This window comes from Burkholderia arboris (genome assembly GCF_038723655.1).
GTDB lineage: Bacteria > Pseudomonadota > Gammaproteobacteria > Burkholderiales > Burkholderiaceae > Burkholderia > Burkholderia arboris.
Window position 1 is genome coordinate 2,266,907 of sequence record NZ_CP109821.1, and the last position, 57,671, is coordinate 2,324,577.

General features: G+C 63.2%; 48 protein-coding genes (2 of these 48 running past the window's edge). 17 read left to right on the top strand and 31 right to left on the bottom strand.

The window, feature by feature from the left end; all coding sequences use genetic code 11:
* The 9 genes from OHZ10_RS10655 to OHZ10_RS10695 all read left to right on the top strand — a co-directional run.
* On the top strand, positions 1-617 hold the 3' portion of the coding sequence (locus OHZ10_RS10655) for a DUF932 domain-containing protein (protein WP_342702389.1). 349 nt of this gene lie to the left of the window's left edge; only the last 617 of its 966 coding nucleotides appear in the window; the start codon falls outside the window, past its left edge; it ends in the stop codon at positions 615-617.
* 89 nt (positions 618-706) lie between these two features.
* Positions 707-1,708 (top strand): lambda-exonuclease family protein, encoded by a 1,002-nt coding sequence (locus tag OHZ10_RS10660; RefSeq protein WP_342702390.1) that lies wholly within the window; start codon positions 707-709, stop codon positions 1,706-1,708.
* Between the two features lie 15 nt (positions 1,709-1,723).
* Complete coding sequence (locus tag OHZ10_RS10665) at positions 1,724-2,626, top strand: hydrolase or metal-binding protein (protein WP_342702392.1); 903 nt, start codon at positions 1,724-1,726, stop codon at positions 2,624-2,626.
* A gap of 690 nt (positions 2,627-3,316) precedes the next feature.
* Positions 3,317-5,707, top strand: a complete 2,391-nt coding sequence (locus OHZ10_RS10670) for a type I restriction-modification system subunit M (RefSeq protein ID WP_342702393.1) — start codon at positions 3,317-3,319, stop codon at positions 5,705-5,707.
* On the top strand, positions 5,698-6,951 hold the full coding sequence (locus OHZ10_RS10675) for a restriction endonuclease subunit S (protein ID WP_342702394.1): 1,254 nt from the start codon (positions 5,698-5,700) through the stop codon (positions 6,949-6,951). Before OHZ10_RS10670 ends, OHZ10_RS10675 begins: the two co-directional genes overlap by 10 nt.
* On the top strand, positions 6,948-10,004 hold the full coding sequence (locus OHZ10_RS10680) for an HsdR family type I site-specific deoxyribonuclease (RefSeq protein WP_342702395.1): 3,057 nt from the start codon (positions 6,948-6,950) through the stop codon (positions 10,002-10,004). The genes OHZ10_RS10675 and OHZ10_RS10680 overlap by 4 nt, the downstream gene beginning before the upstream one ends.
* The gene (locus OHZ10_RS10685; protein ID WP_342702396.1) at positions 9,994-10,725 is read left to right on the top strand and encodes a SprT family zinc-dependent metalloprotease; all 732 of its coding nucleotides are present in this window, start codon (positions 9,994-9,996) and stop codon (positions 10,723-10,725) included. The genes OHZ10_RS10680 and OHZ10_RS10685 overlap by 11 nt, the downstream gene beginning before the upstream one ends.
* A 110-nt stretch (positions 10,726-10,835) precedes the next feature.
* On the top strand, positions 10,836-11,180 hold the full coding sequence (locus OHZ10_RS10690; protein ID WP_425394771.1) for a DUF3293 domain-containing protein: 345 nt from the start codon (positions 10,836-10,838) through the stop codon (positions 11,178-11,180).
* A gap of 94 nt (positions 11,181-11,274) precedes the next feature.
* On the top strand, positions 11,275-11,538 hold the full coding sequence (locus tag OHZ10_RS10695; protein ID WP_219706106.1) for a hypothetical protein: 264 nt from the start codon (positions 11,275-11,277) through the stop codon (positions 11,536-11,538).
* 256 nt (positions 11,539-11,794) lie between these two features.
* Here the strand turns inward: OHZ10_RS10695 and OHZ10_RS10700 are convergent, their stop codons facing one another.
* The 8 genes from OHZ10_RS10700 to OHZ10_RS10735 all read right to left on the bottom strand — a co-directional run bounded on the left by OHZ10_RS10700 (position 11,795) and on the right by OHZ10_RS10735 (position 23,454).
* Positions 11,795-12,883, bottom strand: coding sequence for an endonuclease NucS domain-containing protein (locus OHZ10_RS10700; RefSeq protein ID WP_219706104.1), 1,089 nt, complete (start codon positions 12,881-12,883; stop codon positions 11,795-11,797).
* 400 nt (positions 12,884-13,283) lie between these two features.
* Positions 13,284-16,205, bottom strand: a complete 2,922-nt coding sequence (locus tag OHZ10_RS10705; protein ID WP_342702401.1) for a DUF927 domain-containing protein — start codon at positions 16,203-16,205, stop codon at positions 13,284-13,286.
* Between the two features lie 496 nt (positions 16,206-16,701).
* Positions 16,702-17,451, bottom strand: a complete 750-nt coding sequence (locus OHZ10_RS10710; protein ID WP_342702402.1) for a hypothetical protein — start codon at positions 17,449-17,451, stop codon at positions 16,702-16,704.
* Positions 17,452-17,773: 322 nt separating this feature from the next.
* Positions 17,774-19,393 (bottom strand): glutamine-hydrolyzing GMP synthase, encoded by a 1,620-nt coding sequence (gene guaA / locus OHZ10_RS10715; protein WP_059233870.1) that lies wholly within the window; start codon positions 19,391-19,393, stop codon positions 17,774-17,776.
* A 107-nt stretch (positions 19,394-19,500) separates the two neighbouring features.
* On the bottom strand, positions 19,501-20,106 hold the full coding sequence (locus OHZ10_RS10720) for a hypothetical protein (protein ID WP_059233869.1): 606 nt from the start codon (positions 20,104-20,106) through the stop codon (positions 19,501-19,503).
* A 6-nt stretch (positions 20,107-20,112) separates the two neighbouring features.
* Positions 20,113-21,573, bottom strand: a complete 1,461-nt coding sequence (gene guaB / locus OHZ10_RS10725) for an IMP dehydrogenase (RefSeq protein WP_034207642.1) — start codon at positions 21,571-21,573, stop codon at positions 20,113-20,115.
* 278 nt (positions 21,574-21,851) lie between these two features.
* Entirely contained in the window at positions 21,852-22,661 is an 810-nt protein-coding gene (locus tag OHZ10_RS10730) for a DUF2182 domain-containing protein (protein ID WP_342702406.1), read from the bottom strand.
* Between the two features lie 28 nt (positions 22,662-22,689).
* A complete protein-coding gene (locus OHZ10_RS10735) occupies positions 22,690-23,454 on the bottom strand; it encodes a DUF899 domain-containing protein (protein ID WP_342702407.1) in 765 nt (254 codons plus the stop codon).
* Between the two features lie 113 nt (positions 23,455-23,567).
* Here OHZ10_RS10735 and OHZ10_RS10740 point away from each other — a divergent pair, with 113 nt between their 5' ends.
* From OHZ10_RS10740 to OHZ10_RS10750, 3 genes are all read left to right on the top strand, one after another.
* Positions 23,568-24,788 (top strand): helix-turn-helix domain-containing protein, encoded by a 1,221-nt coding sequence (locus OHZ10_RS10740; RefSeq protein WP_342702409.1) that lies wholly within the window; start codon positions 23,568-23,570, stop codon positions 24,786-24,788.
* Positions 24,789-24,819: 31 nt separating this feature from the next.
* Positions 24,820-25,506 carry a glutaminyl-peptide cyclotransferase gene (locus OHZ10_RS10745; RefSeq protein WP_342702411.1) on the top strand — a complete coding sequence of 229 codons (687 nt, stop codon included), beginning with the start codon at positions 24,820-24,822 and terminating at the stop codon, positions 25,504-25,506.
* 135 nt (positions 25,507-25,641) lie between these two features.
* Entirely contained in the window at positions 25,642-26,625 is a 984-nt protein-coding gene (locus tag OHZ10_RS10750) for a DMT family transporter (protein ID WP_342702412.1), read from the top strand.
* 48 nt (positions 26,626-26,673) lie between these two features.
* Here OHZ10_RS10750 and OHZ10_RS10755 read toward each other — a convergent pair whose 3' ends face one another.
* Both OHZ10_RS10755 and OHZ10_RS10760 read right to left on the bottom strand, forming a co-directional pair.
* On the bottom strand, positions 26,674-26,997 hold the full coding sequence (locus OHZ10_RS10755; protein ID WP_342702414.1) for an RnfH family protein: 324 nt from the start codon (positions 26,995-26,997) through the stop codon (positions 26,674-26,676).
* Positions 26,998-27,001: 4 nt separating this feature from the next.
* Entirely contained in the window at positions 27,002-27,439 is a 438-nt protein-coding gene (locus OHZ10_RS10760; RefSeq protein WP_034188832.1) for a type II toxin-antitoxin system RatA family toxin, read from the bottom strand.
* Between the two features lie 98 nt (positions 27,440-27,537).
* On the opposite strand from OHZ10_RS10760, the gene smpB reads away from it, so the two are divergent.
* Positions 27,538-27,984: an SsrA-binding protein SmpB gene (gene smpB, locus OHZ10_RS10765; RefSeq protein ID WP_014896751.1), complete on the top strand. Its 447-nt coding sequence runs from the start codon at positions 27,538-27,540 to the stop codon at positions 27,982-27,984.
* Between the two features lie 155 nt (positions 27,985-28,139).
* Here the strand turns inward: smpB and OHZ10_RS10770 are convergent, their stop codons facing one another.
* The 3 genes from OHZ10_RS10770 to ppsA all read right to left on the bottom strand — a co-directional run bounded on the left by OHZ10_RS10770 (position 28,140) and on the right by ppsA (position 32,194).
* Positions 28,140-29,069, bottom strand: a complete 930-nt coding sequence (locus OHZ10_RS10770) for an SPFH domain-containing protein (protein WP_059233863.1) — start codon at positions 29,067-29,069, stop codon at positions 28,140-28,142.
* 33 nt (positions 29,070-29,102) lie between these two features.
* On the bottom strand, positions 29,103-29,537 hold the full coding sequence (locus OHZ10_RS10775) for an NfeD family protein (RefSeq protein WP_059236712.1): 435 nt from the start codon (positions 29,535-29,537) through the stop codon (positions 29,103-29,105).
* A gap of 254 nt (positions 29,538-29,791) precedes the next feature.
* Complete coding sequence (ppsA, locus tag OHZ10_RS10780; protein ID WP_059233862.1) at positions 29,792-32,194, bottom strand: phosphoenolpyruvate synthase; 2,403 nt, start codon at positions 32,192-32,194, stop codon at positions 29,792-29,794.
* 376 nt (positions 32,195-32,570) lie between these two features.
* Here ppsA and ppsR point away from each other — a divergent pair, with 376 nt between their 5' ends.
* On the top strand, positions 32,571-33,386 hold the full coding sequence (ppsR, locus tag OHZ10_RS10785) for a posphoenolpyruvate synthetase regulatory kinase/phosphorylase PpsR (protein WP_047900996.1): 816 nt from the start codon (positions 32,571-32,573) through the stop codon (positions 33,384-33,386).
* A 91-nt stretch (positions 33,387-33,477) separates the two neighbouring features.
* Here ppsR and OHZ10_RS10790 read toward each other — a convergent pair whose 3' ends face one another.
* From OHZ10_RS10790 to rpsB, 16 genes are all read right to left on the bottom strand, one after another.
* Complete coding sequence (locus OHZ10_RS10790; RefSeq protein WP_342702419.1) at positions 33,478-34,260, bottom strand: RNA methyltransferase; 783 nt, start codon at positions 34,258-34,260, stop codon at positions 33,478-33,480.
* The gene (rnhB, locus tag OHZ10_RS10795) at positions 34,257-34,901 is read right to left on the bottom strand and encodes a ribonuclease HII (protein WP_059233860.1); all 645 of its coding nucleotides are present in this window, start codon (positions 34,899-34,901) and stop codon (positions 34,257-34,259) included. Before rnhB ends, OHZ10_RS10790 begins: the two co-directional genes overlap by 4 nt.
* Positions 34,898-36,067, bottom strand: coding sequence for a lipid-A-disaccharide synthase (lpxB, locus tag OHZ10_RS10800; protein WP_059233859.1), 1,170 nt, complete (start codon positions 36,065-36,067; stop codon positions 34,898-34,900). Before lpxB ends, rnhB begins: the two co-directional genes overlap by 4 nt.
* A 3-nt stretch (positions 36,068-36,070) precedes the next feature.
* Positions 36,071-36,859, bottom strand: a complete 789-nt coding sequence (gene lpxA, locus OHZ10_RS10805; protein WP_059233858.1) for an acyl-ACP--UDP-N-acetylglucosamine O-acyltransferase — start codon at positions 36,857-36,859, stop codon at positions 36,071-36,073.
* Positions 36,860-36,917: 58 nt separating this feature from the next.
* Positions 36,918-37,385: a 3-hydroxyacyl-ACP dehydratase FabZ gene (fabZ, locus tag OHZ10_RS10810; RefSeq protein ID WP_006495559.1), complete on the bottom strand. Its 468-nt coding sequence runs from the start codon at positions 37,383-37,385 to the stop codon at positions 36,918-36,920.
* Positions 37,386-37,514: 129 nt separating this feature from the next.
* Positions 37,515-38,594, bottom strand: a complete 1,080-nt coding sequence (lpxD, locus tag OHZ10_RS10815) for a UDP-3-O-(3-hydroxymyristoyl)glucosamine N-acyltransferase (RefSeq protein WP_342702431.1) — start codon at positions 38,592-38,594, stop codon at positions 37,515-37,517.
* Between the two features lie 16 nt (positions 38,595-38,610).
* A complete protein-coding gene (locus OHZ10_RS10820; protein ID WP_059233856.1) occupies positions 38,611-39,108 on the bottom strand; it encodes an OmpH family outer membrane protein in 498 nt (165 codons plus the stop codon).
* Positions 39,109-39,172: 64 nt separating this feature from the next.
* The gene (gene bamA / locus OHZ10_RS10825; RefSeq protein ID WP_059233855.1) at positions 39,173-41,482 is read right to left on the bottom strand and encodes an outer membrane protein assembly factor BamA; all 2,310 of its coding nucleotides are present in this window, start codon (positions 41,480-41,482) and stop codon (positions 39,173-39,175) included.
* 61 nt (positions 41,483-41,543) lie between these two features.
* Complete coding sequence (gene rseP / locus OHZ10_RS10830; RefSeq protein WP_174993035.1) at positions 41,544-42,914, bottom strand: RIP metalloprotease RseP; 1,371 nt, start codon at positions 42,912-42,914, stop codon at positions 41,544-41,546.
* 11 nt (positions 42,915-42,925) lie between these two features.
* A complete protein-coding gene (locus tag OHZ10_RS10835) occupies positions 42,926-44,122 on the bottom strand; it encodes a 1-deoxy-D-xylulose-5-phosphate reductoisomerase (protein ID WP_059233853.1) in 1,197 nt (398 codons plus the stop codon).
* Between the two features lie 15 nt (positions 44,123-44,137).
* Positions 44,138-44,959, bottom strand: coding sequence for a phosphatidate cytidylyltransferase (locus tag OHZ10_RS10840; protein ID WP_059233852.1), 822 nt, complete (start codon positions 44,957-44,959; stop codon positions 44,138-44,140).
* Positions 44,953-45,735, bottom strand: a complete 783-nt coding sequence (gene uppS, locus OHZ10_RS10845; protein ID WP_006478494.1) for a polyprenyl diphosphate synthase — start codon at positions 45,733-45,735, stop codon at positions 44,953-44,955. The genes OHZ10_RS10840 and uppS overlap by 7 nt, the downstream gene beginning before the upstream one ends.
* A gap of 49 nt (positions 45,736-45,784) precedes the next feature.
* Positions 45,785-46,345: a ribosome recycling factor gene (frr, locus tag OHZ10_RS10850; protein ID WP_048248629.1), complete on the bottom strand. Its 561-nt coding sequence runs from the start codon at positions 46,343-46,345 to the stop codon at positions 45,785-45,787.
* 91 nt (positions 46,346-46,436) lie between these two features.
* Positions 46,437-47,150 carry a UMP kinase gene (gene pyrH, locus OHZ10_RS10855; RefSeq protein ID WP_011352459.1) on the bottom strand — a complete coding sequence of 238 codons (714 nt, stop codon included), beginning with the start codon at positions 47,148-47,150 and terminating at the stop codon, positions 46,437-46,439.
* Positions 47,151-47,306: 156 nt separating this feature from the next.
* Positions 47,307-48,188 (bottom strand): translation elongation factor Ts, encoded by an 882-nt coding sequence (gene tsf / locus OHZ10_RS10860; RefSeq protein ID WP_043190814.1) that lies wholly within the window; start codon positions 48,186-48,188, stop codon positions 47,307-47,309.
* A gap of 162 nt (positions 48,189-48,350) precedes the next feature.
* The gene (rpsB, locus tag OHZ10_RS10865) at positions 48,351-49,091 is read right to left on the bottom strand and encodes a 30S ribosomal protein S2 (RefSeq protein ID WP_006752149.1); all 741 of its coding nucleotides are present in this window, start codon (positions 49,089-49,091) and stop codon (positions 48,351-48,353) included.
* Between the two features lie 378 nt (positions 49,092-49,469).
* Between rpsB and map the strand changes: the two genes are divergently transcribed.
* Genes map through OHZ10_RS10880 form a run of 3 tightly spaced genes read left to right on the top strand, consistent with a single transcriptional unit; the run spans position 49,470 to position 55,056 of the window.
* A complete protein-coding gene (map, locus tag OHZ10_RS10870) occupies positions 49,470-50,285 on the top strand; it encodes a type I methionyl aminopeptidase (protein ID WP_059233851.1) in 816 nt (271 codons plus the stop codon).
* Between the two features lie 45 nt (positions 50,286-50,330).
* The gene (locus OHZ10_RS10875) at positions 50,331-52,907 is read left to right on the top strand and encodes a [protein-PII] uridylyltransferase (protein WP_342702435.1); all 2,577 of its coding nucleotides are present in this window, start codon (positions 50,331-50,333) and stop codon (positions 52,905-52,907) included.
* Positions 52,908-52,923: 16 nt separating this feature from the next.
* On the top strand, positions 52,924-55,056 hold the full coding sequence (locus OHZ10_RS10880) for a pseudouridine synthase (protein WP_342702436.1): 2,133 nt from the start codon (positions 52,924-52,926) through the stop codon (positions 55,054-55,056).
* A gap of 80 nt (positions 55,057-55,136) precedes the next feature.
* On the opposite strand, the gene def is transcribed toward OHZ10_RS10880, so the two are convergent.
* Positions 55,137-55,670, bottom strand: a complete 534-nt coding sequence (gene def, locus OHZ10_RS10885) for a peptide deformylase (RefSeq protein ID WP_059233849.1) — start codon at positions 55,668-55,670, stop codon at positions 55,137-55,139.
* Positions 55,667-57,671 carry the 3' portion of an NAD-dependent DNA ligase LigA gene (ligA, locus tag OHZ10_RS10890; protein WP_059233848.1) on the bottom strand. Its footprint extends 71 nt past the window's final position, so 2,005 of the gene's 2,076 nt are visible here — the last part of the coding sequence; the start codon falls outside the window, past its right edge; the stop codon is at positions 55,667-55,669. The genes def and ligA overlap by 4 nt, the downstream gene beginning before the upstream one ends.

Genomic DNA, 57,671 nt, shown 5'->3' on the forward strand with positions numbered 1-57,671 from the left:
AGCTTTGGGCGTTGGCCCGGACCGGACAGACCGTCAACCTGAAGGGCAACGACGAAGTGAACGGCTACCTTCTACTGGCTACAGCCTGTGACGGGACGATGGCGACGACGGCACAGTTCACATCGGTACGCGTCGTCTGCAACAACACCCTGCAAATCGCCTTGGGAGACAGTAATGGAGCGATCAAGGTTCCGCATCGCAGTCAGTTTGATCCGCTTGCAGTGAAACGACAACTCGGCATTGCCGTGTCGTCGTGGGACGCGTTCATGGTTCGGATGCGTGCCTTGTCGGAACGGAAGATCAAGCAAGACACCGCTCTAGAGTATTTCCGCCGTGTCTTCGCCTATACCCCATCCTCGCTTCCCGCTTCTATCGATACGGGGACAAACGAACGGGCCATCAAAGCAACGGCAGAGTTGTTCGCCGGAAGCGGGAAAGGCTCGGACCTTGCTTCTGCCACCGGTACGGCATGGGGCCTTGTCAATTCCGTGACGGAGTACATCGACCATCATCGCCGGGCTCGCAGCGACGATCATCGCCGGGATACAGCTTGGTTCGGAAATGGCGCGACGCTGAAGCAACGGGCGTGGGATGAGGCTATGCGCTTTGTCGCCTAAAACAAATAGTAGTCCAGAAGTTATTTCGTCTAACACAGCCCGGCTTGAACTTCGGTTCACCGGGATTCTTTCATTTCAAGGAGCTAAACATGAGTATTGCAACAGGCACTGTCGGGGCAACCCGCAGGCGTGCAGCACTTCGCCTTGTCGAAACCAAGACGCTGGCCCGAGACGACTGGCTGACGGTAAGGAAGTCCGGGATCGGTGGCAGTGACGCTGCCGCTTCGGTCGGTTTGAATCCGTACAAGAGCCAGCTCGAACTGTGGTTGGAAAAGACCGGTCGTGACGCTGGCCTCGAAAAGCCCGATCCGAAGGACACAACGACACCGGTGTACTGGGGAACACTCCTCGAACCCATCGTCGCCGCTGCATATACGCAGCAGACAGGCAACCGGGTGCGCAAAGTGAACGCCGTTCTTCGTCATCCGACTGTTCCATTCATGCTGGCGAATCTCGATCGGGAAGTCGTCGGGGTGCCTGATGTCCAGATTCTCGAATGCAAGACCGCCGGCATCAATGGAGCGAAGCTTTGGCGGGATGGCGTGCCGGAATACGTGGAACTTCAGGTTCAGCATCAACTCGCCGTGACGGGTAAGCAGGCTGCACATGTTGCTGTTCTCGTCTGCGGCCAGCAACTAGACGTACATCGCATTGACCGGGACGACGAACTCATCGAGAGGCTGATCGAACTCGAAGCGCAGTTCTGGCAGTACGTCGAAACCGACACGCCGCCACCGGCTGACGGTTCCGATTCCGCTGATCGAGCTTTGCGTTGCCTGTTTCCCGGAGACGCTGGGTGCACAGTCGATTTCTCCGACGACCGTTCGTTGTCGGCGACGTTTGCTGATTTCGTCAGCGTTCGAACTGAAATCGAAACTCGGGAACAAGTCGAATCCCAACTCAAGCAACACATCCAGCAGGCGATGGGCGACGCTTCCCGGGCGATTTTCGAAACCGGCGAAGTGTCGTGCAAACGAAGCAAGGACGGCTCAGGCATCGACCTGAAGAAACTTCTTGCCGACCACCCCGAACTGGCATCGCAGTACGCCATCACCAAACCCGGCTCTCGCCGGTTCCTCGTATCAGTCTAGCCCAAGGAGGCAGCAATGTTGAAAGGTCTTGCAATCACGCCGCCTGTCATTGGGCGGATTTCGATTGGTCGTGTTGTCGAGAAGAATGGCAAGCGTCTCCCCGAGAAGGACGATCAGTTCACGATCACCACCCAGGTCCAGAATAGGGACGGCTGGATTCTCCATCGCTTCGATGAAGGGCTGCGTGCCGCTAGCGGTAACGGCAAGCTACGCTCGATTCCGATCCAGTTGCTGTTCAACGATCCGGATCTGAATCTGCGGTCAGAATACTCACTGTTCGATCGTGGCACCGGGCGGCCGATGTGCGTGGGGAATGGCGAGACATGTCGTCGCGTCACGAACGATGGTATGGAAGCGCTGCCTTGCCCGTCGCCGGACGCCTGCCCCTATAGTAATGGGCAGTGTAAGCCGTACGGTCGGTTGAACGTCGTAATCGGCGATGAAGACGAGTTCGGCACGTTCATCTTCAGAACCACGTCGTACAACTCGATTCGGACTTTGGCGGCGCGGCTTCATTACTTCAGTGCGGTGTCGGGCGAATTGCTTGCATCCATGCCGTTGGAACTTCGGCTAAGGGGGAAGTCAACCACGCAAAGCTATCGTACAGCCATCTACTACGTCGATCTTGTTGTCGGATCCGGCTTCAAGTTGACGGAGGCCATTGCATATGCTCGCAAGGTCGACGGTGAGCGGAAGGCTGGAGGCTTCGACCAAGCCGCACTCGACGTTGCAGCACGGCTCGGGTTCGGCAACGGCGCGTTCGAAGAGTCGGGGGGCGACGTTCCTGCAGTTGTCGAAGAGTTCTACCTGGAAGACAGCGGTGGAGCCGATGCTGAAGCTGGTGGCGGTGCTGGGAATGCGAGTCTGAAGTCCAAGCTCGATCGTCGTGTCGCTTCGAGACAAGGGAATGAGCAATGATCCTCCTCCACGCTATCTTCTGGCTCGTCATCGCTCCGGTCGTCTGGATCGTCATCGGCGTCGCCTGGCTCTACTTCGGACAGAGGTTGCTGAACTGCTTTGTCGGGCAGTGAAATGCCTGTTGCTCTTGCTTCGGCGAGAGCTTTTTTAGGTTCAATCGACTCACGCGTGCCGTAGTTTGCGGGATCGTTCTTCCCTGCGTGTTTCCCATCCACGTTCTAGCAACGACTGAGCCCTCCCGCCGCCCGCCGAATTTTGGAAATTCGTTGGCGGAAGTGACCAGAGGCCAAGCCCTCGATCGCTGTGACAGCCGGGACATGCATAATCCGGTCGGTGACAGGATGAAACCCATGCCCAGCAACGCTTGTGACAAGGTGACAGATGTGACAACTGGAAACCCAACCTGTATCCCGTTGAGGGCGAGGCAGAACAGTAGCGGGAAATCCGATGCCTCCCGCAAATTCGTGCTCTTTCTCCTGTCACATTTGTCACCTTGTCACAAGCCTTATCTGGAGCGGGTTTCCAGCTAACACGCTTCGTCACAGAAGCGCCACGCCAGTGACGCCCCCTTTCTCCTCCTGTCGTGCCGCCGACACCTGTAAAATCCCGCAATATCTCTGGGCGTGGACGGAGCGTCGCTAGATCAGCCTCTGCCAAGCATCCCGGGCCGCTGTTGACCAAATACCATCTATGGCAATCAAGAAATCCGAGCTTTACAGTTCCCTCTGGAAAGGGTGCGACGAACTTCGTGGAGGCATGGACGCCTCCCAGTACAAGGACTACGTTCTCGTCCTGCTGTTTGTCAAGTACGTTTCCGACAAATATTCCGGCCAACCAGACGCTCTACTCGATGTACCAGCCGGCGGGAGCTTCGCCGACATGGTTGCCTTGAAGGGCGACAAGGAGATTGGCGATAAGCTCAACAAGATCATCAGCAAGCTTGCCGAAGCGAACGACCTGAAGGGCGTGATCGATGTCGCCGACTTCAACGATCCCGAGAAGCTCGGCAAAGGCAAGGAGATGGTGGACCGTCTGTCCAACCTCGTTTCAATCTTCGACACCCCCGAGCTCGACTTCCGGTCGAATCGAGCCGAAGGCGATGACATCCTGGGTGACGCATACGAGTATCTGATGCGCCACTTCGCAACCGACTCCGGGAAATCGAAGGGACAGTTCTATACCCCTGCCGAAGTTTCTCGTGTCATGGCGAGAGTCATCGGCATCGGGAGTGCCACGAGTTCGGACCAGACGATCTACGACCCGACATGCGGCTCCGGATCGCTGCTCATCAAGGCTCACGACGAAGCCAAGGGCTCCGCTGGAGTTGACCTGACTATCTACGGCCAGGAAATGGACAACGCCACGTCCGCACTAGCCAAGATGAACATGATCCTCCACGATTGCCCGACAGCGGAAATCTGGAAGGATAACTCACTGTCTAGCCCTCACTTCGTCCAGGCCAACGGTCTGCTGAAGACCTTCGACTTCGTCGTCGCTAATCCCCCGTTTTCGACGAAAGCCTGGGGCAACGGATTCGATCCTGCGAACGACCTGTATCACCGATTCGACCTGGGCATTCCGCCGGAGAAAAACGGTGACTATGCCTTTCTGCTGCACATCCTGACCTCGCTCAGAAGCACTGGCAAGGGAGCGGTCATTCTTCCTCACGGTGTTCTCTTTCGGGGCGGAGCTGAAGGTGCGATCCGGAAGCAGATCGTCCAGCGAGGCTACATCAAGGGCATCATCGGCCTGCCGGCCAACCTGTTCTACGGCACGGGCATCCCAGCATGCATCATTGTGCTCGACAAGGAACATGCTGGTGCTCGCAAGGGCATCTTCATGATCGATGCTAGCAAGGGCTACGTGAAGGACGGCAACAAGAACCGCCTGCGAGCCCAGGACATTCACAAGATCGTTGACGCCTTCAACAAGCAGACCGAGATACCGAAATTCTCCCGCCTTGTGCCCGTTTCGGAAATCGCTGACAACGACTTCAACCTGAATATCCCGAGGTACATCGACAGCACCGAGCCCGAAGACGTGCAGGACATCGCAGCTCACCTACTCGGCGGCATTCCCGATCACGACATTGACGATCTCGCTCGCTACTGGACCGTCCTGCCGAGCGTTCGGTCGGCTTTGTTTGATACGGCGAATCGACTTGGCTATAGTGAACTGAAGGTTCCGGCGAACGCTATCAAAGCGACGATCTTCGGCCATCCCGAGTTTGCTTCATTCACGAAAACCGTCCACTCCCACTTCGATCAATGGAAAGCTGAAAACGTCTCGCTTCTCACCGGCATCGAGATTGGTGACCTTCCCAAGGCGTTAGTCGAGACAGTCTCCGAGAGTTTGCTCGACACATTCAAGGCAGTACCGCTCCTAGATGCCTATGACGTCTATCAGCATCTAATGACGTACTGGGCAGAAACGATGCAGGACGATGTGTACATGCTGGCTCATGACGGATGGACTGCGCTGGCCGACGGCAAGCCGAACACGGATCTGATTCCGACATCGCTTATCGTTGCCCGCTACTTCGCTGACGAGGCGAAGGCCATCGAACAGCTCGAAACGGAGCGTGATTCGATCACCCGCCAGATGGAAGAACTCGACGAGGAGCATGGCGGTGAAGACGGGTTGCTGGCCGAAGCCAAGACCGAAAAGGGCAAGCTGACGAAGGTCAGCGTGAAGGCTCGCCTATCCGAAATCAAGAAGGATTCTGACGCTGCCGACGAACGCAAGATCCTGAACGAATACCTCGAACTGATTGAGCAGGAAGCTGCGGCGAACAAGAAGGTGAAGGATGCCCAGAAAGCTCTGGATGGCAAGGTCACGGGCCAGTACGGCAAGCTCGCTGAAGCGGAAATCAAAACACTGGTCGTTGATGACAAGTGGCTGACTACGCTTGTCGCAGACGTCCAGACCGAACTTGATCGTGTGTCGCAGGCACTGACGGGCCGTATTAAGGAGTTGGCCGACCGTTACACAACACCGTTGCCGAAGCTTACCGCCGAGGTTGATGCCCTCGCTGCTCGTGTCGATGAACACCTGAAGAAGATGGGGTTTGCATGGAACTGAAGCCGGGTTACAAGCGGACCGAGTTAGGGGTGATTCCGGAGGACTGGGGAACCTCTCAATTATCCGAAATTTCGAAAAAAATCACCGACGGCGAACACCTTACACCGATTAGGTCTAGGACTGGCTATTTTCTTCTATCTGCACGCAATATCCTGAACGGACGAATTGATGTTTCAGACGTTGATTACGTTGGGCGTGCAGAGTTTGAACGAATTCGGCAGCGGTGCGACCCGGCATCGGGAGATATTCTCATCTCATGCTCTGGAACCATAGGTCGAGTAGCGGTCGTACCGCCGAATTTTGATTGCGTCCTCGTTCGCAGCGCCGCATTGGTGAAGCTATCTAGCAAAGCGGACAGCTCCTTTATCCAGTTCTGGATGCAGGGCAACCGTGCGCAGACACAAATCCTCACCAGCGTTAATCAGGGTGCACAGCCCAACCTTTTCTTGAATCAAATTGAGCTCTTAAGGTGCCCTGTTCCTACTATTCCCGAGCAGAACGCCATCGCATCCGCACTCTCCGACGTTGATGCGCTGATCTCATCACTGGACCAGCTCATCGCCAAGAAGTATGACATCAAGCAGGCCACGATGCAGTTGTTGCTCACTGGTAAGCAACGTTTGACGGGGTTTAGCGGGGAGTGGCAGATGAAGCGGTTGAAGGAGCTGGGTACCACCTATGGTGGGCTGATCGGAAAGAGCAAAGACGACTTTTCCAGTGGCACAGCGTATTACGTCCCGTTCGTAAATGTAATGATGAACGTAGTCATCGACTGCGAAGCCTTCGACACGGTCGATGTGTGTATTGGAGAAACGCAGAATCGTGTTCTCAAAGGCGACTTGTTGTTCAATGGCTCATCCGAAACGCCGGAAGAAGTTGCGATGTGTGCGTTGGTTGCACACGACATCGAGGATCTCTATTTGAACAGCTTTTGTTTCGGATTCCGCCTGAAGAGCGATGCACAAGTTAATGGTTTGTTCATGGCCTATTACCTACGTGGGCCAGTGGGGCGTGAACTCATTAAGTCGCTAGCGCAAGGCTCAACCCGCTACAACCTGTCCAAGGTGGCTTTGCTCGACGCTGCGCTTCGACTCCCCGGAAAAGCAGAGCAAACCGCCATCGCATCAGTCCTTTCCGACATGGACACTGAAATCTCTGCACTCGAACGAAAGCGAGACAAAACTCTTGCTGTCAAGCAAGGGATGATGCAAGAACTGTTGACTGGGAGAATCCGTCTCGTATGAGCACTGTCGGCCAAAAAGAGAAGAAGACGCAGGAGCGTGTCGTCAAGCTGTTTCGGGACTCGCTGGGGTACGAGTACCTGGGCGATTGGATCGACCGCGTCGGGAACCGGAACGTCGACCACGAGCTGCTGAGCAGTTTCCTCAAGCGACAGGGCTACGACGATGCCCTCATCACCCGAGCCATACACCTTCTCGATAAGGCCGCAGGCGACCAAAGCAAGAGCATCTACGATCGGAACAAGGCTGTGTACGAGATGCTTCGCTACGGCATTCACGTCAAGCCGGAAATTGGCGAGCAAGTGCAGACTGTCTGGCTGATTGACTGGAAGCAACCCCTCAGCAACGACTTTGGTATCGCAGAGGAAGTGACAGTTAACGGTGCTGATCCGAAAGCCAACACGAAGCGTCCTGACATCGTTCTCTATGTGAACGGTATCGCTCTCGGAGTGCTCGAGCTGAAGCGCTCCACCGTCTCAGTCTCGCAAGGCATCCGGCAGAACCTCGACAACCAGAAGAAAGTGTTCATTCAGCACTTCTTTTCGACCATGCAATTCGTCATGGCGGCCAACGATACCGAGGGACTTCGCTACGGCACCATCGAAACGCAGGAGAAGTACTACCTTACGTGGAAGGAAGATAGTCCGATCGAGAATCTGCTGGATCGCCACGTCACCCAGGTCTGCAGCAAGGCTCGCTTGCTTGAACTGATCCACGATTTCATCGTGTACGACGCCGGCACGAAGAAACTCTGTCGACAGAATCAGTACTTCGGCGTCAAGGCCGCACAGAACTACGTGAGACGCCGGGAAGGCGGCGTTATCTGGCACACACAGGGTTCTGGTAAGAGCCTCACGATGGTCTGGTTGACGAAGTGGATTCGGGAGAACGTCAAGGATGCCCGTGTCCTCATCATTACAGACCGGACCGAGCTGGACGAGCAGATCGAAAAGGTCTTCAAGGGCGTCAACGAGGAAATCTATCGCACGAAGAGCGGCGGCGATCTGATCACCAAGCTCAACGCCACGACGCCGTGGCTGCTCTGTTCGCTAATCCACAAGTTCGGCGGCAAAGAGGACAGCGAAGAGTTCGGAGATGTTGCGGGTTACGTCGAGGAAATTGAGCGAGCGCTTCCGCCCGACTTCCGGGCCAAAGGCGACATCTACGTTTTCGTCGATGAGTGCCACCGGACCCAATCCGGCGAACTGCATAAGGCGATGAAAGCAATCGTGCCGAATGCGATGTTCATCGGCTTTACCGGTACGCCGCTGCTCAAGGCTGACAAGGCAACGAGTCTCGAAGTTTTCGGCTCGTACATCCACACCTATAAGTTTGACGAGGCTGTTCGTGACGGCGTGGTGCTTGATCTACGCTACGAGGCCCGTGACGTCGATCAGCACATCACCTCGACAAAGAAGATCGACCAGTGGTTTGAATCGAAGACCAAGGAACTGACCGACCTCGCCAAGGCCCAGCTCAAGCAGAAATGGGGGACCATGCAGCGAGTCCTTTCCAGCCAGTCTCGGTTGGAGAAGATCGTCGCCGACATTCTGCTCGACATGGCAACCAAGGATCGGTTGATGAGCGGTCACGGCAATGCGATGCTCGTATCCGGAAGCATCTATCAGGCCTGCAAATACTACGAGCTATTCAGCAAGACCGACCTCGCAGGCAAGTGTGCAATCGTCACTAGCTATCGACCCGCTACTGCGGATATCAAGGGTGAAAGCGCGGAAGGGCTCACGGAAAAACTGAGCCAGTACGAGATCTACACGAAGATGCTCAACGGCCAAGATGCTGAGTCGTTCGAAAAGGATGTAAAGAAAAAGTTCATCGACGAGCCGGGACAGATGAAGCTGTTGATCGTCGTTGACAAGCTGCTGACCGGCTTCGATGCCCCCTCTGCGACGTACCTGTACATCGACAAGCAGATGCGTGATCACGGACTGTTCCAGGCGATCTGCCGAGTGAACCGGCTCGATGGCGACGACAAGGAATACGGGTATGTCATCGACTACAAGGATCTCTTCAAGAGCATCGGTAGCGCTGTTCACGACTACACCTCGGGAGCGCTCGACGGTTACGACAAGGACGACGTAGCCGGATTGCTGGAGGATCGCCTGATCAAGGCCCGAGAGCACCTCGAAGAGGCCCGTGAGGCTATCAAGGCTCTCTGCGAACCGGTGGAGGCACCAAAAGACACCGCAGCATATCTTCGATATTTTTGTGCGAAGGACTCAGGAAACGCCGAGCAGCTGAAGGAGAACGAGCCGATACGCTTGGCCTTGTACAAATTCACGGCTACGCTCATCCGAGCCTATGCTGTCATTGCTAACGATCTTGATGAAGCGGGCTACTCGTCCGCAGAAATCGAGAGCCTGAAGGAAGAAACCAGCCACTTCGAAAAGGTTCGCAACGAGGTCAAGCTCGCCAGCGGAGACTACATTGACCTGAAGATGTACGAACCGGCCATGCGCCATCTGATTGACACGTACATCCGAGCTGACGACAGCGAGACGATTTCCGCATTCGATGATACGTCCTTGATCCAGCTTATCGTTGAGCGTGGCGTCGGGGCGGTAGACAAGCTTCCCAAAGGGATTCGTGAGAACAAGGATGCGGTAGCAGAGACGATTGAAAACAACGTCCGTAAGCTCATCATTGACGAGCAGCCGATCAATCCCAAGTACTACGAGAAGATGTCCGAGCTTCTTGACGCTTTGATCGAGAAGCGAAAGGCTGATGCCGTCGCCTACGAAGAGTACCTTGCCGAACTCGTCAAGCTGGCAAAGCAGGCACAAAGTCCATCGTCGGGCTCGACCTACCCTGCTTCGCTGAAATCCGTCGAACAGAAGGCGTTGTACGACAACCTCGACAAGGACGAAAATCTCGCGGTGAGCGTCGATCATGCGATCTTGATTGCTCGTCAGGATGACTGGCGCAGCAATATCATGAAGACTCGGAAGATCCGCAATGCGATCAAATCAGTCCTGGGCGAAGACGACGCCCGAATTGATGCAATTCTCGATCTCGTGAAGAGTCAGCATGGTTACTGAGGTTCACCACTACATCACGGTGAGCGGGCTGTCGGTCGAAATCGTCCGGAAGTCGATCAAGAACCTCCACCTCGGAGTCTATCCGCCGAATGGACGAGTGCGTGTAGCTGCTCCACTCACGGTCAGCGACGACGCCATTCGCTTGGCGGTAATCGGCAAGCTGGGATGGATCCGCAGGCAGCGAGAGAAATTCGAGGCCCAACCTCGTCAATCGAAGCGAGAAATGGTCAGTGGCGAGAGCCATTACTTCCAGGGGCGACGCTACCGAATCAGAGTCGTGTTTCACGACGGACCCGCAACAGTCGTGCTGCGCAACAAAACCACGATGGAGCTCAAGGTCCGGCCAGGAATGAGCGCTGAGCAGCGCCTGAAGGTCATCGAGCGCTGGTATCGAGAACAACTAAAGGCGATGATCCCCCCTATGCTTGAGAAGTGGCAATCGCTGCTTGACATCGAGGTCGCCGATTGGGGCGTCAAGAAGATGAAAACCAAGTGGGGCAGTTGTAGTATCGATGCCGGCCGCATTTGGCTGAATCTTGAGCTGGCGAAAAAGCCAGTCCAGTGCCTTGAATACATCCTCGTCCATGAATTGGTTCATTTGATGGAGCGACACCACAACGACCGTTTCATGGCGTTAATGGACCATCATCTGCCCCATTGGCACACCTACCGTGAAGAATTGAATCAAGCACCACTGGCACACGAAGACTGGCCTCATTGAACAGACCAGAAAGCAATCGGGGAGCGCTTGTGACCACACATTCGAACATCAACCCAGCCACGATCCAAGCCTATCGTGAAACCTTATACTGCGTGGAAGGTGAATGGTCCATGACGCTGCGTGTCGGTCAGCGGAGCAAGGCGCTCGCTGCGCTACACGAAGCATCAGGCGTCGAATCGAGCGCTTTTCTGACCGCATGGAATCCATACAGCCGAAAGTGCGACGACGAAACTAACGCGGCTCTGCAGAAGAAACTGACCGACGAACTGACGTCACGCGGTGTGCGCTTCGTCAGTGGCGTCGGCCGCCATCCGTCCAGCGATTGGGCTGAGCCAAGCCTTCTCGTGCTCGGGATTTCGCTTGAGGCTGCGAAACGGATTGGCGTTCGATACAAGCAGAACGCAATCGTCTGGTGCGGAGCGGATGCTGTGCCGGAACTGTTGTTGTTGCGATGAAGGAACTGCGACAGCTCTGAGCGATCGCATTACCGCGTCGATGAGTATCTAAGAAGCGTACGAATCCGAACTCGGACAGGAAGGAGATTTGCATATGGCCCAAGACAATTCATACGAGTATGTAGTTGTGGAAAGCTTTGTGCCGGAGCAACGATCTGGGCTTCGTGACAAGGTTCACATTCGTCCGGTTGCTGGCGGTAAGTATCCGATTTCCCTTCATGTCGAATGCTCAAAGAAGCTGTCCAGAGATTACCCTGTCGGCACCAAGTTCAGATTGTGGGCCAAGCTAACCGACAGGGATGACGGCGGCGAATACCTTTACAGTAACTACAATTGGCGCTACGAAGTCTTGCCCTAAAGCTGGAAAATTTTGGATTCTAGGCTCGATCGTTTGAAGACGGCAGTCCTAGTCGGGAGAAAAGCCCGCAAGGCCGAAGCGTTCATGCTGTCACTGGGTCTCCACGTTTTCACGTCAGCTCATCCATCGCCCAAGGTCCGGAGTATCAACCGGGCGATGTGGGACCTCATACCGAAGCAATGGGCGGCAGCGGTCAACGACGACCACTCAGGGGCAACTATCCCTGCCACCCCGAACGCCGGATCGGGCCCGTTCGTCACACCCCAAACGCCTGTTGAAGGAACTTGAGTGTCGCTTCATCACGAAGTTTGCAGACAACGTTTTGATTGGCGAAGATTTTGGGAAAGGTCTTCGCTTGATCCTTGCCGACAGACTTGAGCCACCTAACGCCAACGACGTATTCCGATAGCTCCTCATTGTCGGAGTTTTCGTCAGGATGCTCGGCCTTCAAACCGGCGGAGAGAAGAGTAGTCTGTGTTTCGGGCAATGTGTAGTCCCGGATCATCACCGCAGCGCTCACAACTTCTCCCAAGCCAACGTACCCCAGACCTTTCATGTAGGCGTAAAGCTTGTCGCCGACAGAGAGACGTCTCAGGGCCGATGAGTAGCGTGTCCCTTGGCCTGCACCGATGAAATTGAATTTCCGGTTGTCCTCCCAAGTTCGATGCGGACCTTCACCGACATTGACGAACCAGTACCCGGTCCATTCCCTGATTGCATCGGAGAGATTGCGCTGCTTGGTTTCCTTCCTTTCGATATAGTCCTTTGCCTCAGGCAACGGAACCAACGTCTCGGGCTTGATGAAAAGCTGGTTGTCGCTGTCCAAGTACGGGGCCAGCCTGGTGCACTGAATCTCAAGGCCGAATTCACGCAACCACAACACGGCCGAAATGACCTCTGGATTGAATTCTTTGGATACCAGGATGATGCGCTGACTGCTATTGAGCGCTTCTATATCGCAAGCGATGAATTCTTCAATCGCCAGAGCAGCCTCCTGTTCCGTACACCCGAGATACTGCGCATACTGTTTGAAGATGTCGTCCGGCGAAAAAGCAGAGCAATACGAAGCGTATTTGATTGCTTGCCACTCGACGGAGGATCCGGAATCGTCACGTTTTAGCTCAATGATGACGAGCGCTGCGGCCCTGTCTATACAGAGAAGGTCTAACCGCTTTCCTGATGGAAGGATAACTTCCTTGCCGATCATCAGCAGACCCTCGCCAATGATCCCCGGGGCCTTCTCGATCCACTCCTGAATGTCGAACCGCTCCCGAAGCCGAAGATCACCAAAGCCGGTAGGTTTCAGCTCGATCAGTTGCTTGTTTTCGATGTCGACTCGAAACATTCGCTCCTCCCAAAATATAATCTAGTTTCTTGCAGTATCCGTTAGGCATTCCGTTCTGCAATTTGAACTAAATCCGACTGTCAACCCTAGCCAGAAATATAGAAAAAATTCTTCTCCAGCACCCGTGACAGCCGTGACGACACCGCGACACCGCCCGAAACTCAAAAACCACTGCCAGACAAGCGATGTGACATTGTGACGAATGTGACGTATGAAACAATGCAATCTTAAAGAGCTTCAGGACGATGGAAATCTGCCTGACTTTATGGCTCCACCATCCTGAGACCTGCATTGACTTTTTGACACGTCACATCTGTCACATTGTCACAACCGTTTATTGACAAGGGTTTCCGCAGGAAAAGCAGCGTGACAGCCATGTCACAGCTGTCACACCTCACGGTTACGTTACCTGCGGCCCTTCATCGCTCTCCGTCAACTCCGGGGAGTATCCAACGATCCGAGCGCTGATCTTCCATGCTCGAATCGACCCGACGCTAGGTACCCGGACCGTTTTGCTGGTATCGGCGAGTAGCATTCCGCGTCTGCTCAGCACTTCCGCCACGAACTTGTAGTCCAGCCCATCGCAAACCCGATTTCGGAATACTTCCGGTAGTACGTAGAAAATCTCCTCTGCGGCATCTACATAGCCAGCCCGGTTATTGACCGTCCGTTCCCGTTCCAAGTCGTCGCCAACGCCTGGAACTCGAACGAGCCGTTGGAAAGCGGATTGCCCGTGTTGCTCAAAAAAATGCTGGACCTGCCGCAATGCCTGCGCTTCCTCAGCGGCCTCCGTACCCCCACGTTCTCGAACCCACTCATCGAAGCAACGCTTCATCATGGCAGTAGGTGAACCGCTAACCCAGCCACCGATGCCCGCCTCGACGGCCAGTTCACCAGCAAGTGCCAGTAATGCGAAACGTCGGGCCGCCCGCATCACCTGGCCGCTGCCATTGGCCGGAAACTGCCTCTCAATTTCACGGAGCCGTTCCTTCAATTGACGGCAAAACGACTGGTACTGTCCGTTCGAAACCTTGTCAGTAAGAAACGTCAACCATTGATCTCCCGCTACTCCGTAAACCTCGCTAGTCGCAGCGTTGAGGTGATCCGCCAAGGCTCTGCTGCTCTCGAATACGTCCAGCGACTCGAACAATCCAAGACCACGCCCCGCGTCAGCCGGAATATTCAGCAGGCGAACGTCCATGCCTGCACGCACCTTCTTGCCCACCGACTCGATGTGTTGCTGCAACGGAATCTCTCCCGTCGACATGAAGAGAAGCCGCCATTGATAGAGTCGGCTGCCTGCCCCGGCACGGGTCATACGGACTTTGCCCTGCCCGTTGCCGAGCATATAAACCACCTCGCCGGCTTCCAAGGGCGTCGCTTGGTTCATCTCGTCCAACAACAGCACGCAATCGTTCATGCTTGCCGCAACGGCTTCGAGACCATTCGACGTCGAACGCCACGACCGAACAAATCCCGCTACGCTTCCCCAGACGGATGCAGCCACACGCATCGCCGTGGTTTTCCCTACACTGCTTTGTCCGACCAGATGGACACCGCCCGGCTCGATACCAAGCAAATGCAGAAATGGTCCGGCAAGCGACAGGCAAACGGCGAGCATGAGACGGGAATTTCTTTCGCAGTATCGACCGATCTGCGCATTCCATTCTTCGAGCGTACCGCACTGCTCAAACGCAGCGCACACCGGAGCGTCTGGATCAAGCGCCACTGCTTCCGCTCCCAGCCCATAGACACGATTCGCCTGAACGTACAGAGGGCCATTCCAGCCCACGCTACGCACCAGGTCATGCGTGTCCCGGGTAATGGCATGAGCAAGGTAATCGTGAAACTCTTGCCAGTTGTACACGATCACGCCCAGATCGTTGATCGTCTCCCGAAAAGCCTTGTTATCGCTCAGCATCGCTCGTCGCACGATGATGGTTTGCTGCTTGCCATCGGGCTTATACAAGCGCAGTTCGAGACTCCACCCCGAGCTTTCACTATCCCGGAGCTGACGCAGGATCTCAACGCACGACGACACACGAACGGGAACCTTCTGGTCTCCCTGCTGTTTCCAGACAGTCACACCACCCGGCGTTACTTCGTAATGCTTTCCCGATTGCCACGTTACATGTGCGGCGACGCAGTCGGCGGAAGCGGCCTGCGTCACCGATTCACATTGCTCAATTCGAACAGGTACATCAACAATCGAGTTCTCTAGCAGTTTACCTACGACGTCATCGTCAAGCCCCAACGCCATTACATCAGCGGCATCCCATCCCTGCATCGACTCGGCCTTTTCGCCATAGTCCCAGCCTTGTACCTCACAAATGCCACGCATGAGCTTCTCTGGATCGATACTCCTGATCCGCGTAGTAGGCTCTACGGCGCCGATCAGCGCAGCAACGCGGTCCCGGTACTTCATTCCGGCCTCATCGTTATCCGGCCAGATGAGAACCCTTCGCTCAGCCACCGGGGACCAGTCGGTCTTGGCTGGTGCCTGAGCGCCGCCTGCCGACGTCACAACGATCATCGTCGGATACGATTGCCGCAGTGCTCGTGCGGCCTTTTCGCCTTCGACAACGAATACCGGTTGTTCCGGCATAGCTTCGATCAAATCGAGCAAACCAAACAACGGGCGTAGACCATCCGGCATTCCACCGGTCCAGTCCAGCGCACCATCCTCACGCTGCTTAACATGCAGCGTTACGAAGGTCTTCTGACCGCCCTCCCGACGCAAACGCAACTGGACGAAGCAGAGTTCACCACTCGCATTCACGTAGTCGTAACGGTTTTCCAGAGTACATCCCTTCGCCAAGAAACGACGCACATCGAGTTCCGGACTACCATCAGGGATCGGAGCCATGAGTAGCATCGGTGCGACCGTCTTGACCATGCTGCGGGGTTGCATCGGACGAGTGGTGGCATTCGAGGGAAGTCTAATTCCTCGCACCTCTAACTCTTTCTGCAAGCTCAGGGCAGCCTCGCTTTGACTGCCCCCCCAGATATACGCTGCGAGCGCAATCAGGTCTCCGCCCCGGCACTCGTCCTGGCATGCGAAATCACAGAACACCCCCGTCTCGGCGTTGATCTTGAACGAACCAAGCTCGGTGTCCCGTCGCCGGGGATTGAAAGCCACGAACTCCTTGCCTTCGTGCTTACCTTCAAGTTCAAGGATCTCCTCAACGACCGTGTCGAAGTGTCCTAAAGCAAGTTCGGCAAGCTGCTCGAAATCCAGTTTGCCTAATGGACGCGGAGTGGAACGCAATTGCCGAGCATTAGCCCCAACGGCCGCGATTTGCTTCTCTTTTTCCTTAGTCATACAAAACATAAACGAAGAATCCGTCTGGATGGAACACCCTCCCGCGCTCAATTGCACCTGGGTACAGAGCCAGACTGTCGACTCGGACAATGCAATAACCACCACTGTCACAGAGTCACTTCATCCCGTCGGCCTATGCGTACGCCTGACGACATCTCGTGTGTTGTCAAGCCATCAGTGGCCTACTCGCATCGTCCAGTTGCCGTAATGCAAGTTTCTGGTTGAAAAGGGATCGCTGCCCCCGCGTCGACCGGCGCAGAAGCAGGAAAAGAAAACTTCGATTGTTAAAGAGCGAGATCCAGAATGCGCAAGAGCCGCGTCTGTTTCGGTGATGTCTTCCAGATGAAATAGACATCCTCAACAAGCACTGGACCATCAACCGAAGATCATCGACTGATAAATCGGATTATGCAGCGGAGCGAAGATCGATGAACAGGAAAGAAATTCGTCGCGGAAATTTTCCAGATCGGAGAAACAGTGGCCACACTACGCCGTGCTAGGCCATGCTCTGCAAAACGGTAAGCGTGTCGTCCGAGAACAATTGGGCCGCCGCATTGCGAGCACCTTTTTTCTTCGACTCCAGTGCTTCGGCATCCACGCCAGGAAAGAGCCGGCTCCACCGGAACGCCGGCGGCACGGCTTTTCCCGTCATCCGCTCGAACAGGTCAAGGTCATACCACGGTACGGCACGTAGCGGAATCCATCTGTTTCGTGCCTTGTCCATGTAGTCGCCGTTTTGAAAGTCCGTACCGGACAAAGACGCCGAAGCCGCCAGCCACCCGTCCAGCCAGCGCTCGAAGTCATCGACGATCTGATCCTTCGGTGCATCGATCGAGACCATCACGTGAGCGTATCGCTGGAAAGGCGATTCGGGATTGCGAGCCAGCAATTCGTCCACAACCGCATCAGCGCCGTTGTGGCCACGCGACAGCGCTGCCTCGTCGGTGAGATGCCTGAGACGATTCAGATTCAGGGACTTGACCGTCGCCGTGTTGGCCGCATGGCTAGCCCCGGTGTACCGGACACCTGAGCCGAGCGGCTTCAGAGGCTGAGCCTTGATCGATTTGAAGACACTGACCACCGACTCGGGAATGCCACCATCAATAGCCCGGCGTATGGCGAGACGATCCCCCACCAAGCCAGCCCAGCCCAGCGCCGAGAGCTGACTGAGTCCAGCGTAATTGTCGAGCTTGAACCATGCCAGTTCTGCGGTCGTTGCCTCGGTAGTCTTCTTGGACGAAGGCATAGTTCATCTCCCTGTTGCACCGAACGGCCGGCGGGCAAAGACCCGCCGCAGTCGAAACTACGTGCCATCCTTTTGATTTTCAATGGCCGCAAACCCAATTCCCCCGCTATTTGCCCACACGTGGGGTTGAGCAGTGTGACCCGAGAAAAAGGCTACAATGCGAAACGGCTTGGCAGTTGCCAAGCCGTTTCTTGTCCAAATCCTGTCCAAATCTGAGCCTGGACAGCGGACGAACTGAAGCAGGGATCCAGTTACGAGCTAACGCAACATCAACGAATACGCGAGTGCGAGAATCGAATAAGCCCCTGATTTATCAGGATTTTCACTCCCACTCGATCGTCGCCGGCGGCTTGCCCGAGATGTCGTACACGACCCGGTTGATCCCGCGCACCTCGTTGATGATCCGGTTCGACGCGCGACCCAGCAGCGCGTACGGCAGGTGCGCCCAGTGTGCGGTCATGAAGTCGGTCGTCTGCACGGCGCGCAGCGACGTCACGTAGTCATACGTCCGGCCATCGCCCATCACGCCGACCGACTTGACCGGCAGGAACACCGCGAACGCCTGGCTCGTCAGGTCGTACCAGCTCTTGCCGACGTCGGCTTCACCGCACAGGCCGGCAGCTGCATCCTGCGCGGTCGCGGTCGTGCCGCGCAGTTCCTCGATGAAGATCGCGTCTGCGCGGCGCAGCAGATCCGCGAATTCGCGCTTCACTTCGCCGAGGATCCGCACGCCGAGGCCCGGGCCGGGGAACGGATGACGGTACACCATCTCCGGCGGCAGGCCGAGCGCGACGCCCAGCTCGCGCACTTCGTCCTTGAACAGGTCGCGCAGCGGCTCGAGCAGCTTCAGGCCGAGCGTTTCCGGCAGGCCGCCGACGTTGTGGTGGCTCTTGATCGTCGTCGCCTTCTTCGTCTTCGTGCCGCCCGATTCGACCACGTCCGGGTAGATCGTGCCCTGCGCGAGCCACTTCGCCTTCGACAGCTTCTTCGCCTCGGCCTGGAACACCTCGACGAATTCGCGGCCGATGATCTTGCGCTTCGCTTCCGGATCGGTCACGCCGGCCAGGTGGCCGAGGAACTGGTCAGCCGCATCGACGTGCACGACCTTCGCATGCAGGCGGCCCTCGAACATGTCGAGCACCATCTTGCCTTCGTTCAGGCGCAGCAGGCCGTGGTCGACGAACACGCACGTGAGCTGGTCGCCGATCGCGCGATGGATCAGCGCGGCCGCGACGCTCGAATCGACGCCGCCCGACAGGCCGAGAATCACTTCCTCGTCACCGACCTGCTCGCGGATCTTCGCGACGGCTTCCTCGATGTGGTTCTTCATGATCCAGTCGGGCTTCGCGCCGGCGATCTGCAGCACGAAGCGTTCGATGATCTGGCGGCCCTTCACCGTGTGCGTGACTTCCGGGTGGAACTGCACCGCGTAGTAGCCGCGCGCTTCATCGGCCATGCCGGCGATCGGGCAGCTCGGCGTCGACGCCATCAGCGCGAAGCCCGGCGGCAGCTCGGCAACCTTGTCGCCGTGGCTCATCCAGACCTTCAGCATCCCGTGGCCTTCGGCCGTCGTGAAATCCTCGATGCCGTCGAGCAGGCGCGTATGGCCGTGCGCACGCATTTCCGCGTAGCCGAATTCGCGATGGTCGCTCCACTCGACCTTGCCGCCGAGCTGCACGGCCATCGTCTGCATGCCGTAGCAGATGCCGAGCACCGGCACGCCGAGATCCCACACGGCCTGCGGCGCGCGCAGCTGATGGTCTTCGTACGTGCTCGCGTGGCTGCCCGACAGGATCACCGCCTTCGGCGCGAACTCGCGGACGAAGTCGTCGGACACATCGTTCGGATGGATTTCGCAGTAGACGTGCGCTTCACGCACACGCCGCGCAATCAGTTGGGTGACTTGCGAACCGAAGTCGAGAATCAGGATTTTGTCGTGCATGGCTGCGGACGGGATGAAGAGAATAAGAAAAGCAGCGCACCAAGCGCTGCGTCAAAAGCATGGACAGCGGCGTCGGGCGGCAGGCGGCTCGCGCGACGCATCGCCGGTCAATCCTGCATCGGCGGGCGTTCGTCGAGTGCGACGCCGCCTGACGATCGACTGGAACCGGATGCAGCCGGCGACGATGCCGCGGGCGCCGCGGGACGGCTGACGACGGGCTCGGCACGCTGCGGTGCGGGCGACGACGCGGGCGCCATCGCCGGCTCGGCCGGACGCTGCGCCGGTGCGCGCGCCTCGAGCGCCTGCGCCTTCTCGCGCCGGCGCACGGCCGATGCGATCCGCACGCCGCCGAGACCGAGCACGATCAGCACAACGCCGGCCGCGACCGACAGCACCCGGCCGGCGGCCGCCAGCGCGGGACCGTTGCCGGCCCCGAGCGACCAGACGATCGTCAGCACGCCGGTCAGCCAGTACACGTGACCGACCGACCGCGCGACAGGCGCCGTGAGATCGCCGTTGAACGCCGCATGAAACGCGAGCCACGCGAGCCCGAGCAACGCGATGCCGAACGCCTGGCCGAGCATCGCAGGCTGGATGTTCGCCAGCTGCAATGCGTTGAACAGCGACTGCCAGGGCGTCAGCACGAACAGCACGCCGAACGCCAGCAGCAATACGGCATCGATGATCAGCACAGCTCGCAGCAGCGGTTTCATCGGCGATCAGTCCACGTGATAGTTCGGTGCTTCCTTCGTGATCTGCACGTCGTGCACGTGCGACTCGCGCATGCCCGCTGCCGTGATCTGGACGAACTCGGCCTTCTCGTGCAGCTCGTCGATCGTGCGGCAGCCGCAGTAGCCCATGCTGGCGCGCACGCCGCCGACCAGCTGGAACAGGATCGCGTTGACCGAACCCTTGTATGCGACGCGGCCTTCGATGCCTTCCGGCACGAGCTTGTCGATGTTCGCCGAATTGTCCTGGAAGTAGCGGTCTGCCGCGCCGTCCTTCATCGCGCCGACCGAACCCATGCCGCGGTACGACTTGTACTGGCGGCCCTGATACAGGAACACGTCGCCCGGCGCCTCTTCGGTGCCCGCGAACATGCTGCCCATCATCACCGCGTTCGCGCCGGCCGCGAGGGCCTTCGACACGTCACCCGAGAAGCGCACGCCACCGTCGGCGATGCACGGCACGCCGGTGCCCTTCAGCGCTTCCGCGACGTTCGCGATCGCGCTGATCTGCGGCACGCCGACACCCGCGACGATCCGCGTCGTGCAGATCGAGCCCGGGCCGATACCGACCTTGACCGCGTCCGCGCCGTATTCGACCAGCGCCTTCGCGGCAGCGGCCGTCGCGATGTTGCCGCCGATCACTTCGACATGCGGGAAGTTCTGCTTGACCCAGCGGACGCGCTCGAGCACGCCCTTGCTGTGACCGTGCGCGGTATCGACGACGATCACGTCGACGCCGGCCTGCACCAGCAGCTCGACGCGCTCTTCGTTGTCCGGGCCGACGCCGACCGCCGCGCCTGCGCGCAGCTTGCCGTGTTCGTCCTTGCACGCGTCCGGGTGCTCGGTCTGCTTCGTGATGTCCTTGACGGTCATCAGGCCGCGCAGTTCGAACGCGTCGTTGACGACCAGCACGCGCTCGAGGCGGTGGCTGTGCATCAGCGCCTTCGCTTCGGCAAGCGGCGTGCCTTCCTTGACCGTGACGAGGCGCTCGCGCGGCGTCATGATCGACTTGACCGGCTCGTCGAGGCGCGTTTCGAAACGCAGGTCGCGGTTCGTGACGATACCGACGAGTTGCGGACCTTCGACGACCGGGAAGCCCGAGATGCCATGCTGGCGCGACAGCGCGATCACGTCGCGCACCTTCATCTGCGGCGGCACCGTGATCGGGTCGCGGACGACGCCCGACTCGAAACGCTTGACCTTCGCGACCTCGCGAGCCTGTTCGGCCGGCGTGAGGTTCTTGTGGACGATACCGACGCCACCCTGCTGCGCCATCGCGATCGCGAGGCGACCTTCGGTGACCGTGTCCATCGCGGCGGACACGAGCGGCATGTTCAGGGAGATGTTGCGGGTCAGCTTGGTCTTGAGGCTGGTGTCGCGCGGGAGAACGTCGGAAAAGGCGGGAACGAGGAGCACGTCATCGAAAGTGAGTGCTTTTTGGATCAGACGCATGGCAAATCCTATGGGCGCAAAAGCGAATTATACGCGAAGCGCCGCGAATTTTCACAACACGAACAACGGCTTAGCCGGTTTCAGCCGTTCGGGGGCCGAATCGTTCGGATCGCGGTTCGGTTCGTTTTCGATCGCCTTTCGTTTCACCGCTGCATCGAGCCATTCGCGCAACCGGCGGCAAAACGGCTCGTTCGCCTGTTGCGGACGGGGCACGCGACGGTCGCGGCCACGGTGAAACAAGGCCCGGCAACGCATCGAATCGGCCTGCCTACCCTGTGTTATAGCAGTCCGGCCGCATGCACGATCATCGCAATGCCGCCGCCGACCGCCGCACAGCCGGCGATCCGCGCCACTCGTCCGCCGGACGGCGCGAGGCGCTCGGCGGCGATCGCGACCGTCACGGCCGCCATCACGCGCAGGTCCATCATGCCGACGGCCAGCGCCACCGCCATCAGGTTTCCGCAGCAGGCGCTGCAATGCATCGCAGCCCGCACGCCGTACCGCCATGCCGCGCCGGCAGTCGCCGCCCGCGACCGGTGCGCGCCGCCCGTCGCGTGCCGGCAGCACGACAGCCGGCGCGCCTTCCACGCGGAGAATTGCAACCCGCCCGCAGCCAATACGACCATGCCGGCCGCGAACGGCATCGCACGGGCCAGCGCCGGCAGCCGCATGGCAGCGCCCGTCAGTGCAGCGCCGGCCGGAAACACGAGCGCCCCGAGGGCCATCCACACCGCGAAATACCCCGCTCCCGCGACGACGACGAGCCCGGCCGGACGCGGCGCCGCCTGCCGACCGATGTTCTGGCGATAGCGCCAGAGCATCGGCGCGAGCACGGGCAGCATCATCGTCACGGTCATCGCGCCCCACATTCCGGCGAACGCGGTGAGTGCGCGCCCGGCGCCCCATCCGCACGGCTGCAGCCATGCGGCCGAAGCCGTCCAGCCGCCGGGCATCGGCTCGCCACCCATCGCGGCCATCGACGCGTGCTGCACCAGTGTCGCCGTCACCGCGACGGCGAACACGGCCAGGACCGCCGCGCCGAATACTCGTGGATTGGCGCCCGCCCCGCCGGTTGCCGGCCGTGTCATCACGCCCCCGCCCGTCGCCGGCCGGCGCTCAACCGCGCACGTACTCGTCGTGACGGCGCCACCACGGGCCCGCCTCGTTGCGCCCGCGCGGCGCGCGATCGAGCCACTGGTACATCCCCCACAGCCCGTCGAGCCCGCGCGCGTAGGTCGAATACGTGTGATAGACGGCGCCGTCCTCGCGCACGAACGCGCTCATCCCCGGCCGGTCGAGCGAGTACGTAACCGCGTCGGTGCCGCAGGTGGCCGCAAACTGCACGACGGGTGCCGGCGGCGGATCCATGTCCATCGCATGGCCGGCCCGCGCGTAGTTGTATTCGACCTCGCCCGCGCGTTGCTGCGTTTCGGTGAACGACACGTTGAAGTCGAAGTTGAATTCGCTGCCGACCGACGACGCCCACGGAAACGTCCATCCCATCCGCTCGCGGTACGCGAGCAGCTTCACGAGCGGCGCGCGCGACACGGCGGCCAGCGTGACGTCGTGGTGCGCGAGATGCACGGCAAAGCCGTCGAAGCCATCGGCGAGCGCCGAGCATGACGGGCAGCCCGCCTTGTAATCGGGGCCGAACATGAAGTGATAGACGAGCAGTTGCGAGCGGCCGCGAAACAGGTCGTCGAGCGTCGCCTGCCCGTCTTCGGTGTCGAACCGGTAGGTCTTGTCGACGCGCACCCACGGCAGTGTCTGGCGCCGCCGCGCGAGTTCGTCGCTTTGCCGCGTCAGCGCCTTTTCGGCGTCGAGCAGTGCGCGGCGCTCGGCCAGCCATTCGTCGCGCGTTCCGGTGAGATGGGTCGTCATTGCGGGTTCCTCCTTCGGTGGGTATCCGGGCACGGCGTACGATGCCGTGTACGTGGTGCTAGATTAGTGGCCGACATCGGGCCGGAGGGAGTGACAACTGTGTCGGGATTCGAATGGATTCGCTGATCACGGCGGCCGCACGCGCGCTCGCGGCCGGCGACGCGCTCGGCGCGCTGAACCGCGTTGCACTGCGCGACGATGCGCCGGCGCTCGCGCTGCGCGGCATCGCGATGGCGCAGCTCGGCGATTTCGAGCGCGCGCGTGCCCTCGTGCGCGGCGCCGCCCGTGCGTTCGGTCCAAGGGAAGCCGTCGCGCGGGCGCGCTGCGTGGTCGCGGAAGCCGAGATCGCGCTCGCGTCGCGCGACCTTCAGTGGCCGACGCGCGCGCTCGATGCGGCCTGCGCGACGCTCGACGCGCACGGCGACCGCGCAAATGCCGCGCATGCCCGCTATCTCGGCGTGCGCCGGTTGTTGCTGATCGGTCACCTTGACGACGCCGAGCAGCGGCTCGCGACGCTCGATCCCGCGCCACTGCCGCCCGCGTCGCGCGCCGCCCATGAACTGATCGCGGCCGGCATCGCGATGCGCCGCATCCGCACGCACGCGGCCCGTGCAGCGCTTGCCCGTGCGCGGGCCGCCGCCCGCGACGCCGGCATCGCCGCGCTGACGGCCGAAGTCGACACCGCGGCGGGCGTGCTCGACGCACCGGCCGCGCGACTCATTGCGCGCGGCTCATCGCGGCTCGTCCCGCTCAACGAAGTCGAGACGCTGTTCGAGTCGAATGCGCTCGTCGTCGATGCGTGCCGCCACACGGTGCGCGACGCGCGCACGACCGTGTCGCTCGCGCGGCGCCCGGTGCTGTTCGTGCTCGCCCGCGCGCTCGGCGAGGCCTGGCCGGGCGACGTGTCGAGAAACGCGCTCGTCGCCGCCGCGTTCCGCGCGAAACAGGCGGACGAATCGCATCGCGCGCGGCTGCGCGTCGAGATCGGCCGGTTGCGCGCGGTGCTGCGCCCGCTCGCGAACGTCATTGCGACACCGCGCGGCTTCGCGCTCGAACCGCTCGGCGTGCGCGAGACCGTCGTCCTCGCGCGCCCGGTCGACGATCGCCACGCAGCGGTGCTCGCGCTGCTCGCCGACGGCGAAGCGTGGTCGAGCTCCGCGCTGGCGCTCGCGCTCGGCGCGAGCCAGCGCACCGTACAACGTGCGCTCGACGCGCTCGCCGAAGCCGGCAAGGCGCAGGCGCTTGGCCGAGGCCGCGCACGCCGCTGGATGACGCCGCCGCTGCCCGGTTTCGCGACGACCTTGTTACTCCCTGTTGCGCTGCCGGGAGATTAGGATGACCTCATCGAACGACGAGGTGACGAACATGAAACGCTCCACTGCAGACATCCTTCACGAATACGGCCCGTTTCCCGGTGTCGACGGCGTGCACGGCGTCACGTTCGACGGGCAGCACGTGTGGTTCGCGTCCGGCGACAAGCTGAATGCGCTCGATCCCGGGCGCGGCACGACCGTCCGCTCGCTCGACGTCGCCGCGCACGCGGGCACCGCGTACGACGGCCGCCACCTGTTCCAGGTCGTCGAAGACCGCATCGAGACAATCGACCCCGAATCGGGCCGCGTGCTCGCGACGATCCCGGCGCCCGGGGGCGGCGCCGATTCGGGGCTCGCGTGGGCCGAAGGCACGCTGTGGGTCGGCCAGTACCGCGAACGCAAGATTCATCAGGTGGATCCGCAATCGGGCGCCGTGCTGCGCACGATCGAGTCAAACCGCTTCGTCACCGGCGTGACGTGGGTCGACGGCGAGCTGTGGCACGGCACGTGGGAAGCCGACCAGAGCGACCTGCGGCGCATCGATCCGCGTACGGGCGAGGTGCTCGAGCAGGTCGACATGCCGCCCGGTGTCGGCGTATCGGGGCTCGAATCCGACGGCCACGACCGCTTCTATTGCGGCGGCGGCAACAGCGGCAAGCTGCGCACCGTGCGGCGTCCGGCGCACACGCGTGCGGCAGGCGACGGCACGCAGGCAACCCCCGATCCCGCTGACGCCTGATCCGCCGCCCGTCGAAGCCGCTCCGGCGCACCGCACGCCGGCATTCGCGACGCCCCGAGTGCAGGAATGAACAAGACGCCGCCGCGACGGCGTCGCTAAGATGCGCGCACATCAGTCATTCGTTCGGAGCAGTCGATGCAGCGCGGTGTGGTTTATGGTGTCCTGGCGGGTGCCCTGTGGGGCATGGTGTTTCTCGTTCCGCGGCTGCTGACCGATTTTTCGCCGCTGCTGCTGAGCGCCGGCCGCTACGCGATGTACGGCCTCGTATCGGTCGCGGCCGCGCTGCCGGCCGCCCGCTCGCTGCTCGCGCGGCTGACCCGTGAAGACCTCGCAGCCCTGGTGAAGCTCGCCGTCGTCGGCAACGTCGCGTACTACATGCTGCTGTCCGGCGCCGTGCACCTGATCGGCATCGCGCCCAGCTCGCTGATCGTCGGCGTGCTGCCCGTGACCGTCACGCTCGCCGGCCTCGGCGACCACGGCGCCGTGCCGCTGCGGCGGCTCGCCGCCCCGCTCGCGCTGGTGATCGCGGGCATCGTCTGCATCAACGTCGATTTGTTTACGTCGGAAGCCGCGCACGCAACCACGCTCCCCCAGAAGCTCGCGGGTATCGCCTGCGCGGCGGGTGCGCTGGCCAGCTGGACCTGGTATGCGGTGGCGAACGCGCGCTACCTGCAGCGCCATCATCGTTTCGGCGGCAACGAGTGGTCGATACTGTGGGGCGTCGTGACGGGCCTGATCGGCGGCCTCTGCTGGATCGCGATCCTCGCGCTGCCCGCGGGTACGGTGCAGGCGGCCGTCCCGGCGTCGCGCTGGCAGTTGTTCTGGCTGCTGAACCTCGTGCTCGCGATCGGCGCGTCGTGGCTCGGCAACGGGCTGTGGAATGCCGCGTCGAAGCGGCTGCCGCTTACGTTGTCGGGCCAGTTGATCGTGTTCGAAACCGTGTTCGCGATGCTGTACGCATTCGTGTACGACCAGCGGATGCCGCGCACGCTCGAAATCACCGCACTCGTGCTGCTGCTCGCCGGCGTGTACGGCGCGGTGCGACAGCACGGCGACACGCCGGCCGGCGGCAATACGCCGGACCACGCGCCGCCCAACGCAAACGCCGCGGCCCGCTAAGAAGGAGCGCCGCGGCGTTTGATCAGACGAATCGGAACGAATGACGCGTCAGCGCGCGTCCTTGTGCATCCACTTGCGGCCCTCGATCGAGCCGGCACGTCGGGACTTGTCGACACGCCGCTGGCGCGCCAGCTTCGGATCGACGATCAGCGGGCGATAGATCTCGACGCGATCGTGGTCGGCGAGCGGCGCATCGAGCGGCGCGAGCTTGCCGTACACGCCCGTCTTCGCTTGCGCGAGATCGATCTCCGGGTTCAGCGCGAGCACGCCGCTCGCGTCGATCGCCGAGCGAACGGTCGCCCCTTCTGGCAGCGACAGCGGGATCAGCGTCTGGCGGTCCGGCAGCGCGTAGCAGACTTCGATCGACAGCATCGCGTCACCCCTTCCCGTAGCGCTGGTCCGCACGCTTCACGAACGAATCGACGAACGTGTTCGCGATGTGGCTGAACACCGGCCCGATGATCTTCTCGAGCAGGATGCTCGAGAACTCGTAGTGCAGCGCGAATTCGATCTTGCACGCATCGGCACGCAGCGCCGTGAAGCGCCACGAGCCCGTGAACTTCTTGAACGGGCCGTCCGTGAACTCCATGTCGATCCGCGTCGGGCGCTGCTGCGTGTTGCGCGTCGCGAAATGCTGCTTGATGCCCTTGAAGTTGATATCGATGCGCGCTTCCATCCCGCTCTCGTCCTGACGGCGAATCTCGACGCCGCCGCACCAGGGCAGGAAATTGGGGTAGTCGGCCACGTCGGTGACGAGGTCGAACATCTGTTCCGCCGAATGACGGATCAATACGGTTTTCTGGACATCTGCCATAAATCGCGCGGCATCGCTTAAGGTAGGAACACAAGCCGGGCGATTCCCGCCCCGCTTTGCTAAAATCGTGATTTTAAACGAGTTGGCCCGATCCTTTCATGAGCATCATCGACAACAGGAAAGCGCACTTCGATTATCACATCGAGGAACGCTACGAGGCGGGGCTCGTGCTCGAGGGCTGGGAAGTCAAGGCGCTGCGCGCCGGGCGCGGCCAGATCCGGGAAGGTTACGTCGTCGTGAAGAGCGGCGAAATCTTCCTGATCGGTACCCATATCAGCCCGCTGCCCGAAGCCTCGACGCACATCACGCCCGACCCGGTTCGCACGCGCAAGCTGCTGCTGCACCGCGAGGAAATCAAGAAACTGATCGGCAAGGTCGAGCAGCGTGGCTATACGCTCGTGCCGCTGAACTTCCACTACAAGGGCGGTCGCGTGAAGTGCGACATCGCGCTCGCGAAGGGCAAGAAGCTGCACGACAAGCGCGAAACCGAGAAGAAGCGCGACTGGGAACGCGAAAAGGCCCGCATCATGCGCGCCGGCACCTGACGCGCGTCACGCCCATCGCAAACGACACGGCCCGCTCGAAGCGGGCCGTGTTGCTTTGGACTACCTGAATCGCGCTTGCCGGTTGCCCGGTTGCGCGACGATTCGCCGCACATCGATCGCATGCGGCGGCCGCCTGCGCACCGGATCCGCGCCGCTCAGCCCTTCGCGGGCGTCGAAGCGTTCTTGACGATCGTCAGCGCCGACGAGATCGCGGTGCCGAGATCCGACAGGTTCGACGGCACGATCAGCGTGTTGCCCTGCTTCGCGAGGTTCGAGAACGCGTTCACATACTGCTCGGCGACCTTCAGGTTCACCGCATCCATCCCGCCCTGCGACTGGATCGCGTTCGCGATCTTCTGGATCGCCTGCGCGTTCGCCTCGGCCACCGCCAGAATCGCGGCGGCCTCGCCCTGCGCCTGGTTGATCGCAGCCTGCCGCTCGCCCTCGGACTTCTGGATCGCCGCTTCACGCGCCCCCGACGCGAGGTTGATCTGCTCCTGCTTGCGGCCTTCGGACGCCGCGATCAGCGCGCGCTTTTCGCGCTCCGCGGTGATCTGCGCCTGCATCGCGTGCAGGATTTCCTTCGGCGGCGTCAGATCCTTGATCTCGTAGCGCAGCACCTTCACGCCCCAGTTCGCCGCGGCCTGGTCGAGCGCCGACACGATGTTGTGGTTGATGAAGTCGCGCTCCTCGAACGTCTTGTCGAGTTCGAGCTTGCCGACCACCGAGCGCAGCGTGGTTTGCGCGAGCTGCGTGATCGCGAGCACGAAGTTGCTCGACCCGTACGACGCCTTCATCGGATCGGTCACCTGGAAGTACAACACGCCGTCGACCTGCAACTGCGTGTTGTCGCGCGTGATACAGACCTGGCTCGGCACGTCGAGCGGGATTTCCTTCAGTATGTGCCGGTACGCGATGCGATCGACGAACGGCAGCACGATGTTCAGACCGGGCGACAGCGTCGCGTGATAGCGCCCGAAGCGCTCGAGCACCCACGCATGCTGCTGCGGCACGATCTTCACCGTCTTCGACACGATCACGATCGCGATGACGAGCAGGACAACCCAGATGATCAGCGAATCCATGAAGTATTCCCTCCTTGTTGTATCAGCGGACGATCAGCCCGCGGGTTTCGCCACGACCACGAGACAATTGCCGCGCACGGCACTCACCTGATAGACGTGCACATCGTCGCGCTCGCCGTTCGCGAGCTCGACGTCCCAGTCGGCACCACGATACTGCACGCGCGCGCGTCCGTCGCGCCATGCATCGACCGTGACGGTCGAGCCGATATCGAGATTGACGTCGGGATTCGTCGACGTGTCGCGCTTCTGCTTGCGGCCGAGCCCCGACCGGCGCAGCACGATCATCGCGACGATCGCGACCGCGGCCGCCGCGCCGAACTGCACGTGCGGCGCGAAACCAGCCAGTTGCAGCAACCCGCCCGCGAGAAAGCCGAGCGCGATCATCAACAGATAGAACGTACCGGTCAGCAACTCGGCGACAACCAGCACGCCCACCGCGACCCACCAGAACAGATGCCCCGACATGATTGTGGTCTCCAGGAAAACGGCCCCCACGCTTACGCTCGTTCGCTGTCGGCCGGAGTTGGCGCTTCAGCGCTTGCTCCGGTCTCATGCACGACGCGCCCCCGAGGGGCGATCGATACGCTTGGGGCGGCCCGGCGCGTACCGACAAACAAAAACACCCCGGTGCTTACCGGGGTGTTTATAGCATGAACCTTGCATTTTGCCTTCATTGAAGGAGCGACCGTGCCGCTCCTTCGCCGAAGATGCATTACCGACCGTTACTTCCGGTTGGCAGCGAGCGCTTGCCACGTATCGATGATCGTGTCCGGGTTCAGCGAGATCGACTCGATGCCTTCGTCGGTCAGCCATTGCGCGAAGTCCGGGTGATCGGACGGGCCCTGGCCGCAGATACCGACGTACTTGCCCATCTTGCGGCAGGTATCGATTGCGCGCTTCAGCAGGAACTTGACGGCCGGGTCGCGTTCGTCGAAGTCGACGGCCAGCAGTTCCATGCCCGAATCGCGGTCGAGGCCGAGCGTGAGCTGCGTGAGGTCGTTCGAGCCGATCGAGAAACCGTCGAAGTACTGCAGGAACTCTTCGGCGAGGATCGCGTTGGTCGGGACTTCGCACATCATCACGAGGCGCAGGCCGTTTTCGCCGCGCTTCAGGCCGAACTTCTCGAGCAGGCCGACGACACGCTCCGCCTGCTTCACGGTCCGCACGAACGGCACCATGATCTCGACGTTGGTCAGGCCCATCTCGTCGCGCACTCGCTTCAGTGCACGGCATTCCATCTCGAACGCCTGCGCGAAGTCTTCAGCGATGTAACGCGACGCGCCACGGAAGCCCAGCATCGGGTTTTCCTCGTCCGGCTCGTAACGCGAACCGCCGATCAGCTTCTTGTACTCGTTCGACTTGAAGTCGGACAGACGCACGATCACGGGCTTCGGATAGAACGCAGCACCGATCGTCGCGACGCCTTCCGTCAGCTTGTCGACGTAGAACTGACGCGGCGACGCGTGGCCGCGCGCGACGCTCTCGACCGCCTTCTTCAGGTCCTGGTCGATGTTCGGGTACTCGAGAATCGCCTTCGGGTGAACGCCGATGTTGTTGTTGATGATGAACTCGAGACGTGCGAGACCCACACCGCCGTTCGGCAGTTGCGAGAAGTCGAACGCGAGCTGCGGGTTACCGACGTTCATCATGATCTTGACCGGAATTGCCGGCAGTTCGCCGCGCTGCACTTCCGTGACTTCCGTCTCGAGCAGGCCGTCGTAGATCTTGCCTTCGTCGCCTTCCGCGCACGACACGGTGACGAGCGCGCCGTCCTTCAGGATGTCGGTCGCATCGCCGCAACCGACGACTGCCGGCACGCCGAGCTCACGCGCGATGATCGCCGCGTGGCAGGTCCGGCCGCCGCGGTTCGTGACGATCGCAGCCGCACGCTTCATCACCGGCTCCCAGTTCGGGTCGGTCATGTCGGCCACCAGCACGTCGCCCGGCTGCACGCGTTCCATTTCCGACGGATCCTGGATCACGCGCACGGGGCCCGCGCCGATCTTCTGGCCGATCGCACGGCCCGTCGCCAGCACCTGCGACTGACCCTTCAGCTTGAAGCGCTGCTCGGCCTTGCCGGTTGCCTGGCTCTTCACGGTTTCCGGGCGTGCCTGCAGGATGAAGATCTTGCCGTCGCGGCCGTCCTTGCCCCACTCGATGTCCATCGGACGCTGGTAGTGCTTCTCGATGATGACCGCGTACTTCGCCAGTTCGATCACGTCCTCGTCGGTGATCGAGTAGCGGTTGCGCTGCTCGTGCGGCACGTCGACCGTCTTCACGCGGCCCGGCTCGCCCGGCTGCGTGAATTCCATCTTGATCAGCTTCGAGCCGATCGAGCGGCGGATGATCGGGTACTTGTCCTGCGCGAGCGTCGTCTTGAACACGTAGAACTCGTCCGGGTTCACGGCGCCCTGCACGACGGTTTCGCCCAGGCCGTAGCTCGACGTGATGAACACGGCGTCCTTGAAGCCCGATTCGGTGTCGATCGTGAACATCACGCCGGCGGCGCCGACGTCCGAGCGGACCATGCGCTGCACGCCGGCCGACAGCGCGACTTCGGCGTGCGTGAAGCCCTTGTGCACGCGGTACGAGATCGCGCGGTCGTTGTACAGCGACGCGAACACGTGCTTCATGCGGTCGAGCACGTCTTCGATGCCGACGACGTTCAGGTACGACTCCTGCTGGCCGGCGAACGATGCGTCGGGCAGGTCTTCCGCGGTCGCGGACGAACGCACGGCGAACGACAGCTCGGCCGGCGAGCCGCTCTTCAGGACTTCGAACTGCTCGCGGATTTCCTGCTCGAGACGTGCCTGCATCGGCGCGTCGACGATCCACTTGCGGATTTCGGCACCGGCTTCGGCGAGCGCCTTCACGTCGTCGATGTCGAGGGACTCGAGACGCTTGGCAATACGATCGGTCAGGTCGTTGTGCTTGAGGAAATCACGGAACGCGAGCGCGGTCGTGGCGAAACCGGTGGGTACGCGAACGCCTGCTTCGGAAAGCTGGCTGATCATCTCGCCGAGCGACGCATTCTTGCCGCCCACGATTTCCACATCGGTCATCCGCAACTGCTCGAACGGAATTACATACGCCTGGTCCTTTGCGACGTTTGCTGCGTTAGTCATACAAGCCCCTAAGTGTGAAAAAAATGCTCGATTGCGCAAGTGGGCTCGGACGCGGGCGCTTGCAAAAAGGCGCGGCGCGTCTTGCGCAACCTGTTAGATAAACACTCGCAGCGGCGAAAAATATTCCGACCCGATTTGCAAAAATCCCGGCAGAAGGGCGATATATGCAGACAAATCGCCAAACTTGCCGGGAATTTTGGAATCAAGTGGTCAGGCCGCGGGCGCCGTTCGCGCCCTGCCCCCGCAATTGCTTATCCAACAGGTTGCCGCTATTCTACCGTGCCGGCTGCCGGATGTGGCGCGACCTTGTCACTGCGTCTGGAGGCGAACCTCCAGCCGCCCGCGCAACCGCCCTTCACGCTCGACGCCCAGATTCATGCTGCCTACCGTATTCATCGTCTCCGACGGCACCGGGATCACTGCCGAAACCTTCGCGCACTCGATCCTCTCCCAGTTCGACCAGAAATTCCGTCTCGTACGCGTGCCGTTCGTCGACTCGCTCGACAAGGCCTATGCGACCGTCGAGAAGATCAACGAGGCCGCCGTGCACGACGGCCGCCGCGCGATCGTGTTCACGACGCTCGTCGACAGCGAGTCGAACGACATCGTCAAGCGCTCGAACGCGCTCGTGCTCGACATGTTCCAGCGCTTCGTCGAACCGCTCGAGCAGGAGCTGGAGCTCAAGTCCAGCCACGCGATGGGCCGCGGCCACCAGAACGCCGACACCGAGGAATACAAGACGCGGATCGAGGCGATCAACTTCTCGCTCGCGCACGACGACGGCCAGTCGAACCGCAACCTGTCGGAAGCCGACGTGATTCTCGTCGGCGTGTCGCGCAGCGGCAAGACGCCGACGAGCCTGTACCTCGCGATGCAGTACGGCGTGAAGGCAGCAAACTATCCGCTGATTCCGGAAGACTTCGAGCGCGGCAAGCTGCCGTCGGCGCTGTCCGCACACCGCGAGAAGCTGTTCGGGCTGTCGATCGACCCGCAGCGCCTGTCGGAGATCCGTAACGAGCGCCGGCCGGGCAGCAAGTATGCGGCGCCCGAGAACTGCCGCTACGAGATCAACGAGGCCGAAGCGATGATGCGCCGCGAAGGGATCAAGTGGCTGTCGTCGACGCACAAGTCGATCGAGGAAATCGCGACGACGATCCTGCAGGAAATCCGTCTCGACCGGCAGTCGTACTGAGCACGGGCGGCCGCGTGTCCGCCGCCGGAAACAAAAAGGCCGCGTCTGACGCGGCCTTTTTTCATGGTGCGGCGAATGCGCGGGGGCGGCGTCACGCAGGCCGCTGCTGGCGCACCTGCTCGAACAGGCATACCGCTGCCGCCGCCGCGACGTTCAGCGACTCCATCCCGCCCGGCTGTGGAATCGTCACGCGATGCGTGGCCGCGTCGCGCCAGAACGCCGACACGCCGGCGCCCTCGTTGCCGAACACCCAGGCAACCGGCCCCGACAGGTCGCAGTCGTAGACCGCCTGCGCGCCATGCGAGTCGGTCAGCGCGACCGGCACGCCGAGCCGTTCGGCGAGCGCGACGGCGTCGACATCCTCGTGGATCGACAGCAGGAAATGCGCCCCCATGCCCGAGCGCAGCACCTTCGACGACCACGCGTAGGCGGTGCCCGGCGCACAGAACACGTGGCGCACGCCCGCCGCCGCCGCGCTGCGCAGGATCGAGCCGACGTTGCCGGCATCCTGCACGCCGTCGAGCACGACCGACGTATGCGTGACGCGAGCAGGCAGCGGTTGTTCGGGCCGGTCGACGAGCAGCAGGAAACCGACGCCGCTAACGACATTCGACAACTGCCCGAACAGCGCGTCGGGCAGCGTGACGATCCGCTGCGCATCGATGCGCGCGACGATCGCCTGCGCCTCGGCGTGGCCAAGTGCGCCCTCGGTCGCCACGCACAGTTCCGGCGTCGCACCCGTCTCGAGGTACGCGCTCGCGAGGTGGAATCCTTCGAGCAGCGCCTGGCCGCTGCGGCGCTGATGGGGCGTCGAACCCGCGAGCGCCTTCAGGCGCTTGTACAGCGGGTTGTCGCGGGAAGTAATGCTTTTCATCGAATCAGGTCGAGTGCCGCACGGACGGGTGCGAACGTGCGCCGATGCGCTTCGCACGGGCCGTGCTCGCGCAATGCGGCAAGGTGTTTCGCGGTGCCGTAGCCCGCGTGCACGTTGAAACCGTACACCGGGAAGCGCTCGTGCAGGTCGACCAGCATCCGGTCGCGCGTGACCTTCGCGAGGATCGACGCGGCAGAGATGCTCGGCACCAGCGCGTCGCCACTGACGATCGCCTCGGCCCGCACCATCAGCGTCGGGCAGCGGTTGCCGTCGATCTGCGCGAGCGTCGGCAGCACCGACAGGCCCTCGACGGCCCGCTTCATCGCAAGCATCGTCGCGTGCAGGATGTTCAGCGTATCGATCTCGTCGACGCTCGCCGACGCGACGCAATACGCGCGCGACCGCGCGACGATCAGGTCGTACAGCGCGTCACGCTTCTTCGCGGACAGCGCCTTCGAATCGTCGAGCCCGTCGATCGGCTGCGCCGGATCGAGAATCACTGCGGCGGCCACCACCGGCCCCGCAAGCGGGCCGCGGCCGGCTTCGTCGACGCCGCAGACGATTTCGTCAGGACGGCTGAAGTCGAAACCGCCCTGCTCGTCGCTCGACGCGCGGCGGCGTGATGCACGTACCGCGGTCATGCGCGCCCCTTGCGGTGTTCGAGCACGCGCACGACGGCTTCGGCCGCCTTCACGGCCGTATTCTGCCGCAGCGAAAGATGCATTTCGGTAAACACTTCGGTCAGCGTGCGGCGGTTCGCGTCATCGCGCAGCTGCGTGAGCGTTGCATCGGCGAGCGCCTCGGGCGTCGCGAAATGCTGCAGCAGCTCGGGCACGACGAAACGCCCCGCCAGGATGTTCGGCAAGCCGACGTACGGCAGGTAGCCCTGCCGGCGCATGATCTGCCCGGTCAGCCAGGGCACCTTGTACGAGATCACCATCGGCTTCTTCAGCAGCGCGGCTTCCAGCGTCACGGTGCCGCTCTTCACGAGGATCGCGTCGGCGGCCGTCATCGCGACCTGCGAGCGGCCGTCGGTGATCGTCAGCGCGAGCTGCGGATGCGCGTCGACGAGCGGCTGCAGCAGTTCGCGCAGCGCGGGCGTCGCCGCCGGCATCACGAACCGCACGCCGGGCTCGCGCTGTTGCATCAGCGCCATCGCCGCAAAGAACGTCGGGCCGATCAGCGCGATCTCCGAGCGCCTGCTGCCCGGCAGCACCGCAATCACGGGGCCGTCGGCGGGCAGGCCCAGCGCGATGCGCGCGCCGTGCGTGTCGGGTTCGAGCGGGATTTCGTCGGCCAGCGGATGGCCGACATACGTCGATGCGACGCCCGCCTTGTCGAGGATCGCCGGTTCGAACGGGAACAGGCACAACATGTGATCGACGGACTTCGCGATCTTCTTGATCCGGCCGCCGCGCCACGCCCAGATCGACGGGCACACGAAGTGGATCGACGGGATGCCTGCGTCGCGCGCCGCCTGTTCGACGCTGAAGTTGAAATCGGGGGCGTCGACGCCGATGAATGCGTCCGGCCGCTCTGCGAGCAGCTGGCGCTTCAGTTCGCCGCGAATCCGCAGGATCTCGGGAATCTGGCCCAGCGCCTCGACATAGCCGCGCACGGTCAGCTTGTCCATCTGCCAGTGCGAGTCGAAGCCTTGCGCGATCATCCGCTGCCCGCCGATCCCGTAGTACTGGGCCGATTCGGGCAGCCGCTCGCGCAACCCGCCGAGCAGCGATGCCCCGAGCAGGTCGCCCGACGGCTCGCCGGCTACCATCGCGAGCCGGAGCTGATTGGTCGGAAGCGGCATCGCTTAGCGGATGATGCCGCGTTGCGACGCGTCGATGAAATCGACGAGCGCCTTCACCGGTGCATCGCCGTCGCCGCCCGCCTCCGCCAGCTCGCGCAACTGCACCTTCGCTTCCTCGAACGACAGGCCGTTCTTGTACAGCACGCGGTACGCGCTGCGCAGCGCCGAGATCGCATCGGCCGAGAAGCCGCGCCGGCGCAGCCCTTCGACGTTGATCCCGTGCGGCTCTGCCTTGTTGCCGGCCGCGATCACGAACGGCGGGATGTCCTGCACGAGCGCCGACGCGCCGCCCAGCATCGAATGCGCGCCGATCCGCACGAACTGGTGGACACCCGACATGCCGCCGACGATCGCCCAGTCGCCGATCTCGACGTGGCCGGCCATCTGCGCGTTGCTCGACAGAATCACGTTGTTGCCGACGCGGCAGTCATGGCCGATGTGCACGTAGGCCATGATCCAGTTGTCGTCGCCGAGCGTCGTCACGCCGACGTCCTGCACGGTGCCCGTGTGGATCGTCGTGAATTCGCGGATCGTGTTGCGGTTGCCGATCACGAGCTTCGTCGGCTCGTCCTTGTACTTCATGTCCTGCGGACGGCCGCCGACCGACGCGTAATGGCCGATGCGGTTGTCCTCGCCGAGCGTCGTATGGCCTTCGATCACGCTGTGCGAGCCGATCGTCGTGCGCGCGCCGATCGTGACGTGCGGACCGACGATTGCGTACGGGCCGATCTCGACCGATTCGTCGATTTGCGCGCCCGGCTCGACAATCGCGGTGGGATGAATCCTGGTCATGCGCCGTTGCCTCTCGATGTGATGTGTCGCGTTGCGTTGCCCATGCGTGCCGCGTCGCTCAGGGCGCCGCGTCGGCCGTCTTGACCGTGCACATCAGCTCGGCTTCCGCCGCCACCTTGCCGTCCACTTCCGCCACCGCCTTGAACTTCCAGATGCCGCGGATGTAGCGTTCGAACGTCACGTTCAGAATCAGTTGGTCGCCCGGTTCGACCACGCGCTTGAAGCGCGCGCCGTCGATGCCGACGAAGTAGTACAGCGTGTTCTCCGGATCCTTCGGCTGCTCTTCCGCGAAGGTCAGCAGTGCGGCCGCCTGCGCGAGCGCCTCGAGGATCAGCACGCCCGGCATCACCGGCCGCTTCGGGAAATGCCCCTGGAAGAACGGCTCGTTGATCGACACGTTCTTCAGCGCTTTGATTCCTTTGTGCGGCTCGAGTTCGAGCACGCGATCGACGAGCAGAATCGGGTAGCGATGCGGCAGCAGCGTGAGGATCTTGTGGATGTCGAGATTGATTTTTTCAGTGCTCATGATGGTTCGTCTCACGCAGGGGCTGCGCGGTGGTGATGCAAAGGCTGAAGCGGGCCGCCGCGCGGCCCAGTCTGGCAAACCGGGCCGGTTGCGCTGGCCGTGCCCGGTTCGTGGTCTCGCATGATGCGCTCAGGCGTCCGTGCCGCCCTGGGCGGCGAGCGCGGCTTCGAGCGCCTTGATGCGCTCGCGCAGCTTGTCGAGGTTGCGCACGAGCGCGGCGCTCTTGTTCCATTCGCCGTGGTCGACGGCCGGAAACGCGCTGGTATAGATGCCGGCCTTCGGCAGCGACTTCGATACGCCCGACTTCGCGGTGATGATGACATAGTCGCCGAGCGTCACGTGGCCGGCGATCCCGGCCGCGCCGCCGATCATGCAGTGGCGGCCGATCGTCGTGCTGCCCGCGATGCCCGCGCTGCCGGCGATCACCGTATAGGCGCCGATCCGGCAGTTGTGGCCGATCTGGACCTGGTTGTCGATCTTCACGCATTCCTCGATGACGGTATCCGCCATCGCGCCGCGATCGATCGTCGTGTTCGCGCCGATTTCGACGTCCGGGCCGATCGTCACGCCGCCGACCTGCGGGATCTTGACCCAGCTGCCGGTGCGGGCGTCGCCGTCGCCGACGAAATCCGGTGCAAAGCCGAAGCCGTCGGAGCCGATCACGGCGCCCGAATGGACGATCGCGCGCGGGCCGACCTTGCAGCCGTGGTACACCGATGCGTTCGGATAGAAGTGCGAACCGGCGCCGATCGTCGTGCCGCGGCCGACGAAGACGTTCGCGTCGAGCTGCACGCCGTCCTCGATCACCGCGCCGGCCTCGACCGTCACGTGCGGGCCGATCACCGCGCTCGCGGCGATCTTCGCGGCCGGATCGATCGTCGCGCTCGGATGCACGCCGGCGGCGCGCTGCGGCGTGGCCAGGTCGATGAACATCTGCGCGACGCGCGCAAAGTACGCGTACGGATTCGGCGTGACGATGAAATTGCGGCCGCTAGCGGCCGCACCCAGCTTCTCCAGATCCTCCGGTGCGATCAGCACCGCGCCTGCCCGGGTCGTCTCGACCTGCGACAGGTACTTCGGATTCGCGAGGAACGCGAGTTGCTGAGGGCCTGCCTGGTCGAGCGGTGCGAGCCCGCCCACCTTGCACTGTGCGTCGCCGGCGATCTCGCCGCCGAACCGCTTTACGAGTTCCTCAAGCGTCAATGCCATTCGTCGTCTGCTCCGTTCAGTTCGTCGAGCCGGACGCGAGCGCCTTGAGCACCTTGTCGGTGATGTCGATGCGCGGGCTGACGTACACGGCTTCCTGCACGATCAGGTCGTAATTCTGCTGCTCGGCGATCTGCTTGATGACCTTGTTCGCCCGCTCCAGCACGGCCGCCAGTTCCTCGTTGCGACGCTGGTTCAGGTCTTCGCGGAACTCGCGCTGCTTGCGCTGGAAGTCGGTATCGAGCTGGGCGAGATCGCGCTGCTTCTGCGCACGATCGGCCGCCGACAGCGACGCGCCGTTCTTGTCCAGCGAATCGGACATCGACTTCAGGCGCGCGCCCAGGTCCTGCAGATCCTTGTCACGCTTCGCGAACTCGGCTTCGAGCTTCGTCTGCGCCGCCTTCGCGGGCACCGACTCGCGCAGGATCCGATCCGAATTGACCGCCGCAATGCGGGCGACGTCCTGTGCGTGCACCGTTGCCGCGCCCAGGGCCAGCGCAACGGTCAGCGCGCACATCACTCGTTTCGAAAACTTACCGGTTAGCAAAATTACCCTCTCGTTGCTGTTGTCATGCGTTCGGTCAGAACGCCGTCCCGATCTGGAACTGGAATTTCTGGTACTGGTCGCCTTCGTGCTTCTGCAGCGGGAAACCGAGGCTCAGCTTCAGCGGGCCGATCGGCGAGATCCACGCGAGACCCACACCGTAGCCGTAGCGCAGGCCGTTCGCGCCCGTACTCGTGCCGCCCGGTGCGTTGCCCCACACGTTACCGCCGTCAAGGAACGTGAACACGCGCAGCGTGCGGTCGTAGCCGGTGCCCGGCAGCGGGAACGTCAGTTCGATGTTGCCGACGAGCATCTTCGAACCGCCGATCGGGTCGTTCGTCTTCGTGTCGCGCGGGCCCAGCGAGCTCGGCTCGTAGCCACGCACGGAGCCGATACCGCCCGCGTAGTAGTTCTTGAAGATCGGGTACGGGTTGCCGATACCGTTGCCGTAGCCACCCTGCAGGTTCATGCCCAGGATGAAGCCGCGCGAGAACGAATAGTAGTATTGCGCCTGCAGGTCGGCCTTGTAGTACTGGATCTTGCCGACCGGCACGCCGTACTCCATGTTCGCCTGCGTGAAGTAGCCGCGGCTCGGAATCAGCGCGCTGTCACGCGCGTCGCGCGACCAGGCCACCGTCAGCGGCACCGTGTTCGACACGCGGCCGAACTGGTTCACATAATCCTGGTAGCTCTGCGGCGTGTTCGAATCGACGTCGAGGCGGTTCTGCTCGAAGCCCGCGCCGAAGTAGACGGTGTCGACTTCCGAGAACGGAATGCCGAACTTCAGGTTGCCGCCCGCGCTGATGATCCGGAAGCTCGAGCTCGTCGAATAGTACAGCGGCTGGTACGTACGGTAGTAGACGTCCGTGATCCGCTTGATGCCGTCGACCGTGAAGTACGGGTCGACCTGCGTGACGGTCAGCGTACGGTAGCTCTTCGCGGTGTTGACGTTCACCGACAGGCTGGTACCCGAACCGAACACGTTGTCCTGCGACACGCCGGCCGACAGCACGACCTTGTCCGTCGATGAGAAGCCCGCGCCCAGCGTGATGGCGCCGGTCGGCTTTTCGTCGACCTTCACGTTCACGTCGACCTGGTCGTTCGTGCCTTCGACCGGCACCGTCGTCACGTCGACGTTGGTGAAGTAGCCGAGACGGTTGACGCGATCTTTCGACAGCGCGAGGCGGTTCGAATCGAACCACGAGCTTTCGAGCTGGCGCATTTCGCGGCGCACCACCTCGTCGCGCGTGCGCGTGTTGCCGACGACGTTGATGCGGCGCACGTACACGCGGCGGCTCGGATCGACGACGAGGTTCAGGTTCACCTTGTGGTTCGCCTGGTCGATGTCCGGCTGCGCGTTGACGGTCGCGAAGGCGTAGCCGTATTCACCGAGCTTGTCGACGATCGACTTGGTGGTCTGCTGGAGCTTTTCGGCCGAGAAGCGGTCGCCCGGCTTGATCTTGATCAGCTTGGTGAGTTCGGCCTCGCGATCGAGCAGGTTGCCCGACAGCTTGATGCCCGACACCGTGTACGGCTCGCCTTCGTGCAGCGTGACCGTCAGGTACATGTCCTTCTTGTCGGGCGAGATCGACACCTGGGTCGACTCGATGTTGAACTCGAGGTAGCCGCGGTTCAGGTAGTACGAGCGCACGGCCTCGAGGTCGCCGGTGAGCTTTTCCTTCGAGTACAGGTCGTTCTTCGTGTACCAGGAGAACCAGTTCGGCGTCGACAGCTGCATCTCGTCGCGCAGCTTACTCGTGCTGAACGCCTTGTTGCCGATGAAGTTGATCTGGCGGATCTTCGCGCTCGGGCCTTCGGCCACCGCGAACAGGATCGACACGCGGTTCGCATCGACCGGCGTGATCGTCGTCTTGACCTCGGCCGCATAGAAGCCGCGCGTCAGGTACTGGCGCTTGAGCTCCTGCTCCGCCTTGTCGACGAGCGCCTTGTCGTAGTAGCGGCCGTCGGCGAGGCCGACGGCGCGCAGCGCCTTCGTCAGGTTGTCCTTGTCGAATTCCTTCGTGCCGGTGAAGTCGATCGACGCGATGGCCGGACGCTCCTGCACCTGCACGATGACGACGTTGCCTTGCGTCGCGATGCGCACGTCGTTGAAAAAGCCCGTCGCGTACAACGCGCGGATTGCTTCGGATGCCTTGTCGTCCGTGAAGGTATCGCCCTGCTTGATCGGCAGATAGGCGAACACCGAACCCGCTTCGACGCGCTGCAGCCCCTCGATCTTGATGTCTTGCACCACGAACGGTGCCGCTGCATGCGCCGCGAGGCCGTGAGCGGCGAGCGCGGCCGCTGCAACTGTCTTAGGTACAAAGCGATGAGGTTTGAACAACATGCATCCCCAATATTTAGCTGCATCAAATCGGGCGACTGCCGAGCAGCGGCCGCCTGACGCTTCAGAAATGGATTAACCGAGCCAGATCGTTGAACAGCGCGATCGCCGACAATGCGACGATGCAGATCAACCCGGCTCTTTGCAGAATCAGCTGCCAGCGCTCCGAGACGGCTTTCCCGGTCGCGGCTTCAACCGCATAATATAACAGATGCCCCCCGTCCAAAACGGGAATCGGCAACAAGTTCAGGACGCCAAGGCTAATGCTGACAAGGGCGAGGAACGACAGGAACGCCGACGGACCGAGCCGCGCGCTCTTGCCTGCGTAGTCGGCGATCGTCACCGGGCCGGACAGGTTCTTCAGCGATGCGTTGCCGGTGATCATCCGCCCGAACATCTTCAGCGAATACACGGAAATGTCCCACGTGCGGTGCGCGCCGAGCCGCAGGCTCTCGATCGGCCCGTAGCGCACGTCGACGGACGGCGCGTGCATCGACAGCGCCGCGCCGATCCGGCCGACCTGCTGCCCCGATTCGTCGTCGCGCTGCGTCTGCGGCACGATCGACACCGTCTGTGTGGCGCCGTCGCGCTCGATCTGCAGGTCGAGCGCCTGGCCCGCGTGGTGCTTCACCGAATCGATGAAACGCGTTGCGCCGCCGATCGGCTTGCCGCCGAGCGCCACCAGCTTGTCGCCCGCCTTCAGCCCGGCCTGCTCCGCCGCGCTGCCCGGCTGCACGGATGCGACCGACAGCGTGCCGCCGCCGGTCTCGAAGCCCAGATGGGCCATGAAATCGTCGTCGAGCTGGCTATCGGGAACGTTGCGGAGGTCGACGCGGAAATCGAACGTCGCGTTGCCGTCGCGCGCGCCGAGCACGATCTCGCGGTGGTCGAACGCGGCCGACAGCAGCTTCCAGCGCAAGTCCGACCACGACCGCACCGGCTCGGACTCGCCGCCCTGCGCGTTGCGGATCGACACGACCGTCTCGCTGCCGTCGAAGCCCGCGCGGGCCGCCACCGTGCCGGCGGCCGGCGGCGCGACGATCGCGGCCGGCTCGGTCACGCCCGTAGCAAACACGATCGAGAACAGTGCGATTGCCAACAGGAAGTTCGCAATCGGCCCGGCCGCGACAATCGCGATCCGCTTGTAGACGGATTGCCGGTTGAACGCCTGCCCGAGCTCCTCGGGCTGGATGCCGGGGCCCGGATCGCGCTCGTCGAGCATCTTCACGTAGCCGCCGAGCGGCAGCACGGACAGCGTCCACTCGGTGCCGGTCCGGCGGCTGACCCAGCGCGCAATGGGCTGGCCGAAGCCGATCGAGAAACGCAGCACCTTCACGCCGCACCAGCGCGCGACGCGATAGTGTCCGTACTCATGCACGACGACCAGTACCCCGATCGCCACCGCAAACGCGACCAGTTCGACCAGCACGTTCATGAGCACCCCATTCAGACAGTACGCTCCACGCGTGGCGCAGGCGCTTTCGCAATGATCTCGGCGGCGAGGCGGCGTGCCTCGGCATCCGCCGCCAGGACATCGTCGAGCCCGTCGGGCGCGCGGTTCGGCAGTGCGTTGAGCACGGAGTCGACCGTCGCCGCGATCGCCATGAAGCCGATCCGGCGCTCGAGAAATGCTTCGACCGCAACTTCGTTCGCCGCGTTCAATGCGGCGCTCGCGATGCCGCCTTCCTCGAGTGCCTTCAGCGCGAGCGCGAGGCACGGGAAGCGCGCGTAGTCGGGCTTCTCGAATGACAGCTGCGCGATCTGCGCGAGGTCGAGCTGGTCGACGCCCGCGTCGACGCGCTCGGGGAATGCGAGCGCATGCGCGATCGGCGTGCGCATGTCGGGATTGCCGAGCTGCGCGAGCACCGAGCCGTCACGGTACGACACGAGCGAATGGATCACGCTCTGCGGATGGATCAGCACGTCGATGCGATCGCCCGGCAGCCCGAAGATCCAGTGCGCCTCGATCACCTCGAGGCCCTTGTTCATCATCGTCGCCGAATCGACCGAGATCTTGCGGCCCATCACCCAGTTCGGGTGCTTGCACGCTTCGTCCGGCGTCACGTCGACGAGCGTGGCCGGCTCGCGCGTGCGGAACGGACCGCCCGACGCGGTCAGGATGATCTTCGAGATCCCGCCGTGCTCGGCCGCGTCGCGCGGCATGCACTGGAAGATCGCGTTGTGTTCGCTGTCGACCGGCAGCAGGATCGCGCCGTGGTCGCGCACGGCGTCCATGAAGATCGCGCCCGACATCACGAGCGCTTCCTTGTTCGCGAGCAGGATCCGCTTGCCGGCGCGCGCAGCCGCGAGGCTCGGCGCCAGGCCGGCCGCGCCGACGATCGCCGCGACCACCGTGTCGCAGCCATCGCTCGTCGACACGTCGACGAGCGCCTGCGGGCCGTACAGCACGGCCGTCTTGCTGCCTGCCGCGCGCAGCTTCGCTTCGACGTGTGCGGCCGTCGCGGCATCGCCGACCACCGCCACTTCGGGCGCGAAGCGCAGACACTGCTCGACGAGCTTGTCGCCGTTGCGGTGCGCAGTCAGCGCGTAGACCGAGAAGCGCTCGGGATGGCGGGCGACCACGTCGAGCGTGCTGTCTCCGATCGAGCCCGTGGAACCGAGCAATGTCAGACGTTTTTGCATAACAGAATTAATGGTTTAACCAAGCAGCAGCATCGCGAGCGGCAGCACCGGCAGCAGCGCGTCGACACGGTCGAGCACGCCGCCGTGGCCCGGCAGCAGTCCGCTCGAATCCTTGACGCCCGCCTGCCGCTTCAGCAGCGACTCGAACAGGTCGCCGATCACGCTGTACGCAACCAGCAGCGTCAGCGCAGCCCACGCGCCGGACATCCCGTAGCGGGCGGCAAATGCAGAAAACAGGGTCGGCTCGAACGCATGCGCGGCCATCGCGGCACCGGCGACGACCATCACCGCCAGCCAGCCGCCGATCGCGCCTTCCCAGCTCTTGCCGGGGCTGATCGTGATGGCCAGTTTACGCTTTCCGAAGGCCTTGCCCGCGAAGTATGCACCGATATCGGCCAGCCAGACGACCAGTAGCAGCGACAGCACGAACGGCACGCCCTGCGCACGCGCCGCGACGAGCGCATGCCAGCAGGCCGCGAACACGATCAGGCCGGCGGCGAGCAGGAACGGCCGCCAGACGCCGCCCGCGAGTTCGGGCTTGCGCCGCAGCGCGAACGGACCGACCAGCAGCCAGAACACGCCGGCTGCCATGAAAAGAGGGCGAGATCCGGCCGCATCGACGCCGAGCGGCGTGGTGGCCGCCAGCGCAAGCGCCGCGACGACCGCATAGACGACCGGGCCGGCGCCGCCGAGCTTCAGCAGGCGCGCCCACTCCCACGCGGCGAACACGAGCACGGCGCCGATCAGCGCGCCGAACGCCGTGAGCGGCGCGAACAGCGTCACCGGCAGCAGCACTGCCAGCATCACGATCGCCGTGATCACACGGGTTTTCAGCATGAAAGGGAATCGGCGTTTTGCGATTGCGGTTCGAGCTGCGCACTCGTGCGCCCGAAACGGCGCTCGCGCTCGGTATACGACGCCATCGCGTCGGCCAGTGCCGCGCCGTCGAAGTCCGGCCAGTATTTGTCGGTGAAATAGAACTCGGCGTACGCGAGCTGCCACAGCAGAAAGTTGCTGACGCGCTGCTCGCCGCCCGTACGGATGAAGAGATCGGGCTCCGGCGCATAGGCCATCGCCAGGTGCGGCGCGAATGCGTCCTCGGTCACTTCGACCTCGCGACCTTCGCGCACGGCTTGCTCGACGAGCTTCTTCGTCGCCTGCAGGATGTCCCACCGGCCGCCGTAGTTGGCCGCGATGGTGAGCGTCAGGCGCGTATTGCGCGCCGTCTTGGTTTCGGCGCGGCGAATCAGTTCGCGGATGCGCGGCTCGAAACGGTCGAGATCGCCGACGACACGCAGGCGGATCCCGTTTGCATGCAGCTTGCCGACCTCGCGCTCGAGCGCAGTGATGAACAGCCGCATCAGGAACGACACTTCGTCGTTCGGCCGGCGCCAGTTTTCCGAACTGAACGCGAACAGCGTCAGGTATTCGACGCCGGCGCGCGCGCAACCTTCGACCACCGCCCGGACGGCATCGACGCCGCGGGTGTGCCCCGCGACGCGCGGCAAGCGGCGTTCGGTCGCCCAACGGCCGTTGCCGTCCATGATGATCGCGATGTGACGCGGCACGACGCCGACGTCAGGCACGCGAACGGTAGAGCTGGTATAGGTCATGGCCGTTGAGACAGTAATGCGGGAAGAAGGCGGCGCGCGAGGACGGTCGTCAGACCGTCATGATCTCGGCTTCCTTGCTCTGCACGAGCTTGTCGATTTCGGCAACGTGCTTGTCGGTCAGCTTCTGCACGTCGTCGCTCGCACGGCGCTCGTCGTCTTCCGAGATTTCCTTGTCCTTCACGAGCTTCTTGAGCGCTTCGTTCGCGTCGCGGCGCAGGTTGCGGATCGCGACCTTGGCCGTTTCGCCTTCGCTCTTCACGACCTTGGTCAGCTCGCGGCGGCGCTCTTCCGTCAGCGCGGGCATCGGCACGCGGATCAGATCGCCGGACGTTGCCGGGTTCAGGCCGAGATCGGCTTCGCGAATGGCCTTCTCGACCTTTGCGACCATCGGCTTTTCCCACGGCTGCACACCGATCGTCCGTGCGTCGACGAGCGTCATGTTGGCAACCTGCGAGATCGGCACCATCGACCCGTAGTAGTCAACCTGCACGTGATCGAGCATGCCGGTGTGCGCACGGCCCGTACGGATCTTTGCCAGATCGCTCTTGAATGCATCGATCGAGCGCTGCATCTTTTGCTCGACGCCCTTCTTGGTATCAGCGACACTCATTTCAACCTCCGAACCTTCAAACCTTCAAAGAACGCGGGCCCCGCCCGGCGCAGGACATACGCCGCGGCCGACGACCCGCATCCGCGGGAGTTTACACGTGGACGAGCGTACCTTCGTCCTCGCCCAGCACGATGCGCTTGAGCGCGCCCGGCTTGTTGATCGAAAACACGCGAATCGGCAGCTTCTGGTCGCGGCACAGCGCAAAGGCCGTCGCGTCCATCACCTGCAGATTGCGGCTGATCGCCTCGTCGAAAGTGATCGTCGTGTAACGCGTGGCCGACGGATCCTTCTTCGGATCGGCAGAATATACGCCATCGACCTTGGTCGCCTTCAGCACGACCTCGGCGCCCACTTCCGAACCGCGCAGCGCGGCGGCCGTGTCCGTCGTGAAGAACGGGTTGCCCGTACCGGCCGCGAAGATCACGACGCGGCCTTCCTCGAGCTGGCGGATCGCGCGGGGCCGGATGTACGGCTCGACGACCTGGTCCATGCGCAGCGCGGACTGCACGCGCGCCTCGATGCCGGCGTGGCGCATCGCGTCCTGCAGCGCCAGCGCGTTCATCATCGTCGCGAGCATCCCCATGTAGTCGGCCGTCGCGCGGTCCATGCCGGCCGCGCCACCCGCGACACCGCGGAAAATATTACCGCCACCGATCACGACCGCGAGCTGCGTACCGAGACGCACGACTTCGGCAATATCGGCCACCATCCGTTCGATCGTCGCGCGATTGATGCCGAAGGCATCGTCGCCCATCAGCGCTTCGCCGGAGAGTTTGAGAAGGACGCGTTTATAGGCATTGGACATAGGGGCTTCCGAGCGACGAGAGGATGACAACCACGAACTGTAGGGGCGAAATACTGATTCGGGCAAGCGCCGACGACCGGACCGGGGTTCCCGGCCGGCCGGCAGCGCCGCCGGCCGCGGCGGAGCGGACGCCCGCCGCGGATACTGCCTGACTGCTTACTGCTGCTTTGCTGCTGCGACTTGCGCGGCCACTTCGGCGGCGAAGTCGTCCTGGCGCTTCTCGATGCCTTCGCCGACGACGAACAGCGAGAACTTCTGCACGGCGGAATCCGCCGCCTTCAGCATCTGCTCGATCGTCTGCTTGTCGTTCTTCACGAACGTCTGGTTCAGCAGCGACACTTCCTTCAGGTACTTCTGGACGCTACCGTCGACCATCTTCGCGACGATTTCAGCCGGCTTGCCCGATTCCGCAGCCTTCTGCTCGGCCACGCGGCGTTCCGTCTCGATCAGTTCTGCCGGCACGTCGGCCGACGACAGCGCGACCGGCTTCATTGCCGCGATGTGCATCGCGACGTCCTTGCCGACCTGCTCTTCCGCGCCCGTGTACTCGACGATCACGCCGATACGCGCGCCGTGCAGGTACGTTGCGATCTTGTTCGCGGTTTCGAAACGGACGAAACGGCGGATCGAGACGTTCTCGCCGATCTTGCCGATCAGTGCCAGGCGCACTGCGTCGACCGTCGAGCCTTCGAGCGGCAGCGCCGACAGCGCAGCCACGTCGGCCGGGTTTTGCGTCGCGACGAGTTCTGCAACCGTCTTCGAGAATGCGAGGAAGTCGTCGTTCTTCGCGACGAAGTCGGTTTCGCAGTTCAGTTCGACCAGCGCGCCTGCATTGCCGCCGACGAACGATGCGACGACGCCTTCAGCCGTCACGCGCGATGCCGCCTTGCTCGCCTTGTTGCCGAGCTTGACGCGCAGCAGCTCTTCAGCCTTGGCCAGATCGCCGTCGGCTTCCGTCAGCGCCTTCTTGCACTCCATCATCGGTGCGTCGGTCTTTGCGCGCAGTTCTGCCACCATGCTTGCGGTAATTGCCGCCATCATTCGCTCCTTGAGTCTGTATTCACAACGCCGCCCGCTTGGACGCGAACGGCCGAGATTCGTTTCCGGACCCGCGCCGATTCGGCGCGATCAGGTCCGGCGCACAAGCTTAAAAAAAGGGGGCCTGTTGAGAGCCCCCTTTTTGCGCCGGCTCGGGGCCAGTTACGCGTTTTCCTCGACGTACTCGTCGTCGCCGCGTGCGGCCTGGACCACTTCGTTGACCGCATTCGCACGGCCTTCGAGGATCGCGTCGGCCACGCCTTCGGCGTACAGCGCGACTGCCTTGCTCGAGTCGTCGTTACCCGGGATCACGTAATCCACACCTTCCGGCGAGTGGTTCGTATCGACCACGGCGATGACCGGCACGCCCAGCTTGTTCGCTTCCGTGACGGCAATCTTGTGGTAGCCGACGTCGACGACGAAGATTGCGTCCGGAATGCCGCCCATGTCCTTCACGCCGCCGATCGACTTCTGCAGCTTGGCGATTTCGCGTTCGAACAGCAGCGCTTCCTTCTTGCTCATCTTCTCGAGCTCGCCTGCCTCGACTGCCGCTTCCATGTCCTTCAGGCGCTTGATCGATACCTTCAGCGTCTTGAAGTTGGTCATCATGCCGCCGAGCCAGCGTGCGTTGACGAACGGCATGCCTGCGCGCTGCGCTTCCTGGGCGATCGTGTCACGCGATTGACGCTTCGTGCCGACGAACAGGATCGTGCCGCGGTTCGCTGCCAGCTGGCGCACGTACTTCTGTGCGTCCGTGAACATCGGCAGCGTCTTTTCGAGGTTGATGATGTGAATCTTGTTGCGGTGACCGAAAATGAACGGAGCCATCTTCGGGTTCCAGAAGCGCGTCTGGTGACCGAAGTGGACACCTGCTTCCAGCATTTGGCGCATCGTAACTGCCATGTAAATTCTCCACGAGGGTTGGGTCTTAAGCCGGCCGCCGTACCGCCGCGCGAACCCGCCCCGAAGGGCACCGATTCCACGCGGCCGGCACCCTGGTTGCGCCGGCTTGCGATTCGGCACGTGCAAAACGCCCGTGCCGTAAGCCTTTCATCGCCATGCCGCCCCAAGATGGGGCAAATTCGGCATTTGGATATCGACTTAGCCAAAGAGTATAGCACGCCGATTTGTCCGCTCTCAAGTCGCTCGCCACTTTCGCTAGCCGTGCGGCAGCCGGCCGGACAATCCGCGAAAACCCGCATCCGCGCGGCCGGCAGGGGCTGCGAGGCCCGCCATAAGGTGCGATAATCCGTCAATTCACCGCATTCCAGGCATACCTCGATGGCTATTACGCTCAAAAACGAACACGATATCGCGGAGATGCGCGTCGCCTGCCGTCTCGCCAGCGAAGTGCTCGACTTCATCACGCCGCACGTCGTCGCGGGCATCACGACCGCCGAACTCGATCGCCTCTGTCATGAATTCATGCTCAACGAACAGGGCACGATCCCGGCGCCGCTGAACTACCAGCCGCCCGGCTATCCGCCGTACCCGAAGGCCACCTGCATTTCGGTCAACGACGTGATCTGCCACGGCATTCCCGGCGAGAAGGTGATCAAGAACGGCGATGCGCTGAACATCGACATCACCGTGATCAAGAACGGCTACTTCGGCGACACCAGTCGGATGTTCATCGTCGGCGAAGGCTCGATCCTCGCGAAGCGCCTCGTGCAGACCACCTACGAATGCATGTGGCTCGGCATCGACCAGGTCAAGCCCGGCGCGCACCTCGGCGACATCGGCTACGCGATCCAGAAGCACGCGGAAGCGCAGGGCTACAGCGTCGTGCGCGAATACTGCGGCCACGGCATCGGCACGGTGTTCCACGAGGATCCGCAGGTCGTCCACTACGGCCGTCCGGGCACCGGCATCGAGCTGAAGGCCGGGATGATCTTCACGATCGAGCCGATGATCAACGCCGGCAAGCGCGACATCCGCACGATGCCCGACCAGTGGACGGTCAAGACGCGCGACCGCAGCCTGTCCGCGCAGTGGGAGCACACGGTGCTCGTCACCGAGACCGGCTACGACGTGCTGACCGTGTCGGCCGGCACGCCGGCGCGCCCCGTGTTCGCGCAACCGGCCGCCGCCGTCTGAGCGCCGTCGCGCCAGCCCGCCCCACCCGCACCTGAACGGCCGCCCATGAGCGCTCACGCCGCCCCCTCGCCCGACGCGCTGTCGCGGCGCGCCGAATTCAAGGCCGCCAAGACGGAGATGCTCGAGCGCTTTCGCCGCGCGACGAACGTCGCGTCGCTGATGCACGCGCTGTCGAAACTCACCGACGATGCGCTCAAGCGCGTGTGGGACGACTGCGGGCTGCCCGCGACGCTCGCGCTCGTCGCCGTCGGCGGCTACGGGCGCGGCGAGCTCGCGCCCTATTCCGACGTCGACATCCTCGTGCTGCTGCCCGATGCGCACGATCCGGCGCTCGACGCATGCATCGAGCGCTTCATCGGGATGGCGTGGGATCTCGGCCTCGAGATCGGCAGCAGCGTGCGCACGGTCGCGCAGTGCATCGAGGAGGCATCGCAGGACGTCACGGTGCAGACCTCGCTGCTGGAAGCGCGCCGCATCGTCGGCAGCACCGCGCTGTTCGAGCGTTTCACGGTGCACTACCACGAGGCGCTCGACGCCCGCGCGTTCTTCACCGCGAAGGTGCTCGAGATGCGCCAGCGCCACGCGAAGTTCCAGGACACGCCGTACAGCCTCGAACCGAACGTGAAGGAAAGCCCCGGCGGGCTGCGCGACCTGCAGACGATCCTGTGGATCGCACGCGCGGCGGGCTTCGGCAGCAGCTGGCGCGAACTCGATACGCGCGGCCTCATCACCGATCGCGAAGCGCGCGAACTGCGCCGCAACGAAGGATTCCTGAAGACGCTGCGCGCGCGCCTGCACGTGATCGCCGGCCGCCGCCAGGACATGCTCGTGTTCGACCTGCAGACGCAGGCCGCCGAGAGCTTCGGCTACCAGCCGACGCAGGCCAAGCGCGCGAGCGAGCAGCTGATGCGCCGCTACTACTGGGCCGCGAAAGCCGTCACGCAGCTCGCGACGATCCTGATCCAGAACATCGAGGCGCAACTCTTCCCCGCGACGAGCGGCATCACGCGCGTGCTGTCGCCCGACCGCTTCGTCGAGAAGCAGGGCATGCTCGAGATCGTCGACGACGGCGTGTTCGAGCGCCATCCCGACGCGATCCTCGAAGCGTTCCTGTTGTACGAGACGACCCGCGGCGTGAAGGGCCTGTCCGCCCGCACGCTGCGCGCGCTGTACAACTCGCGCGAAATCATGAACAACGCGTGGCGTCGCGATCCGCAGAACCGCGACACGTTCATGCAGATCCTGCAGCAGCCCGAAGGCATCACGCACGCGTTCCGGCTGATGAACCAGACGAGCGTGCTCGGCCGCTATCTGCTGAACTTCCGCCGCATCGTCGGCCAGATGCAGCACGACCTGTATCACGTGTACACGGTCGACCAGCACATCCTGATGGTGTTGCGCAACATCCGCCGCTTCGCGGTGGCCGAGCATGCGCACGAATACCCGTTCTGCAGCCAGCTGATCGGCAACTTCGAGCGCCCGTGGGTGCTGTATGTCGCGGCGCTGTTCCACGACATCGCGAAGGGCCGCGGCGGCGACCATTCGACCCTCGGGATGGCCGATGCGCGACGCTTCTGCCGCGAGCACGGCATCGTCGGCGACGACGCGTCGCTGATCGTATGGCTCGTCCAGCATCACCTGACGATGAGCCAGGTCGCGCAGAAGCAGGACACGAGCGACCCCGAAGTCATCAAGCGCTTCGCCGAAGTCGTCGGCAACGAACGCTACCTCACCGCGCTGTACCTGCTGACCGTCGCCGATATCCGCGGCACGAGTCCGAAGGTGTGGAACACGTGGAAGGGCAAGCTGCTCGAGGACCTGTACCGCATCACGCTCGCGGTGCTCGGCGGCGCGAACCCCGACGCGCATTCGGAGCTGAAGTCGCGGCAGGAACAGGCGCTCGCGCTGCTGCGCCTCGAGACCGTCCCCGACGATGCGCACCGCGCGCTGTGGGATCAGCTCGACGTCGGCTTCTTCCTGCGTCACGATGCGGCCGACATTGCATGGCAGACGCGCGTGCTGTACCGGCACGTGAACGCCGAAACCGCGATCGTCCGCGCGCGGCCGTCGCCGATCGGTGACGCGCTGCAGGTGCTCGTGTACGTGAAGGACCGCCCCGACCTGTTCGCGGGCATCTGCGCATATTTCGACCGCAACGGGCTGTCGGTGCTCGATGCACGCGTCAGCACGACGCGGCACGGCTATGCGCTCGACAACTTCATCGTCACGCAGACCGAACGCGACGTGCGGTACCGCGACATCGCGAATCTCGTCGAACAGCAGCTCGCGACGCGGCTCGCCGAAACCGCCCCGCTGCCGGAGCCGTCCAAGGGCCGCCTGTCGAGGCTGTCCCGAACGTTTCCGATCACGCCGCGCGTCGACCTGCGGGCCGACGAGCGCGGCCAGTACTACATCCTGTCCGTGTCGGCCAACGACCGGCCGGGCCTTCTCTATTCGATCGCGCGCGTACTCGCCGAGCATCAGATCGGCGTCCACGCGGCGCGGATCAACACGCTCGGCGAACGCGTCGAGGACATCTTCCTGCTCGCGGGTGCCGGCCTGTCCGACAACCGCCTGCAGATCCAGCTCGAAACCGAATTGCTGCGTGCGATCGCAGCCTGAATGAATTCAAGCGTTTATGCGCACCAAACTAACCGTCAAGAATCCGAAGCCGGCGTCGCCGACCCGCGCCCCTGTCCGCTCCGGCAGCCTCGTCGCCCGCAAGGCGGTGCGTCCCGCTACGCCGCCGGCAGGCGACAAGCCGGCGCGTCCGAAAAAGGCCGCCCCGGCCGCCGCCGGCGAACGCTCGTTCAAGCCGCGCGGGGCCGCAGGCGCCGAGCGCCCGGGCGCGGATCGCGCACCGGCCAAGCGCGCGCCGCGTGACGGCGGTGCCGAACGCAGTCCGCGCGCGCCGTATCGCGACAACGCAGGCGGTGAAGGCGCGAAGCGCAGCTTCGGCGACCGCCGCACGTCGTCGGATCGCCCGCCGCGCCGTGATGACGATTCACGTCCGCGCCGCGCAGGTGGCGAAGGCGGTGCACGTGCGCCGTATCGCGACAACGCATCCGGCGAAGGCGCGAAGCGCAGTTTCGGCGATCGACGCACGTCGTCGGATCGCCCGCCGCGCCGAGATGACGATTCACGTCCGCGCCGCGCAGGTGGCGAAGGCGGTGCACGTGCGCCGTATCGCGACAACGCATCCGGCGAAGGCGCGAAGCGCAGCTTCGGCGATCGCCGCACGTCGTCCGATCGTCCGCCGCGCCGTGACGACGATGCACGTCCGCGCCGCGCAGGTGGCGAAGGCGGCCCGCGCGCGCCCTATCGCGACAATGCATCCGGCGAAGGCGCGAAGCGCAGCTTCGGCGACCGCCGCACGCCGTCCGATCGCCCGCCGCGCCGTGACGACGATGCACGTCCGCGCCGCGCAGGTGGCGAAGGCGGTGCACGTGCGCCGTATCGCGACAACGCAGCCGGCGAAGGCGCGAAGCGCAGCTTCGGCGATCGCCGCACGTCGTCCGATCGCCCGCCGCGCCGCGATGACGATGCACGTCCGCGCCGCGCAGGTGGCGAAGGCGGCCCGCGCGCGCCGTATCGCGACAATGCATCCGGCGAAGGCGCGAAGCGCAGCTTCGGCGACCGCCGCACGTCGTCCGATCGCCCGCCGCGCCGCGATGACGATGCACGTCCGCGCCGCGCAGCTGGCGAAGGCGGCCCGCGCGCGCCCTATCGCGACAACGCATCCGGCGAAGGCGCAAAACGCAGCTTCGGCGACCGCCGCACGTCGTCCGATCGCCCGCCGCGCCGTGATGACGATGCACGTCCGCGCCGCGCAGGCGCCGACGAAGGCAAGCGCCCGTCCTACCGCGACAAGGCAGCCGGCGAAGGCGCGAAGCGCAGCTTCGGCGACCGCCCGGCCCGCCCCGCACGCGACGGCGAGCGCCGCTCGTTCGGCGCGGTCAAGACCGCGCAACCGGTCAAGCGCGTTTCTGCCGACGTCGACTACGGCGACGAAACGGGCCTGATGCGCCTGTCGAAGCGGATGTCCGAGCTCGGCATGTGCTCGCGCCGCGAAGCCGACGAATGGATCGAAAAGGGCTGGGTGCTCGTCGACGGCGAACGCATCGACACGCTCGGCACCAAGGTCCGCGCCGACCAGAAAATCGAGATCGACGAGCGCGCGAGCGCCGCGCAGGCCGCGCAGGTGACGATCCTGCTGCACAAGCCGGTCGGCTATGTGTCGGGTCAGGCGGAAGACGGCTACGAGCCGGCGGCCGTCCTGATCACGCGCGCGAACCGCTGGAGCGGCGATCATTCGCCGGTGCGCTTCTCGCCGCAGCACCTGCATGCGCTCGCACCGGCCGGCCGGCTCGACATCGACTCCACCGGCCTGCTCGTGCTGACGCAGAACGGCGTGATCGCGAAGCAGCTGATCGGCGAGCAATCGGACATCGACAAGGAGTACCTGGTGCGCGTGCGCTTCGGCGAGCAGCTGATCGACATCGACCAGCACTTCCCGGCGGAATCGCTCGCGAAGCTGCGTCACGGCCTCGAACTCGACGGCGTCGCGCTGAAGCCCGCGCTGGTGAGCTGGCAGAACGGCGAGCAGCTTCGCTTCGTGCTGCGCGAAGGCAAGAAACGCCAGATCCGCCGCATGTGCGAACTGGTCGGCCTCGACGTGATCGGCCTGAAGCGCGTGCGGATGGGCCGCGTGATGCTCGGCGCGCTGCCGCAAGGCCAATGGCGCTATCTGTCGGCCGACGAGACGTTCTGACCGCAGGCGCGCCATGTGCGCCATGCAATGAAAAAGCCCGCGCAAGCGGGCTTTTTTCTTGTCTGCCGGAAGCCGGGCGATCAGTCGTCGCCGGTCGGGTCGAGCCCCGGGAACAGCACTTCGGTGAAGCCGAAACGCGTGAAGTCGGTGATCCGCATCGGATACAGCTTGCCGATCAGGTGATCGTATTCGTGCTGGACCACGCGCGCGTGGAACCCGTCGGCGACGCGGTCGATCTTCTCGCCGAACTGGTCGAAGCCGCTGTAGCGCACCTTCGCATAGCGGCTGACGACGCCGCGCATGCCCGGCACCGACAGGCAGCCTTCCCAGCCCTCTTCCATGTCCGGCGGCATGTACTCGACCTTCGGATTGATCAGCACCGTCTCGGGCACCGGCGGCGCATCCGGGTAGCGGTTGTTGTTGCCGAAGCCGAAGATGATGATCTGCAGCCCGATGCCGATCTGCGGCGCGGCCAGCCCGGCGCCGTTCGCATGGTGCATCGTCTCGAACATGTCCGCGACGATCTCGTGCAGTTCGGGGGTATCGAACCGCTCGACCGGCTTGGCGATTTCGAGCAGGCGCGGATCGCCCATCTTCAGGATCTCGCGAATCATGGCGTATTGCCCTCCAGGAGTTGGTGCAGACCGTCTTCGTCCAGCACGGGGATGCCGAGTTCCTCGGCCTTCACGAGCTTGCTGCCGGCTTCGGCGCCCGCGACCACGTAATCCGTCTTCTTCGATACCGAGCCCGCAACTTTCGCGCCCGCCGCTTCGAGCATCTCCTTCGCGGCATCGCGCGTGAGCGTCGGCAGCGTGCCCGTCAGCACGACCGTCTTGCCGGCCAGCACGCCCTGCGGCGCCCTCGGCGCGGGCGGCCCTTCCGGCCACGTGACCTTGCCCGGCGCGCGCAGCTGCTCGATCACGGTCCGGTTGTGCTCTTCCGCGAAGAACTGGTGAAGCGACTCGGCGACGATCGGCCCGACGTCGTTGACTTCGAGCAGCGCCTCGAGCGACGCGTCCATGATCGGCGTCAGCGAGCCGAAGTGCTTCGCGAGATCCTTCGCGGTCGATTCACCGACATGGCGGATGCCGAGCCCGTAGATGAAGCGCGCGAGCGTCGTGTGCTTCGCCTTCTCGAGCGAATCGAGCAGATTCTGGGCGGACTTCTCGGCAAAGCGGTCGAGCTCGGCCAGCGTCGCGAAACCGAGATTGAACAGGTCGGCCGGCGTGCGCACGAGATTCAGCTCGACGAGCTGGTCGATGATCTTCTCGCCGAGCCCGTCGATGTCGAGCGCGCGGCGCTGCGCGAAGTGCCACAGCGCCTGCTTGCGCTGCGCCGGGCAAAACAGGCCGCCCGTACAGCGCGCGATCGCCTCGTCCGGCAGACGCTCGATCTTCGAGCCGCACACCGGGCATTCGGTCGGCATCACGAATTCCGCCGCATCGGCCGGACGCCGGTCGAGCAGCGCGCCGACGACCTCCGGAATCACGTCGCCCGCGCGGCGCACGATCACGGTGTCGCCGATCCGGATGTCCTTGCGGCGCACTTCGTCCTCGTTGTGCAACGTCGCGTTGGTGACGGTCGCGCCGCCGACGAACACGGGCTCGAGACGCGCGACCGGCGTGATCGCACCGGTGCGGCCGACCTGCACGTCGATCGCGACGAGCTTCGTCAGCGCTTCCTGTGCGGGGAACTTGTGCGCGAGCGCGAAGCGCGGCGCGCGCGACACGAAACCGAGGCGCTCCTGCTCGTCGCGCCGGTTGACCTTGTAGACGACGCCGTCGATGTCGTACGGCAGCGATTCGCGCTTCTCGCCGACGTTGCGGAAGAAGTCGAGCAGGCCTTCGGCGCCCTGCACGACCGCACGTTCGCGGTTCACCGGCAGGCCGAGCGACTCGTACCAGTCGAGCAGCGCGCTGTGCGTGTCGGGCATCGGCATCCCGTCGAGCACGCCGATCCCGTACGCGAAGAACGACAACGGACGCTGCGCGGTGATCTTCGAGTCGAGCTGGCGCAGGCTGCCGGCCGCCGCATTGCGCGGGTTCGCGAATTCACGCTGCTCGGCCGCGCGCTGGCGTTCGTTCAGGCGTGCGAAATCGCGCTTGAACATCAGCACCTCGCCGCGCACGTCGAGCACGGCCGGCACGTTCTTGCCCTTCAGCTTCAGCGGAATCGAGCGGATCGTGCGCACGTTCTCTGTCACATCCTCGCCCGTCGTCCCGTCGCCACGCGTCGATGCCTGCACGAACACGCCCTGCTCGTAGCGCAGCGAGATCGCGAGCCCGTCGAACTTCAGTTCGCATGCGTATTCGACAGGCTCGGTCACCGAGCCGGCGAGATCCGTCGTCTTGTCGAGCGCATCGGCGATGCGCTTGTCGAACGCGACGATGTCTTCGTCGGCGAAACCGTTGTTCAGCGACAGCATCGGCGCATCGTGGACGACCGGCGTGAAGCCGCCTGCCGCTTCGCCGCCCACGCGTTGCGTCGGCGAATCGGGCGTCACGAGTTCGGGATGATCGGTTTCGAGCTGCTGCAGCTCGCGGAACAGCCGGTCGTATTCGGCGTCGGGCAGATCCGGCTGGTCGAGCACATAGTAGGCGTAGTTCGCCCGCTCG

Coding starts and splice junctions, on each gene's coding strand:
- OHZ10_RS10660 (WP_342702390.1), top strand. CDS start 707: ATGAGTATTGCAACAGGCACTGTCGGGGCAACCCGCAGGCGTGCAGCA.
- OHZ10_RS10665 (WP_342702392.1), top strand. CDS start 1,724: ATGTTGAAAGGTCTTGCAATCACGCCGCCTGTCATTGGGCGGATTTCG.
- OHZ10_RS10670 (WP_342702393.1), top strand. CDS start 3,317: ATGGCAATCAAGAAATCCGAGCTTTACAGTTCCCTCTGGAAAGGGTGC.
- OHZ10_RS10675 (WP_342702394.1), top strand. CDS start 5,698: ATGGAACTGAAGCCGGGTTACAAGCGGACCGAGTTAGGGGTGATTCCG.
- OHZ10_RS10680 (WP_342702395.1), top strand. CDS start 6,948: ATGAGCACTGTCGGCCAAAAAGAGAAGAAGACGCAGGAGCGTGTCGTC.
- OHZ10_RS10685 (WP_342702396.1), top strand. CDS start 9,994: ATGGTTACTGAGGTTCACCACTACATCACGGTGAGCGGGCTGTCGGTC.
- OHZ10_RS10690 (WP_425394771.1), top strand. CDS start 10,836: ATGACGCTGCGTGTCGGTCAGCGGAGCAAGGCGCTCGCTGCGCTACAC.
- OHZ10_RS10695 (WP_219706106.1), top strand. CDS start 11,275: ATGGCCCAAGACAATTCATACGAGTATGTAGTTGTGGAAAGCTTTGTG.
- OHZ10_RS10700 (WP_219706104.1), bottom strand. CDS start 12,883: ATGTTTCGAGTCGACATCGAAAACAAGCAACTGATCGAGCTGAAACCT.
- OHZ10_RS10705 (WP_342702401.1), bottom strand. CDS start 16,205: ATGACTAAGGAAAAAGAGAAGCAAATCGCGGCCGTTGGGGCTAATGCT.
- OHZ10_RS10710 (WP_342702402.1), bottom strand. CDS start 17,451: ATGCCTTCGTCCAAGAAGACTACCGAGGCAACGACCGCAGAACTGGCA.
- guaA (WP_059233870.1), bottom strand. CDS start 19,393: ATGCACGACAAAATCCTGATTCTCGACTTCGGTTCGCAAGTCACCCAA.
- OHZ10_RS10720 (WP_059233869.1), bottom strand. CDS start 20,106: ATGAAACCGCTGCTGCGAGCTGTGCTGATCATCGATGCCGTATTGCTG.
- guaB (WP_034207642.1), bottom strand. CDS start 21,573: ATGCGTCTGATCCAAAAAGCACTCACTTTCGATGACGTGCTCCTCGTT.
- OHZ10_RS10730 (WP_342702406.1), bottom strand. CDS start 22,661: ATGACACGGCCGGCAACCGGCGGGGCGGGCGCCAATCCACGAGTATTC.
- OHZ10_RS10735 (WP_342702407.1), bottom strand. CDS start 23,454: ATGACGACCCATCTCACCGGAACGCGCGACGAATGGCTGGCCGAGCGC.
- OHZ10_RS10740 (WP_342702409.1), top strand. CDS start 23,568: ATGGATTCGCTGATCACGGCGGCCGCACGCGCGCTCGCGGCCGGCGAC.
- OHZ10_RS10745 (WP_342702411.1), top strand. CDS start 24,820: ATGAAACGCTCCACTGCAGACATCCTTCACGAATACGGCCCGTTTCCC.
- OHZ10_RS10750 (WP_342702412.1), top strand. CDS start 25,642: ATGCAGCGCGGTGTGGTTTATGGTGTCCTGGCGGGTGCCCTGTGGGGC.
- OHZ10_RS10755 (WP_342702414.1), bottom strand. CDS start 26,997: ATGCTGTCGATCGAAGTCTGCTACGCGCTGCCGGACCGCCAGACGCTG.
- OHZ10_RS10760 (WP_034188832.1), bottom strand. CDS start 27,439: ATGGCAGATGTCCAGAAAACCGTATTGATCCGTCATTCGGCGGAACAG.
- smpB (WP_014896751.1), top strand. CDS start 27,538: ATGAGCATCATCGACAACAGGAAAGCGCACTTCGATTATCACATCGAG.
- OHZ10_RS10770 (WP_059233863.1), bottom strand. CDS start 29,069: ATGGATTCGCTGATCATCTGGGTTGTCCTGCTCGTCATCGCGATCGTG.
- ppsA (WP_059233862.1), bottom strand. CDS start 32,194: ATGACTAACGCAGCAAACGTCGCAAAGGACCAGGCGTATGTAATTCCG.
- ppsR (WP_047900996.1), top strand. CDS start 32,571: ATGCTGCCTACCGTATTCATCGTCTCCGACGGCACCGGGATCACTGCC.
- OHZ10_RS10790 (WP_342702419.1), bottom strand. CDS start 34,260: ATGAAAAGCATTACTTCCCGCGACAACCCGCTGTACAAGCGCCTGAAG.
- rnhB (WP_059233860.1), bottom strand. CDS start 34,901: ATGACCGCGGTACGTGCATCACGCCGCCGCGCGTCGAGCGACGAGCAG.
- lpxB (WP_059233859.1), bottom strand. CDS start 36,067: ATGCCGCTTCCGACCAATCAGCTCCGGCTCGCGATGGTAGCCGGCGAG.
- lpxA (WP_059233858.1), bottom strand. CDS start 36,859: ATGACCAGGATTCATCCCACCGCGATTGTCGAGCCGGGCGCGCAAATC.
- fabZ (WP_006495559.1), bottom strand. CDS start 37,385: ATGAGCACTGAAAAAATCAATCTCGACATCCACAAGATCCTCACGCTG.
- lpxD (WP_342702431.1), bottom strand. CDS start 38,594: ATGGCATTGACGCTTGAGGAACTCGTAAAGCGGTTCGGCGGCGAGATC.
- OHZ10_RS10820 (WP_059233856.1), bottom strand. CDS start 39,108: ATGTGCGCGCTGACCGTTGCGCTGGCCCTGGGCGCGGCAACGGTGCAC.
- bamA (WP_059233855.1), bottom strand. CDS start 41,482: ATGTTGTTCAAACCTCATCGCTTTGTACCTAAGACAGTTGCAGCGGCC.
- rseP (WP_174993035.1), bottom strand. CDS start 42,914: ATGAACGTGCTGGTCGAACTGGTCGCGTTTGCGGTGGCGATCGGGGTA.
- OHZ10_RS10835 (WP_059233853.1), bottom strand. CDS start 44,122: ATGCAAAAACGTCTGACATTGCTCGGTTCCACGGGCTCGATCGGAGAC.
- OHZ10_RS10840 (WP_059233852.1), bottom strand. CDS start 44,959: ATGCTGAAAACCCGTGTGATCACGGCGATCGTGATGCTGGCAGTGCTG.
- uppS (WP_006478494.1), bottom strand. CDS start 45,735: ATGACCTATACCAGCTCTACCGTTCGCGTGCCTGACGTCGGCGTCGTG.
- frr (WP_048248629.1), bottom strand. CDS start 46,345: ATGAGTGTCGCTGATACCAAGAAGGGCGTCGAGCAAAAGATGCAGCGC.
- pyrH (WP_011352459.1), bottom strand. CDS start 47,150: ATGTCCAATGCCTATAAACGCGTCCTTCTCAAACTCTCCGGCGAAGCG.
- tsf (WP_043190814.1), bottom strand. CDS start 48,188: ATGGCGGCAATTACCGCAAGCATGGTGGCAGAACTGCGCGCAAAGACC.
- rpsB (WP_006752149.1), bottom strand. CDS start 49,091: ATGGCAGTTACGATGCGCCAAATGCTGGAAGCAGGTGTCCACTTCGGT.
- map (WP_059233851.1), top strand. CDS start 49,470: ATGGCTATTACGCTCAAAAACGAACACGATATCGCGGAGATGCGCGTC.
- OHZ10_RS10875 (WP_342702435.1), top strand. CDS start 50,331: ATGAGCGCTCACGCCGCCCCCTCGCCCGACGCGCTGTCGCGGCGCGCC.
- OHZ10_RS10880 (WP_342702436.1), top strand. CDS start 52,924: ATGCGCACCAAACTAACCGTCAAGAATCCGAAGCCGGCGTCGCCGACC.
- def (WP_059233849.1), bottom strand. CDS start 55,670: ATGATTCGCGAGATCCTGAAGATGGGCGATCCGCGCCTGCTCGAAATC.